At 56.2% G+C, this 50,983-nt stretch carries 45 protein-coding genes and 2 pseudogenes; 23 read left to right on the forward strand and 24 right to left on the reverse strand.

Annotation, left to right across the window (positions count from 1 at the left end; genetic code table 11):
* A partial coding sequence (locus tag ACIOTL_RS16955; protein ID WP_400343894.1) for a hypothetical protein occupies positions 1-508 on the forward strand: 508 nt, incomplete at its 5' end.
* A 274-nt stretch (positions 509-782) separates the two neighbouring features.
* Here ACIOTL_RS16955 and ACIOTL_RS16960 read toward each other — a convergent pair.
* From ACIOTL_RS16960 to ACIOTL_RS16990, 7 genes are all read right to left on the reverse strand, one after another.
* On the reverse strand, positions 783-1,862 hold the full coding sequence (locus ACIOTL_RS16960; RefSeq protein ID WP_400343896.1) for a zeta toxin family protein: 1,080 nt from the start codon (positions 1,860-1,862) through the stop codon (positions 783-785).
* A gap of 26 nt (positions 1,863-1,888) precedes the next feature.
* The gene (locus ACIOTL_RS16965) at positions 1,889-2,347 is read right to left on the reverse strand and encodes a hypothetical protein (protein WP_400343899.1); all 459 of its coding nucleotides are present in this window, start codon (positions 2,345-2,347) and stop codon (positions 1,889-1,891) included.
* 67 nt (positions 2,348-2,414) lie between these two features.
* Complete coding sequence (locus ACIOTL_RS16970) at positions 2,415-2,984, reverse strand: recombinase family protein (protein ID WP_400343901.1); 570 nt, start codon at positions 2,982-2,984, stop codon at positions 2,415-2,417.
* A gap of 312 nt (positions 2,985-3,296) precedes the next feature.
* A complete protein-coding gene (locus ACIOTL_RS16975; protein ID WP_400343904.1) occupies positions 3,297-3,734 on the reverse strand; it encodes a hypothetical protein in 438 nt (145 codons plus the stop codon).
* The gene (locus tag ACIOTL_RS16980; protein ID WP_400343907.1) at positions 3,715-4,233 is read right to left on the reverse strand and encodes a hypothetical protein; all 519 of its coding nucleotides are present in this window, start codon (positions 4,231-4,233) and stop codon (positions 3,715-3,717) included. Before ACIOTL_RS16980 ends, ACIOTL_RS16975 begins: the two co-directional genes overlap by 20 nt.
* A 764-nt stretch (positions 4,234-4,997) precedes the next feature.
* Complete coding sequence (locus tag ACIOTL_RS16985; protein ID WP_400343909.1) at positions 4,998-6,092, reverse strand: HigA family addiction module antitoxin; 1,095 nt, start codon at positions 6,090-6,092, stop codon at positions 4,998-5,000.
* Between the two features lie 7 nt (positions 6,093-6,099).
* A complete protein-coding gene (locus ACIOTL_RS16990; RefSeq protein ID WP_400343912.1) occupies positions 6,100-6,399 on the reverse strand; it encodes a type II toxin-antitoxin system RelE/ParE family toxin in 300 nt (99 codons plus the stop codon).
* Between the two features lie 153 nt (positions 6,400-6,552).
* Here ACIOTL_RS16990 and ACIOTL_RS16995 point away from each other — a divergent pair, with 153 nt between their 5' ends.
* From ACIOTL_RS16995 to ACIOTL_RS17015, 5 genes are all read left to right on the forward strand, one after another.
* A complete protein-coding gene (locus ACIOTL_RS16995; RefSeq protein WP_400343915.1) occupies positions 6,553-7,461 on the forward strand; it encodes a hypothetical protein in 909 nt (302 codons plus the stop codon).
* A gap of 130 nt (positions 7,462-7,591) precedes the next feature.
* Entirely contained in the window at positions 7,592-7,864 is a 273-nt protein-coding gene (locus tag ACIOTL_RS17000) for a hypothetical protein (RefSeq protein ID WP_400343917.1), read from the forward strand.
* A 264-nt stretch (positions 7,865-8,128) separates the two neighbouring features.
* The gene (locus ACIOTL_RS17005) at positions 8,129-8,710 is read left to right on the forward strand and encodes a recombinase family protein (RefSeq protein WP_400343920.1); all 582 of its coding nucleotides are present in this window, start codon (positions 8,129-8,131) and stop codon (positions 8,708-8,710) included.
* 95 nt (positions 8,711-8,805) lie between these two features.
* Positions 8,806-9,354: an HNH endonuclease gene (locus tag ACIOTL_RS17010; protein WP_400343923.1), complete on the forward strand. Its 549-nt coding sequence runs from the start codon at positions 8,806-8,808 to the stop codon at positions 9,352-9,354.
* Positions 9,355-9,401: 47 nt separating this feature from the next.
* Positions 9,402-10,427 (forward strand): restriction endonuclease, encoded by a 1,026-nt coding sequence (locus ACIOTL_RS17015; RefSeq protein ID WP_400343926.1) that lies wholly within the window; start codon positions 9,402-9,404, stop codon positions 10,425-10,427.
* Between the two features lie 419 nt (positions 10,428-10,846).
* On the opposite strand, the gene ACIOTL_RS17020 is transcribed toward ACIOTL_RS17015, so the two are convergent.
* The 4 genes from ACIOTL_RS17020 to ACIOTL_RS17035 form a co-directional block, all read right to left on the reverse strand.
* Positions 10,847-12,010, reverse strand: coding sequence for a hypothetical protein (locus ACIOTL_RS17020; RefSeq protein WP_400343929.1), 1,164 nt, complete (start codon positions 12,008-12,010; stop codon positions 10,847-10,849).
* A gap of 74 nt (positions 12,011-12,084) precedes the next feature.
* Positions 12,085-12,381, reverse strand: a complete 297-nt coding sequence (locus tag ACIOTL_RS17025) for a restriction endonuclease (RefSeq protein ID WP_400343932.1) — start codon at positions 12,379-12,381, stop codon at positions 12,085-12,087.
* Positions 12,382-12,390: 9 nt separating this feature from the next.
* Positions 12,391-12,522, reverse strand: coding sequence for a hypothetical protein (locus ACIOTL_RS17030; protein WP_400343935.1), 132 nt, complete (start codon positions 12,520-12,522; stop codon positions 12,391-12,393).
* A 79-nt stretch (positions 12,523-12,601) separates the two neighbouring features.
* Complete coding sequence (locus tag ACIOTL_RS17035; protein ID WP_400343938.1) at positions 12,602-13,786, reverse strand: protein kinase family protein; 1,185 nt, start codon at positions 13,784-13,786, stop codon at positions 12,602-12,604.
* Positions 13,787-14,015: 229 nt separating this feature from the next.
* On the opposite strand from ACIOTL_RS17035, the pseudogene ACIOTL_RS17040 reads away from it, so the two are divergent.
* Both ACIOTL_RS17040 and ACIOTL_RS17045 read left to right on the forward strand, forming a co-directional pair.
* Positions 14,016-14,386 (forward strand): annotated as a pseudogene (locus tag ACIOTL_RS17040) (LexA family protein).
* Positions 14,368-15,680 (forward strand): annotated as a pseudogene (locus tag ACIOTL_RS17045) (Y-family DNA polymerase). Before ACIOTL_RS17040 ends, ACIOTL_RS17045 begins: the two co-directional pseudogenes overlap by 19 nt.
* Here ACIOTL_RS17045 and ACIOTL_RS17050 read toward each other — a convergent pair.
* The 5 genes from ACIOTL_RS17050 to ACIOTL_RS17070 form a co-directional block, all read right to left on the reverse strand.
* Positions 15,677-16,072, reverse strand: coding sequence for a hypothetical protein (locus tag ACIOTL_RS17050; RefSeq protein ID WP_400343940.1), 396 nt, complete (start codon positions 16,070-16,072; stop codon positions 15,677-15,679). The pseudogene ACIOTL_RS17045 and the gene ACIOTL_RS17050 sit on opposite strands and share 4 nt — an antisense overlap.
* Before the next feature lie 45 nt (positions 16,073-16,117).
* Positions 16,118-16,477 (reverse strand): hypothetical protein, encoded by a 360-nt coding sequence (locus tag ACIOTL_RS17055; protein WP_400343943.1) that lies wholly within the window; start codon positions 16,475-16,477, stop codon positions 16,118-16,120.
* A 719-nt stretch (positions 16,478-17,196) separates the two neighbouring features.
* Positions 17,197-17,841, reverse strand: coding sequence for a ParA family partition ATPase (gene parA, locus ACIOTL_RS17060; RefSeq protein WP_047117786.1), 645 nt, complete (start codon positions 17,839-17,841; stop codon positions 17,197-17,199).
* 1,305 nt (positions 17,842-19,146) lie between these two features.
* Positions 19,147-20,577: a hypothetical protein gene (locus tag ACIOTL_RS17065; RefSeq protein ID WP_400343945.1), complete on the reverse strand. Its 1,431-nt coding sequence runs from the start codon at positions 20,575-20,577 to the stop codon at positions 19,147-19,149.
* A gap of 151 nt (positions 20,578-20,728) precedes the next feature.
* Positions 20,729-20,965 carry a hypothetical protein gene (locus ACIOTL_RS17070; protein ID WP_400343947.1) on the reverse strand — a complete coding sequence of 79 codons (237 nt, stop codon included), beginning with the start codon at positions 20,963-20,965 and terminating at the stop codon, positions 20,729-20,731.
* A gap of 190 nt (positions 20,966-21,155) precedes the next feature.
* Between ACIOTL_RS17070 and ACIOTL_RS17075 the strand changes: the two genes are divergently transcribed.
* A complete protein-coding gene (locus ACIOTL_RS17075) occupies positions 21,156-21,782 on the forward strand; it encodes a Helicase associated domain protein (protein ID WP_400343949.1) in 627 nt (208 codons plus the stop codon).
* A 284-nt stretch (positions 21,783-22,066) separates the two neighbouring features.
* Here ACIOTL_RS17075 and ACIOTL_RS17080 read toward each other — a convergent pair whose 3' ends face one another.
* Positions 22,067-22,732 carry a TetR/AcrR family transcriptional regulator gene (locus tag ACIOTL_RS17080; protein ID WP_400343951.1) on the reverse strand — a complete coding sequence of 222 codons (666 nt, stop codon included), beginning with the start codon at positions 22,730-22,732 and terminating at the stop codon, positions 22,067-22,069.
* 187 nt (positions 22,733-22,919) lie between these two features.
* On the opposite strand from ACIOTL_RS17080, the gene ACIOTL_RS17085 reads away from it, so the two are divergent.
* The 8 genes from ACIOTL_RS17085 to ACIOTL_RS17120 all read left to right on the forward strand — a co-directional run bounded on the left by ACIOTL_RS17085 (position 22,920) and on the right by ACIOTL_RS17120 (position 34,265).
* Positions 22,920-24,551, forward strand: coding sequence for an ABC transporter substrate-binding protein (locus tag ACIOTL_RS17085; RefSeq protein WP_400343953.1), 1,632 nt, complete (start codon positions 22,920-22,922; stop codon positions 24,549-24,551).
* A gap of 982 nt (positions 24,552-25,533) precedes the next feature.
* A complete protein-coding gene (locus ACIOTL_RS17090) occupies positions 25,534-27,237 on the forward strand; it encodes an amidohydrolase (RefSeq protein WP_400343955.1) in 1,704 nt (567 codons plus the stop codon).
* The gene (locus tag ACIOTL_RS17095) at positions 27,234-28,874 is read left to right on the forward strand and encodes an ABC transporter substrate-binding protein (protein WP_400343957.1); all 1,641 of its coding nucleotides are present in this window, start codon (positions 27,234-27,236) and stop codon (positions 28,872-28,874) included. Before ACIOTL_RS17090 ends, ACIOTL_RS17095 begins: the two co-directional genes overlap by 4 nt.
* A gap of 7 nt (positions 28,875-28,881) precedes the next feature.
* Entirely contained in the window at positions 28,882-29,886 is a 1,005-nt protein-coding gene (locus tag ACIOTL_RS17100; RefSeq protein WP_400343959.1) for an ABC transporter permease, read from the forward strand.
* Positions 29,883-30,740 (forward strand): ABC transporter permease, encoded by an 858-nt coding sequence (locus tag ACIOTL_RS17105; protein WP_400343962.1) that lies wholly within the window; start codon positions 29,883-29,885, stop codon positions 30,738-30,740. The genes ACIOTL_RS17100 and ACIOTL_RS17105 overlap by 4 nt, the downstream gene beginning before the upstream one ends.
* On the forward strand, positions 30,737-32,413 hold the full coding sequence (locus tag ACIOTL_RS17110) for a dipeptide ABC transporter ATP-binding protein (protein WP_400343964.1): 1,677 nt from the start codon (positions 30,737-30,739) through the stop codon (positions 32,411-32,413). The genes ACIOTL_RS17105 and ACIOTL_RS17110 overlap by 4 nt, the downstream gene beginning before the upstream one ends.
* 14 nt (positions 32,414-32,427) lie before the next feature.
* Complete coding sequence (locus tag ACIOTL_RS17115; protein WP_400343967.1) at positions 32,428-33,873, forward strand: NAD(P)/FAD-dependent oxidoreductase; 1,446 nt, start codon at positions 32,428-32,430, stop codon at positions 33,871-33,873.
* On the forward strand, positions 33,870-34,265 hold the full coding sequence (locus ACIOTL_RS17120) for a cupin domain-containing protein (RefSeq protein ID WP_400343968.1): 396 nt from the start codon (positions 33,870-33,872) through the stop codon (positions 34,263-34,265). The genes ACIOTL_RS17115 and ACIOTL_RS17120 overlap by 4 nt, the downstream gene beginning before the upstream one ends.
* A gap of 584 nt (positions 34,266-34,849) precedes the next feature.
* On the opposite strand, the gene ACIOTL_RS17125 is transcribed toward ACIOTL_RS17120, so the two are convergent.
* Both ACIOTL_RS17125 and ACIOTL_RS17130 read right to left on the reverse strand, forming a co-directional pair.
* The gene (locus ACIOTL_RS17125) at positions 34,850-36,424 is read right to left on the reverse strand and encodes a PucR family transcriptional regulator ligand-binding domain-containing protein (protein ID WP_400343971.1); all 1,575 of its coding nucleotides are present in this window, start codon (positions 36,422-36,424) and stop codon (positions 34,850-34,852) included.
* Between the two features lie 260 nt (positions 36,425-36,684).
* Positions 36,685-36,855 carry a hypothetical protein gene (locus ACIOTL_RS17130; RefSeq protein ID WP_400343974.1) on the reverse strand — a complete coding sequence of 57 codons (171 nt, stop codon included), beginning with the start codon at positions 36,853-36,855 and terminating at the stop codon, positions 36,685-36,687.
* A gap of 55 nt (positions 36,856-36,910) precedes the next feature.
* On the opposite strand from ACIOTL_RS17130, the gene ACIOTL_RS17135 reads away from it, so the two are divergent.
* From ACIOTL_RS17135 to speB, 4 genes are read left to right on the forward strand one after another with little or no spacing between them, the layout of a single operon-like run.
* Positions 36,911-38,344: a purine-cytosine permease family protein gene (locus ACIOTL_RS17135; RefSeq protein WP_400343976.1), complete on the forward strand. Its 1,434-nt coding sequence runs from the start codon at positions 36,911-36,913 to the stop codon at positions 38,342-38,344.
* 13 nt (positions 38,345-38,357) lie between these two features.
* Positions 38,358-39,371 (forward strand): alcohol dehydrogenase catalytic domain-containing protein, encoded by a 1,014-nt coding sequence (locus ACIOTL_RS17140; RefSeq protein WP_400343978.1) that lies wholly within the window; start codon positions 38,358-38,360, stop codon positions 39,369-39,371.
* A gap of 34 nt (positions 39,372-39,405) precedes the next feature.
* Complete coding sequence (locus tag ACIOTL_RS17145) at positions 39,406-40,950, forward strand: aldehyde dehydrogenase family protein (protein ID WP_400343980.1); 1,545 nt, start codon at positions 39,406-39,408, stop codon at positions 40,948-40,950.
* A 30-nt stretch (positions 40,951-40,980) separates the two neighbouring features.
* Entirely contained in the window at positions 40,981-41,931 is a 951-nt protein-coding gene (gene speB, locus ACIOTL_RS17150; protein WP_400343983.1) for an agmatinase, read from the forward strand.
* Positions 41,932-42,002: 71 nt separating this feature from the next.
* Here speB and ACIOTL_RS17155 read toward each other — a convergent pair whose 3' ends face one another.
* The 3 genes from ACIOTL_RS17155 to ACIOTL_RS17165 form a co-directional block, all read right to left on the reverse strand.
* Positions 42,003-43,502, reverse strand: coding sequence for a PLP-dependent aminotransferase family protein (locus ACIOTL_RS17155; protein WP_400343985.1), 1,500 nt, complete (start codon positions 43,500-43,502; stop codon positions 42,003-42,005).
* Between the two features lie 107 nt (positions 43,503-43,609).
* Entirely contained in the window at positions 43,610-44,887 is a 1,278-nt protein-coding gene (locus ACIOTL_RS17160; protein ID WP_400343987.1) for an MFS transporter, read from the reverse strand.
* Positions 44,887-45,954, reverse strand: a complete 1,068-nt coding sequence (locus tag ACIOTL_RS17165; RefSeq protein WP_400343989.1) for a sugar phosphate isomerase/epimerase family protein — start codon at positions 45,952-45,954, stop codon at positions 44,887-44,889. Before ACIOTL_RS17165 ends, ACIOTL_RS17160 begins: the two co-directional genes overlap by 1 nt.
* Before the next feature lie 989 nt (positions 45,955-46,943).
* Here ACIOTL_RS17165 and ACIOTL_RS17170 point away from each other — a divergent pair.
* Together ACIOTL_RS17170 and ACIOTL_RS17175 are read left to right on the forward strand one after the other, a co-directional pair.
* Positions 46,944-47,636, forward strand: a complete 693-nt coding sequence (locus tag ACIOTL_RS17170; protein WP_400343992.1) for a hypothetical protein — start codon at positions 46,944-46,946, stop codon at positions 47,634-47,636.
* 6 nt (positions 47,637-47,642) lie between these two features.
* Positions 47,643-48,395, forward strand: coding sequence for a hypothetical protein (locus ACIOTL_RS17175; RefSeq protein ID WP_400343995.1), 753 nt, complete (start codon positions 47,643-47,645; stop codon positions 48,393-48,395).
* On the opposite strand, the gene ACIOTL_RS17180 is transcribed toward ACIOTL_RS17175, so the two are convergent.
* Both ACIOTL_RS17180 and ACIOTL_RS17185 read right to left on the reverse strand, forming a co-directional pair.
* Entirely contained in the window at positions 48,372-48,935 is a 564-nt protein-coding gene (locus ACIOTL_RS17180; RefSeq protein WP_400343997.1) for a hypothetical protein, read from the reverse strand. The genes ACIOTL_RS17175 and ACIOTL_RS17180 overlap by 24 nt on opposite strands.
* 136 nt (positions 48,936-49,071) lie before the next feature.
* A protein-coding gene (locus ACIOTL_RS17185; protein ID WP_400343999.1) for an IS3 family transposase occupies positions 49,072-50,348 on the reverse strand; the annotation gives its coding sequence in 2 pieces (ribosomal slippage) (positions 49,072-50,009 and positions 50,009-50,348; 1,278 coding nt in all).
* Between the last annotated feature and the right edge of the window lie 635 nt (positions 50,349-50,983).

Genomic DNA, 50,983 nt, shown 5'->3' on the forward strand with positions numbered 1-50,983 from the left:
CCTGGTCGGTGGCGCACTGTCTCTCATTCGGGTGCAACAAGCGTTGCTCCGCCTGGTCGGTGGCGCACTGTCTCTCATTCGGGTGCAACAAGCGTTGCTCCGCCTGGTCGGTGGCGCACTGTCTCTCATTCGGGTGCAACAAGCGTTGGATTCGTCGCCTGACCGAGTTACGCTGGAAGCATCAGACAATCGCCGGATTGGCTTTGCTAAGTCGGCGCAACCCTATCGGAAGGTGCAAGCCATGAGCGACGCAGCAGACCGCATTCTCGAACAGCTCCAAGCGCAAAACGATCTGCGCATGGAAGCAGCAAACAATATCGCCCAGGCGGTCGCCGCCCGCGTGGAAGCTGAACAGCAGCTAGAGCAGGCCAAAGCCGCCGAAAAGCAAGCCTTTAACGCCGCGCTAAAGAAGGGCTGGAATCAAACCGAGCTGAATAGAATTGGTTCCCCTTCGCGTCGTCGCACGCGCAAGAAGGCCGAAGAAGCGGGCGCTGAGAACGAAGGTTAAGCCAGCGCACAGCAAAGAGCCGGTGCTCACCGTGAGGTGAGCACCGGCCCTTGTTGATCCCGTGGCTGAGTGTTTAGCCTCCTGCCCACATGGGCACGAAAAAAGCCCTCCCGCTCCGCTGCTTTTTTCGCACACATGATGGACAGCAGGAACCAACCGACCGACCGCACACAGCCCAAAAGTTGCGGTACCTGAGTTCCCTCACCTGATGCGATCTTGGGTTGTGCACGGATCCCTGAACCAGCGAAACATGTTAACTACTAATGCTGGTCAACTAGCGTTCAAGTCCGTGATCCTTCGTCGGTGCATGATTCCCAAAACCGTAAGATTTTTGTTGTGGTTGCCTCTGCCGTTTTTGTCCCGCTGGCTGCGGAAAATCGGCGTTGATTCCTCTCACGGGTTTGCTTGATGCGACCGTCTTTGAATCCGCAGAATTTTTGCCTTGGATAGAGTGCCCGTTATCGCGATCAACCAGCTTTCCATCGACTTTTACGCGGTCAATCTCCGGTCTGCTTGCCCCTCGCCGGAATTGGGTGAAGCTCACAACACCTTTGCCATTTTCGGCCAACCACTTTGCCGATTCCTCAGTGGCAGACTTGCCTTCAGGCGTGACAAGATTATTCGCAAAATCAGATGGCACTGGACGGCCGCCAAGCTGGCTCTCTCCGCGTTCAAAAGCTTCGCGTCCTGCCTGCCACCGGCCATAGATTCCTGCCTTGGATTCCTCGAACGTAGCTTGCACGCTCACCACATCGTAGGTGTAGCCACGCTTGTCCAAAGTAGCAGCGACTTCCTGCGCCGATCCCTGCGATTTCAGCACCGTATCAATGACATAGTTCGTGCCATCCTTGCGCAAGTCTCTCTGTAGCTTGGCGCTGAGCATGGACGATTCTTCATGCACTAACGCAGCAAACTCCATTGGCGCGAACTTGTGCCCCTGGGCTTCAAGTTCTTTCACCAATGGAGTTTTCAGACGATCCAGATTCCCGCTCTCTAATTCATGCTGGATGATCTTCTCTTTGAACATGTCCGGTTCACACTGCACATAACCAGGAACGTCATTCAAGCGTTCGCGTTGCACGGTTCCCTTGCCAGCTCCGGGCGGTCCAGCCATCACAATGGCTTTTCCCTCGTGCCTGATTTCGCCGCGCTTAGCCGAGTCAGCAACAACCTCTTGCATCCACTTCTTATGCAAAAGTTCTCGCTCCGACATGGCACGTGGCCGCGATCCGCTTTGAATAAAATACTGCTCTTGTTTGATCGTCGAGTATGCCCCGCGCGGGTTCATATCAGGATCAGCCAGCACCTGGCGCAGCGCCGCGTAATGTCGTTCTATTGATTCGTCGTTAGCCAACGATTCACCCTTCGGTTGCTCGCCGCCTAATCGGCCGTCTTCATCAAAACTTCATCGTAAGTAGCAGCGTCAATCAGCTCATGCCGCAGCGCGTCGCCTACTTCTTCCCATGTTCCGTCCAGGCTCTCTTCGTACTCGCCGTACTCGTTCGCCCAGGGGGTCGGCTTGTAGGGCCACTCGACCAGCTGGCGCACCAGTTCCTCACGGCCGATATACCCGGCCGCATACCGCTGGCATACCTCATAAGGGCTTGCAGCGTTGAACTCGCCAACCACAGCCGGTACAGCCTGGGCACGCTGCAACGCCTTCGCCACGGCCGGCTGAGACATACCCAGCAACGCCGCCATCTCACGCTGAGTCATGCCACCAGCAGCAGCCTTCAAAGTGCGCTTGTAGTCCAGCGCATCAACCTCTACACGCTGCCGAGCTTTCAGCAGCTGCGCACGCATTTCATCATGCTGCGGCCGTTCCATTAGCTGGCTCATGACAACCTCCTAAACATCGAAACAAACATTTCCTCACTTCAAATATAACATTAGTTATCATTGTGGATCAAGGGTTTTCACTCGATAGTGACGGGTAAATACTCGCTGCGCTGACACCAAGAATCTTGCCGATCTGCGCGTAGCTTTTCCCTTCCTCGCGCAGCTGTCGCGCCGTCGCGGTGCGGTCTGCATCCATGACGCGCGGCCGCCCTCCGATTCTGCCCTGGGCGCGCGCGTGCGCTAATCCTCTGTTGGTGTTCTCCCGGATCATTGAGACGCGCAGCTGCGCCATAACTGCCAGCAAGCCAACGATGGCTTCGCCCATCGGCGTTGATATGTCCACGTCTAAGAATGGCTCGGTAAGACTTTTGATCCTCACGCCGCGCTCCCCCAGCTCTCGGATAATCTCAATGGCCATCCGTTCTTCGCCTGCCACGCGATCCAGGGCGCGGGTGACCAACGTATCCCCCGATTGCAATTGCGCCTTGCACGCGATCCACTGCGGCCGCGCAGCTTCCCGGCTCGATTCGCCACGGTCGGTAAATATCTGTTCAGCTCCGGCCGCACGCAGTTCGGCCGCCTGCGCCTGCGGGTTCTGCTCGCGCGTGCTCACTCGCGCGTATCCAATGACTGCCATATCAAAAACGGTACATGTCCTGGTTATGCATCGTTTCGGTTTTGAAAGACGTTTCTGAAACAAAAAACCCCGGCGTGTCGCCGGGGTTCTGTCAGTTTCCGAAGTCCTCAGCACTTCTGTCCATAGTCCACAGCACTGCCGCCCGCAAGAGGAACGTTCTAGGAAACAAATTCGGTCTAGCGCCATTTCCATGACCCACAAGTCTGCTACTGCACCTAGAACGTCGACATTCGTATGACAATCTTGTGGACCTTGGCTCCTGGCAATCAGGAATTCGCGTTCAGTTATTCCGCGCTAACCTTTTCCTGGTCGTTAAAACACCTGTATGGCGCGGTCTCCCCTTTTGACAAACGAACCATTGGGATCAAGTTCATTGACCACAAAGGATTCGTCACTACGAAGGGTCTGATAGCGCTCGGAGTCAGGGGTTCCAGCGTCTCCGAAGATACTTGCACTTAGGGAAGAATAGGGCGACGCTATCCCCCCGCGCTTAGGCCTTCCCGGGATCACTATTTTCTTGAACGTTCTACAAACAGCTAGGTTGTCTTGGACGGAAATTACCTCAACCTCAACCTTGGAGATGTCGACTGTCCCTAGCAACTCATTGGTATCCGGATCGCGAACTTCTGATGGGTCCGAGCTGAGTATTTTGAACCGCATTCCGACCTCAACACCAGCCGAGCTTCCTCGGTTGATGGCAACGTCACGCTCCGATATAACCTGAGCGACCTTACCCTCGATCGGTTGCATTTACGTTCTCCTCTTCAAGTGATTCATTTTGTCCGCGTTGTTGGCTAGCGTTCTGGTTTAGTTCGTTGACTTTCCGCTCGGCGGCGCTGTTAAACGAGGTCCAATCCTCGACGCTGGCAAGAGTATCCTCGGCGATATAATTGAGCCTCGCACTCAGGTCCAGCAACGCGCTCCGCATTGTTGCCGTGTCCATGCTCTTCGCGTCCTGGGCACTCATACTCAGGGCCTGTGTGCGATAGGTCAAGTTAACTAGTCGCCTCACAGAGGCCTCTGAATGCGTGTCGTCCGGCCTGCCGCTGCGTGAAAAAAGTGCAATGCTTCCAAGCTGAAAAGCGGCAGCTAACAGTACGAGGAGAACACTCAGTTCGCTTGAGGGTGGATCCTCTCTAGATGCAGTGGCCGCAGTGAAGACTGTGGTTCCAATGGCAAGCAGGAAGAGAAGAGCGCCACCGGCGCGTTGAGCCCACCGTCTCCATAACCTTTGAGCTTTTTTAGTCATCCCAGCAATCTACCGTCTTTTAATCCGCATATTCGAAAGCAGGTCCGGGATTGACCACAAGTGTTGCGGACCCCAGCAGTAGTGGCACGGCTTTTGCAGTCTATTGCGGCCAGCTGCCTAGTCCCGTAAGACGGTCGCCATACGGGACACTCGACCCGTTGACTTAGTAAATTCTTGAAACTCCGAGTTTTCAAAGATTTCAGATTGCCGTATACCCCGCCCGAGAAAATGCCCGGTGGAGGACCTTATGCGGCACACCAAAAACGGTCGTTTATGACACATCGATTGCATGGGGCCGCCGAAAATCTCCGACCGTCTAAAACTCAACAGAATTTCAAGGTAGCTTCGTCGCAGAACCCAACACCATAAACTATGTAGCGAAAACATCTCTGCTTCACGAGTATTGATACAACACAGCTTTAGGCGCACTCGAATCTTTCCCAGTTCCCCACAAGCTCCTCATTCAGATCAGTACAGGTGAACACCCTCGTGGTCTGGCAGTTCGTTCACCAGCCACCTGGCGGCTCGGACCGCGAGGATGGTGTATATCGAGACTCGGTGCAACCGGAAGCGTCCGCATACGAGTAACGGCAGGTTGAGTCCTCAGGCGGTTCCGAATTTGTATAAGGAGCGGATTTCTCGGGTGTTTGCGGCTTGAGGGTATTTAGGAAAACTAAAGATTTTGTCTCAGAAATTTGAGCAGCTCATAGGCCACCACTCAGAATTACTGGTTTCACCAAAAATGATTCGGGCGAGCTATGGCCTTATGCTGAGTCACTTTCCCATTCTTGGAGATAGCTAACCACAGTAGGTGCACCTTTAACCAAGGCACTTCTCCATTTCACTCTGCCAGCTTTCTGCAACTGTCCTGTGACAACTATGGGATGGATACCATTTTTGTCGGCAACGCGAGTGACCCAATCATGGCTGATTCGAGCGGGAAGGCTATCCATTTTGTGCTTCTGAATCCAGGAAGACGCCAATAAGTCAGCTTCTTCCTCTCTAGAATCCGATTGCTCACCGTCAGCATCATCTACAACTAACCCATTCTCAATATGGCCGAGTACCACATGTGCAGCTTCATGAAGAAGGGTAAATAGTACTTTATCTAGTCTTTGACCTCGACCTGACAAAGCAATAACGGGTGTGTCGTTCAGAAGGAACGATGCACCATCAATTTTACTCCCAGGAAAAGCTTCGACATAAATGAGCCGAACTCCAACATCAGAAAAATCAGCGGGCAAATCAAGGAATCCCTCAGGGCGCTTGACTATTTGACTCACTCTCGAAGCAAGATCGGTGAGGAATGACTTATTGAATTTACCAACCGTTTTCTGCTCAGCCTGACGATAGGCGCATGCAAGCCAAGTGTGTTGAATGGAAGAAACTTCTTCGGCATGGTTGCTCCTACGCGCAGCCATGGGAAGACTAGGTTCATCGAACACGCTTTCCATCCCAAATAGTTCGCTTAGCTGCTCAGCTTCACCATATGCATCTCTCGCGCTAATAACTCCGCGTTTTCTCAATAAAGCAACAGGTGCGAGTTCGTTGGAACGGGCTCGTAGCTTTACTTCATCCAGCTGTCGCAAAAGGCTAGGGTTTCGGTTCTGCTTCCAAAGATAGTAAGCATCCTGAAGATTTAGCCACATCTCAGGGCTCGTTCCTAATGCTGCGCCTATCTGAGCCGCAGACTCTCGGGTTATTTCCTTTTTGCCGGAAATTATCTCCGAAACGAATTGAGATGGGCGACCTAGAATTTCGGCAAACTCTGCTTGGGTCCATCCCCGCGCATCAAGTTCATCAGCCAGGTAGCCCCCTGCAGGGAATGCTTCGGCAAGTATGGCATTCATATCCGGCATCTCCCCTTCATCGATAGTGATTATTTAGTTCTAGCACCACGGCCACTCGATCCCCTCTGGTGACAAAGGAGAGAATGAGCCGAAACTTAATGTTCAATCTGATTGAGCACTGACCATTTCGATCCCCGGAGAGTTGCTCTAGATGCAACGAACGAATTGCTCGAAGGTCCCTTTCATCTACTGCTGCTCCAATAAGCTGGATCTTTTTCCTGTAAGCAGTGACTACGTCTGGTCCCCACTTTTTTTGCACAAAAGTGGGGTCTTCAGCCAGGCGCCGAAGCTCTTCATCTTCATATTCTATACGCAAAACGCCCCCTCGTCATCACCTTAGGGGTGATTGCGCACATACATCATCAGAACGCACTCCTTAAATCCTAATACGAAACCAGAAGGAATTTGAATGCTAGACGTCTTCACCCCATGGGTGATACGATGAATGTAATAAGATCGGAGATTTCCCATGCCCCACCCTCTGCCCATTACAAAGCACTTCAATATCAGCACTTCCGTTCCTTTTGTTGACGTCAATGCTCACACGGACACAAGACTCTTCGTCGACCCCCGTGCTATACGAATCGAAAAGAACCCGTCCCCCTATAACGCGGACGCCAATCATTGCACTCGAACCTTTTTCGATACGGTCACGAATTACATAAAGTCGAATTCATCAGCAGATAACTACCGCGCCCTCGAACTGCTTCAGCATTTTACGGAACCAAAACAGACTCGGTTAGGCCTGGCCAAGAGTGGCATTAATGGCCATGGCGGCTCAGAGGAAGTCGGTCAGTGGATTTGGGACACGCTGTCTACAAATGCCAACGCATTGTTGCGCATAGGGACGTTGAAATGGATCGAAGATATCCCGCTCTTCGTTGACGGCGTAGGCAACGACATCACGTCAGACCTCACAACGAGGATTATCTTCAAACCACTGGCTGAGTTCACTTCGGCGATGGTCGCGAAATATCCAGAATTTAGGGCAGCTCCACACAAGATGATCAAGTCCGAGCACCAGATATGGGATCCTCAATCCTGCGCATGGGACGAATACATGTTCGAACTACCCTCCGTCAATGGAGTTCCCCTACTGCTGGTGCCAAAAAATTGGGTGCGGCCTAACCTACTGATGACAGCAACCAGGTACTACGAAACTCAAATGCTGACTTATGTTCAACGAAAAGATGCTTCCTTGGATGCCAAAGGAAAGTTGCTATTGACACCGAAGGATCGAATCATTGAAAGCGGAAAATACCCGCGAGGACGTAAAACCATAACCGACGTCACGACAGATGCAGTAATAAACCATGGGGCCGATCCCCTAGCCGATTTCCGGTATTTCGTAGACAGTCGCTACGAACCCCGTGGATAGCAAACCGCTCCAGCACAAACATCACCTGACACTTCTTCTACCAATCGCGCGATGCTAACAACGCTAGTACCAACGACCTCTGGCATCTCGCGGTCGGTCTAAGAAATACAAAATAGCCAAGGAGGCTGACATGTCAGTTCAGTGGGTCAATTACGATCTCAACAAGACCGGACAGAATTACGAAGCTCTCATCGACTACCTGAAATCCCATAACGGGTGGGCAAAACCGCTCAAAAGCAGTTTCTTCGTTAAAACTTCTCTAAGCGCAGCCGAATTGCGCACTGAAATCAAGAATTACATAGACACTAATGATGACGTAGTCGTTGTCACTGTCGACGGTCAAAGCTGGGCAACCTACGGGCTGTCCGAAAAGCTCAACGCCTGGCTCAAGAACAATATTTAATAGGGCGCTCCCTTATAGCTCAGATGTTCTGCTCGCTGCTGGTGCTCCAACCCCAAGAAATTCACATACAAAAATATAGTATTGAAGCTACCCTCCATATGCGTCTTGTAACCCATAGGTTGCAAGACGTCTCACCGAGCTCCACTCCCCCCGACGAAAAATCCTCGGAAACTCAACGGTTCAAGATTCTCGCAACTATGTGTCGCAACCAATGCCGTAGAATTGTGTCTGCACCATTAGTTGCGAGACACTTTCGAAGGACCGATGACCAAACTGATCGGCTATGCCCGCGTATCAACTAAAGCCCAAGACGCCGACAGGCAAATCCAAGACCTCCTCGCCGCTGGTGTCCGCCGCGATGACCTCTACACCGACCACGGCCAATCCGGAGCACTGGCCAAACGGCCCGGACTGGATAAAGCGCTCGAATCACTGCACCCTAACGACACTCTCGTGATCACCACCTTGGACCGGCTCGGGCGCTCCACCCAGAAAATGCTCGAACTCGCCGAAGAGTTACGCGAACGCAATATCGGGTTACGGGTGCTGAACCTCGGCGGAGGCGACGTAGATACCAAAACGCCCATGGGCGCCATGGTCTTCACCGTCATGGCAGCCCTCGCCCAAATGGAACTCGAGATCAAACGCGAACGCATCAACGACTCCGTCACCAAACGCCGCACCACCGGCGGCGACCTCGGAGGCCGCCGACCCACCTTCACCGAATCGCAGATACGCGCCGCAGCGAAACTCATCCAGGCCGGCGAACCCGCAACCCAAGTCGCCAAAGACATGGGAATGTCCAGAGCGACGCTCTACCGCCGAATCAGAGAGCAACAAGCCTAAATGGCTCTTGCCTTCACCATGCTTAGCAAACCAAACTTGTCGGCTAGGAAACATATACTGCTACAAAGAGCCTTAAAGCATGATGGGGGTCATCCATGGTTCATAAGGTACCTACTGCCCGGATTCGTTTCGATAAGGGATTCTGGGGAACATCAGGCAAGCTAGTCCTCACGTTGGGAAAGAAGGACTATCTTCTGCGAAAAGTCGCCCGAGCAGAATACGACCACCTTCTTTCACGCCAGTTAGAACAGCCAAAAGTCCTCGCACGGGTCAAAGGCAAAAACTACTGGCTCTTCAAAAACAATATTTATTCCGATCTCGACGATCTCAAAGCCAGCCAAATCTACGCAGTCCTCGAAGCATCCCGTTTACGGCGGCAACGGAAAGTAGAGAACGCGGTGGCACTCCAAGATTTGAAACACCAGCCAGCGGTGCGCCGAGGCATACCTGATGAGGTCAAATTACTCGTCATGCAAAGAGACGGAGGCCAGTGCAGCCATTGCGGCGCCTCGTCCGAACTTCAATACGACCACATCATCCCTGTCTCGCGCGGTGGAAGCAGCAACGCAGAAAATCTCCAGATCCTCTGCGGGCCGTGCAACCGGGCAAAAGGCGCCAACCTCACCGTACGACGCCTCGGCTAAAGCTACGCTGGCACGTAGCAACTAAGCTCGCGAAAGTAGAACACCGCATGCAGGTATGGGGCCTCCACAACGACACGCTCACCACCGAGCTGACCGAGGAAAACTTCGTCAGCCTCAGCTGGGATACCATCAATGATCTATCGCAGATCCCCGGCGGCCGCGAAGGACTCAAAGCCGAGCTCACTCGCATCACCCCGGAAGAACGCCACAAAGCTATCCCGACCTGGGCCGGGATGCTTCTCCGCTTCTGCGACGAAATGCAGATCGGCGACATCATCGTCGCCCCGTACAAGCCGGACAGCACCATCAATATCGGCGTCGTTGACAGCGACTACTACTTCGACACGACAGCGTCGACCCACCGTCATCGCCGACGAGTGCAATGGAAGAAAATCGGTCTCGCCCGCACCGTTTTCACCCAACCGGCACTCTACGAAATCGGCTCAGCACTGACACTATTCAAGGTCAGCAAGCACACGCACGAATTCCTCGCCGCCCTCAAAACCCGCACCGATGACATGGAAAAAGTCACCGCATTCGTCGAACAAGCTGCGGCCCGCAACACCCCCGATGACGACGCTTCCGATGAGCCCCGGGCGTCCAGGATCGAACGCCATACCCGAGACTTCGTCCTCGAAGCACTTCAAGAACGCATCAGCCACCGCCAGTTCGAAGAATTCTCCGCCGACCTCCTGCGGGCCCTGGGATACCAAGCCCGAGTCACCGCCTACTCCCAAGACGGCGGCGTCGACGTCATCGCCCACAAAGATCCCTTGGGCGTCGAACCACCGCTCATCAAAGTCCAGTGCAAACACAAGACCGCCACAATCGGTGCTCCCGAAGTGCAGCAACTCATCGGTGTCCAAGGCGCCGGCGAACTAGTCGTGTTCATGACCCTCGGAGCCTACAGCCGCGATGCCCTCGCGCTCGAACGCCAACGGCCAGGGCTGCGCCTGATCACCGGCGAAGACATCGTCTCCCTCGTCCTAGAGCACTACGCAGCCTTGCCTGAACGGTGGCGAACCCTCATGCCATTAACGCCCCTGCTTGTCGTCGCCGACACCGCATCCTAACCACGGAGAAAACCATGACTTCCCAGAGCCTGCACGCGGAACTGATCTAACACTTCGGCAGCGACGTCGACAAACTCACCGACGAACTGCTCACCGCCTTGTGACTTCCCAAAAACCGTCCGCTGGTGTCTACGGGAAGCGATGTTTCGGTCCCCAGTATCGGGACATGTAGAAAGTAGAGGACCGCAGGTGAAGAGTCCTTCTTCATCTGCGGTCTTCACATTCCCATAAACGACCGTTTTAGGCGTGCGTATAAAGCACCTTCACCGGACGGTTTTGCGGGCGGGTATAACAGAACACTCGGCATACCCGTAAATTTAGAAATCGCTTACATACCAAGTCAGCAGAGTCGGTGTCCGATGGACGGCTAGCTTACGGGCCTATGAGATATTCGGTCGCAAAACTCTGCAAGAATGAAGTTAATAATCCATGTTGTCGGCCATGTCCTGGCGGTGCGCGAAGTAGCTCAAGAGTTCTTCGAATTTGTCACTCGCCAGAGCTTCTTCTACCTGTGCTCTAAAATCAGGATCGAATCGAACATCGAGACCCGAACTGATCCACTGAATAGCTTCAGGAAGTCTAGATTGCATCCATGCATCTAGTTCGTCGAACAGGTTAAAAACTTCTTGGATCGTGGATTCCGTCGCCGGCAGGAAAGAAAATAGGGGGCTTTCCCGGACTTTCGTGAGACCGACTGGAACAGCTCCGATGTCCGGTGCATGGAGATATATCGTGGCGGCATGCCCCTTTTCGAAGCCACCGTGTGAGTAGGGGTTGCGCCATCGTTCCACGACCGCAGTGAGCTGGCTGCGGTATTGATGGGAGCCGCTGACCGTGTTCAGTACCCGGTTGAACTTTTCCCCCCAACGTGACCCTATAAACGAGGTTAGATTGTCCGAGCCAGGATCGAAGTTGGAGAAGGCAAACGCCAGCACTAGATCGTGTTCCAGTCTGCTGAGATATGCAGTGATGGCTGCGATCATGTCGTGGAAGGCGTTTAACTGCATCAAAACTATTCCGCTTTGGAAAGTAGATGCGCTTGCGACTCCTTTAGGGAGTTCGTCCGCGCCGTAGACCTTGTACTCGTCTTCTATCAAAATAGGGTCGAGAGCACGGGAGCGGAAGTATGCGTATGCCCTTTCAAGAGAGGAATGTTGGTTCACAACAGTATCGTGGCCCTGCGCGAGCATTTCAGGTGCCTTAGCAAGTAGAACTTTTTCAACAGCCCGCACCGCTGAACGAAGCTGTGTCTGAATCTCATCAAGAAGCTCTATGCTTGCGTCTTCCGTTAGCTCAGCCGGGAGATAAAGACGCAGGCCGAACTTCTCGTGCGCTAGCGATGCACCAACACCCTTGTACGTGAATGAGGCCCACCACTCAACCTTTTCACCCGGTCCACCAGTGTTAAAGCCAGAGATCCGCAGAGAGTATGCCAAGAGGCGTGGTACGGGGAAATCATGAAAACTCAAAGTATGCCGCTTGGATGCGTAGGAGTCGTCAGGCTTCCGTGGACCAAAGTCTCGTAGCGGTCCGCGTTTGAGGTGCTCGCCGGTTTCTGCATCATCAGGGAGTGAAAAAGCCATAGTACTAGCATGACAGCTATGGAACGCGGCCAACGGACCCTAGCCTCCAGACTGCAGGTTTTAACCGGCCTGACTCATTCTTCGAAGTCCTTCAACCGGATCCGCTGGATCGGCTTGGACTGGTTCAGCAGTGCAGCTTCGGCGTGCTTGGACCAGTTATCCGTCGTGGAGACAATCATGCCGCTGGTGAACGGGGCCTTGCCCAGCTCGGTGAAGAAAGAATCGATCGACTGCTTAGGCAGCGGGCGGGCCGGGTCGTAGAACTTCGCCTGAATCGCCACCAACTCACCGGTATACCGGTCTTCGGCCACCAGATCGATGCCAGTATCAACGAGCCCATTGCGGTCCAGCCATTCCTGCCACAACCACACCTTAGAGAACTAGTCGGCGTACTTCGGCTCCACCTGCAGGTACCGTTTGAGCAGACGCTCGAACTTGCTGCCTTTGTCCCTCTGGCTCGTTGCTGAAAAGTAGAGGTCGTCGAAGACATCGGCAAAGGTCTGAGCAGTCATAACTCCAATTATCGCCAGCCGGAAAGCGAAAGATGGAATTAGCGGTCACTCCTATCCGCGTGGCTAATAGCTGGCTTAGTTAGGCTTCATCTCCAGAACCAGAAATTGAATGGGCTGGAACATCAAGATTCTCTACATCCGCAATCAGTTCGGATACCGATGGATAGCGTTCTGACAGATTGTGCGACACGCATTTTTGGACAATACGGTCCACATCGTTATTACCAGTAGCTATCGATTGACGACCAGTGAAGATGAAGGAGAGAACATGGCCAATTGCGTAGATCTCGTTCAGAACACTGTAGTCTCGAAAGTTATCCAACGTCGGATCAAGGATGGTCCCACGCATTTCCGTATGAGCACGGGTAAAGGTGGATTCATGCTCTTTGACCAGGCCGAAGTCAGAGAGCTTGACCAAGACGGCACCGCTTTCGTACACCTTCATCAGAACATTCTGCAGGCTGATATCACGATGCAATAGTTTTTGACTATGGATATAGCTCATACCGTAAAGGAACTGCAGGGCTATCCGTTTCCGGGTTGAAAAGTGCAAGTTGTTGTTACGTTGGGAGATGTACTGTCGCAGCGTTGCGTCACAATGTTCCATTCGAAATTCGTTGCGTGATCCGTCGTACTTGTAGACCTCAAGAATGTAGGGGAAGCTGAGATTCTTCATCACGTCGAATTCCTTGCGGAAACGGAGTAGGTCTCTTTCTTCCGCATCTCGGTTGGCCCGTCTAATGGCAAATTTGATGCCGTAATCAGGATCAACGTAGGAGTAGACATGGGCGTAGGAACCTTTGCCGATCATCTTAGGCTCGATGGGCTCTTGCTGTTTTTTAAGTTCGACCAAAGCATTCTCCGTAAAAACAGGTTCATACTTGATGATTTCGATCGGTTCGAAACCTTCCGGGACAGCACTGCCACCACTGTAGGAGAGCCAAGGCCTGCAACGCTCAATGGCGTTCTGGTATGCAGCATGCAAAGTGATATCTACTCCTGCACGCTTTAGGGTATAGAGGTCATTCTTTAGATCCTTCAATAAATCGAGCATGGCTCTGCTGTTATCAGCCCAGTAATGACCGGTTGTTTCTGCGCGCCCGTTGATCGCATCAAAATGCTGATTCAGCTCCTCATGAAGCACGGCGAACATGTGCTCCCACCGGGAGCCTTTATAGAGACGTACGAACTCTGGAGAATCGGCTCGTTCCTCATACTTCGTGTCAATATCCTGCAGCATGAACTTGATAGATTCCGTGGTCACCAGTGCCCCATTTCTTGTCGATGTTCTCCAAGTTTGCCAGAGAGAGCCGACAATCCAGCTGGTACACAGTGATCCGATGAGCGGCATGCATCAAGGCAGTGCCATTTCCTGCCGGCAGTCTCCTCTACACTCAAATATTAGAATATATGTTCTAAGGATAGGTGTTACCATGAAGGTTGATCGTATACAGGTTTGCGAGCTGGCGACCCCGCCGCAACGGGTGGTCGCTATGGCTCTGGATAGGGTCCCGGCGGGCTACCCTTCGCCAGCCCAGGACTATTCCGATACGAAGATTGATCTATCCGAGATGCTGATCCGCGACCAGGTCTCCACCTTCATCGTCCGTGTATCCGGCGAATCCATGCAGGGGGCGGGATCAGCGACGGGGATGAACTCATCGTTGACCGCTCCGTGCAACCTAAGGACGGACACGTAGTGATCGCGGTGATTGACGGGGAGATGACCGTCAAACGTCTCTCTACTGGCCCTGCCGGGGTGGTCTTGAAAGCAGAGAACCCGGACTATCCTGATCTGCGCGTGGCGGAATTGTCGGATTTTCGGATTTGGGGTGTGGCCACCACATGCCTCCATCACCTCTAGACTCCCCCAACCCACAGCTGCGGGGCGAATACATCGCTCACGTGGATGTGAACAGCTTCTATGTCTCCTGCGAACGGGTCTTTGACCCGAAGCTCGATGCCCGCCCGGTGATTGTGCTGTCCAATAATGATGGCTGCGCGGTCGCGCGCAGCAGCGAAGCCAAAGCCCTGGGCGTTGAGATGGGTGCGCCGTGGTTCAAACTCGCGGTCGACGCTGAGCGTCTCGGGCTGGTTGCGAAGTCCTCTAATTACGAGCTGTACGGGGAAATGTCGACCCGCGTCATGAAGCTTTTAGGCCGTTTCTCGGCGTGGGTGGAGGTCTATTCCATTGACGAGGCGTTCCTGGGTGTGTCCGGCACCCTGGATGAGCTGCAAGCCCTCGGTGAGCGGATCAAAGCTGAGGTGTTCCGGCTGACCGGGCTGCCGGTGTGCGTGGGGATCGCCAAGTCCAAGACGCTGGCGAAAATGGCGAACAAGACCGCCAAACACATCAAAGAACTGGGCGGGGTATGCGTGTGGGCTCGCTCGCCAGCGCAGACCACCGAGAATCTTCTGGCGCGTCTACCGGTGGTGGAGGTGTGGGGTATCGGCCCCCGGCTGACCAAGCGGCTGCGCGGGTTAGGGATCTGGACGGCTAAAGACCTGCGCGATGCGAATGAGGTGCGGATCAGGGATAAGTTCTCCATTGTGCAGATGCGCACCGTGCTAGAGCTGCGCGGGATTCCCTGCATCCCGATGGAAGAAGAACGGGTGATCAAGGATCAGCTGATCTTCTCCCGCAGCTTCTCCGATCCGATCACTGATCGGGTGGGCATGGAGCAGGTGATGGGGATTTATGCCCAGCAAGCCTCCGCACGGCTGCATAAGCACCAGAAACAGGCCAAGATCCTCTCTGCGTGGGCGATGACCAGCTACTACAACCAGCACCAGGATCACCAGCCAGCGATCACGGTGAAGCTGCCTGGGCCTACGGCTGATCCGGTGGTGCTCACCCGCGCAGCGAAGCAGCTGCTCCCCCAGATTTTGGTCGGGGTGAAGTATGCGCGGGCGGGGTGGTGGTTATGGATCTTCAACCGTTAGCCATGCAGGAAACTTTTGATCCGTTCGTGTCAGCGCATGAGGCGAAACAGATTGGCCCGCTGATCCAGCAGATCCGTTCTGAACACGGTGTGAAGTCTATCGGTTTAGGTCGGGCCGGATTACAGCAGGGGCCGGCGTGGGAGATGCGGCGGGAGATGATGAGTCCGCGGTACACGACCCACTGGCGTGAGCTGTTGACCGTGCAAGCCGCCTAAGGGTAGCGATGCTTATAGACGGCTATGGCCGCGCGCTTTGCACTGATACTTGCGCCGAGTCCCATGAAGCCCAGTACCCCTAGCACAACAACCAGCCCTGACCACAGCACCAAAACCCAAATACTGGGAGCCACGCCAGCGAGGCTTCCGCCCGCGAACAAAATTGCTACCCCGGCCAGAATCAAGGTGAAGGCTTTGCTTATTTGGTCATAAACTCCGGAGTCGAATTCGGTTTTGGCAATGAGGTGTTCGAAGGGATCGTTCATCGGTGGTTCGCTGAGCGCTTGGAGTTCTTGGTTAGTACGGCGCGCGTGCTTTTCGCTGACTCTGCCTGCTTTACTTTGCCTCATCTTCTGCGTACCTCCCATTTTTCTTGTCGCTTCCGTGCTCATCGCTAGATGCCGTGCATGAGCCATGATCCCCTGTCGTAGGCGAACTCAGGTACCGCAGCTTGTGGCTTGTGTGCGGGTGGTCGTTTGGTTCCTGCTGTCCACGTGGGTGCAGGAAATGCAGCGCAGCGATTGGGCTTTTGCTGTGCACAGGTGGACAGGAGGCTTAACCGCGCTGCCTGGTTTCGTGCCGGTTGGTTCGGTTTCGGGCAGGGTTTCCATCCAGCAGGTCGCGTTAATGGCGACCTGTAGCGCTGCCAGGGCTTGGGCGACGGCTTGTTTCGTGTCGGGGTAGTCCTTGTTCCATGAGTCGGTGCTCATGGTGATGCGGCCGGTCTTCGCGAGGTCTTCCAGCTCGTTGGCCAGCGCTTTGAGGTCATCGTAAATTTCTGAGGCGTTGCGAGTCACGGTGAATCCCTCCTTAGCGTGCGTGAATATGCCAATACTGTCGTGCATATGAATAAATGAGTAAAGACGCATTCATGCAAATGAGCAAGTGAACATTTGAGCAACGAATGTGCGTAAGTCACGGAGAATACTAACGAATAGTGGTGCGCGCGGACGGGGTGACTACTCCCCTATCCGAATCCTCGATGCCTAGCAGGTTGAATCCACCTATGGAAAATTTTCTCATATACACATTTGCAGCTCTGAGTAATTGAGTCCAATTGCTTATCGGCCTAGCTAGTACACCATGACGGTCCAGCTGCCGGCTGACTTCGGAGATACAAAGCACGATATACGCATTTGAACAATTCGTAGGTGCGTGTGCACCGTGGAACGCTGCAACGATAAGCTCTTTGGGCAGTCTGAATGCTTGGAAAAAATGAGTGCATGAGTAGATGATGATCTACTCATGCACTCAAAAGATGATTTACATCTTGATGTGTTTACTCTTCAGGGAGTGACTCAATATATTCAGTCAAGAACTCGCGAATGCTTTTGTGTTCACTGCGAGCCACATGGATTTTCAGCTTCGTATGCAGGCTTTTAGGTAGTTCGAAGTTCACTCGTGTCAGCGGTTCTGCGGGAGCGGTGTCCCGTAAACTAGCCATCAGCCGGCTCTTCTCGCTTTCGGCTCGCTGGCTTGGACGCCCTGCGCTGAGCCCGGTTCTACTGTTGCTCATTTAGACAACCTCCTGCTCAAGGATGATCGACTCAATTTCAGCACTCAGTGCAAGCATTTCTCGGGTGCCCTCGGATCGAGGGAAGTCTTCAATCACTGTAGACCCACGCGCAGCTGTCCCTGGGTAGTCGACACGCTGGAAAATCTTGGATTCAAGGACCGGCAAGCCATAATCCTCGAGGATCGCAGAGACATCCTTGCTGATGTTTGAACCGGTGATCGCGCGGGATACGACGAAGGCCGCCTTGAGTTTCCCGTCGGTGACCTCGATGCGCTGCTTGACTAGGTCAACCAGATCCTCGGTGGCCCAGATGTCATACGGCGAGGGCTGCACGGGAATAAGGACAAAATCAGCAGCCTTGATCGCAGAGACAGCAAGGTCACTAGCCTGCGGTGCCCCATCGATGACGACGAAATCGACCTTGGCCAGGCTTTTGACGTCGCGTTCAATGGTGGGGCGATCGATGCCCACGACGGACACGGGGTGCTCTTCCCTGACTGCAGCCCAGTCCCGGGCGCTTCCCTGAGGGTCTGAATCCACCAAAAGCACAGAGCGGCCAGTGTGCTGCAGTGCGGTGGCTAGGTGGGTGGAGATCGTGGTTTTCCCAGCTCCGCCTTTTTGGTTCAATACGGCAATCGTTTTCATAGATTCCTTCCGCTGCACAGAGGTGAGTAAATACGGATTTACATATAAGTGTATCAGCACAAATGAGTAAAAGTGCATTTATGCACACATGTGAAGGGCGATGGCGTGAGGCGCTTCTCCCCCATCGAATGCATGAGAAATTGTCTAGATGATCATTTGATGATTTACTCAAAACCGTACGGATCCGATATTCCGGCTGGCCGTGGTCTGAGGGTTCAAGCAGTGGTTGAGTCGGCCTTTAGATGGATTGGCGAGCACAAGGACCGATAGAGTGGTGTCTTGCTGCAGGTCGTCAATACACCGTCCATCAAATGAGTAAATGAGGTTTCGCGTATGTATTGCGCTGAGGGTGACAGGTTGAATTCACTCCAAGGCACTCAATCATTTTCAAGGGTCGGGATTGCGCTTTAGAGGACCATGAGCCCTGAGGAAGTATTGCTTAAATGTTCATTTGATACTTTACTCAAAAACGTACAGATTCGGTGCCCTGGGCCACTGGCGGCTGAGGGGCAAATATTAGTTGAATCAATCTTGTGGCGGATTATGCGCGCACGGAGCAATGTGGGGGTGCTTTGCTTCATTACTTCAAATGAGTAAATGAGAACCCTCGCATAAAAAGCTTGGGGAGGGTAGATCAGATTCCCGCCAGGCCATTCAATTTTTTTCGCTGAGCGTGGTTGCGCTGCAGGAAGTGCTCAAATGATAAAATGAGTAAAAGTGTAGATTTGGTTGAAATTTCGGTGGGGGAGTGGTGCTTGGGGCTGCGTTCGCTCACTGGTGCAAAAAATCTTCATGAGTGAGCGGGTAAGGAATCAAATACTCTTTTGAGTATTTTCTCTCTATGCCTATGGCTTCAACGCCGAGTTTAGCGTTCGGATGCTTCAGGGAGCGGTGTCAAGCATTGGTGGAAGTCGCCCTGGATTACATCAAGATTTCACGCAAATGATCATTTGAGTAAATGAGCGGATACTTCATTATTGGCGGGCATGGCATTTGGCAGGGGAGTCCACTTGGCCGGCAGAGCCGTCATGAGCGCTGGGAATGGAAATGTGAAAGTTCGAGCCGATTCCTGGGAGCGTGTGATTCGATCTTTTCGGCAGTGAGCAAATGATGATCTGAGTATTTGCGCAAAAACGCGCCAACATCTCAATGCTCGGCGTTACCGGCTTATCCCGCGATAACTGTTCGATATGCGCCATGGCTGCAGCAAACCTACGATCCACCAAGGAAGAGATAGCGCCAGGAGGCTAATAAATCAACATTTGAGTAAATGTTCGTATGAGCTAATGATGTTAGGGATCACCTTCAGGTCGATAGCGCGCGTGCCGCTGACAGCGCTGCGCGTACTCTGGCTGCCCCGGTTGCTGCAGCACTTTGGTGTGCCGGGCGTCGAGCTTGGTGTTTTGCCCGCCGGTCGGCGGCGGCCCGTGCGGCAGCGCGGGCTCGGTTGCTTTCCGCAGCGGCTCGCTGGGAGCGGCTGGTCATGACTTCACCGTTCGGAGTCATCCACTGGCGGAGGCGGTAGAGGATTGCTGCGCGCAGAATGCGGCAATAGTCGATGTAGGACTGAGTGTCACGATCATGCTGGGGGAGTGCACCCCATGCTTCCTTCCCGTGCAAACCCGGGCTGGTACGCCAATCCAAAGCATGGTGAACATCTGAAATCGTCCATCCCGCATCGAAAAATGGTTTGACCATGTTCAGAACGTTTTTCTTGGAAAAACGGGCCAGATCTGGCATCAAACGTAAGATTTCAGCGGCAGCCGATAACCCCTGACTTCTCGAGCTGATGCGTCGGTTGGCTGGCCACAGGGTGACTTGTCGCTGATCGCGGTGGTGAGTTCGCACGGCGTAGCCGTGCCCATGATGTTCAGTGCCGCGCAGCGGCTCAATCTGGGTGTTTTTCTCGAGCGTGCGCGTGTAGGAACTTACTTCGTAAGTGGTTAACCCCCCTACGGGGAGGGGTTCTAAGTTATTTCCACAGGTACCAGCGGCGCCTTGTGTGTGGGCACGCGGCGCGGGGGTCGTGTCTGGTGTGTCTTGGGGGCGTAGGCCGAGGCCGATGGGGCGGCAGATGACGTAGACGGGGGCTTCGTTGGTGGCTGGTTGGCCGGCTTTGGCGGCGTAGGTGGCGCTGCGGCCTGAGGCGACGATGCCGATGATGCCCCAGGAGCGTAGGTCGTAGAGGACGTTGCCGACGGTGGCGCGGGAGACGCGTGCTTTCTCAGCGATGGCGTTCCAGGTGATGCGTGCGGTCATGGTGTCGTGGTCGGTGTAGCGCAGGAGGACCCAGAGGACAGCCAACGTGTTGCGGATGCGGTCGGAGCGTTTAGTGAGCAGTTCGTCGATTGAGCGTGTGGCGCGCCAGGCTTGGGCGGTGTGGTCGATCTTTTTGCTGCCGGCCGGGATGGCCCAGTTGATGGCTCGGTCAGAGGTTTCTTGGGCGCGGGAGACGCGGCGTATGCGGACCGGGGGCAGGGTTTGGGTGTGTTTGGTCGCGAACGCTTCTTTAGAGGCGTTGAACTGGGTTTTACCCTTGGCAGTGAAGTGCTCGGGGGTGTCTGCGCGGTGGAAGGGTTTGTGGCTTTTGGTGACGTGTTTTTGGATCGCTGCGATGCGTCCGTTGCACGGTCGGGTGTCCCAGTGGGGGGTTTTTGTGGTCTGAATCGCACTGTTTGGGTGTGTTTCAGTGGGTTGGGTTGTTGCGTGGGCGCGTTCAGGCGCTACTATAGACATACAACGTCTTTCCTGTTTCAGGGTAAAGAAGAGGGAGCGTCCGGTGTGGTAGCCGGAAGCTAACTTGGTAAATCACGATCTCTAGTAACTTTGGCGAGAGACATAGATCGGATTCAGAGCTTAGGCCCGCGCAATGCGCGGGCTTTTCTGTTTAAAGCTTGTCGATAGGCAGATGGCCTTCCTTGCTATCGTTTTGTGGAACCCACGTGGGAAGTCCTCGGTCGTCATATTCCAAGGTCTCCACCATAAGGTCGAAGAATGCTGCGGCAGACATGCCGGCTTTCTTCGCGAGATCCGCGAAATGCTCTTTATTTTCGCGCTCGACCTTCCACCCCATCGGCGTAGGGTGTTTCATGGTGCCGTAAGCGCGGCCATGCGGATTCTTCATATCATCATCCTATGGTTGCGCAATCAAGTTAATCGACCTGCGACACGCAAAAGTTTTTGATTCTTCGAAATTCATTGGGCACTATTCCCTACGACCGTTGAGTGGAAACTAGAGCGGTAGATATTTTATGCTCCCATTCCGACTTCTAGACCTCTTCGCGGTTGTGCTTTGCTGGAGTAGCTTTGTTTGTATGGCTGGTTGGGAAGTTTCAAGGCATCCCGAATGGGACATGATGTACGCAGTTGGCCTGACCGTGCGTGAAATCGCCGACCGCTGCCATCAAAACGTTGCTACCATCCATGCGCACTTCCAATCCCGGGAAAGATACGAACCCGGCACCCGTGCCACACACGAAGCAGCACTGGCAGCTAGGGGAGTGGACCGTCCAACGATTAGTTGGCGAAAGCTGCTGGCTGAAGTCCTGGAGTTCCAGAAAACCCACGGCCGACTTCCATCCCATGACAGCGACAACACAGAGCGGCGGTTACACCGATGGGTACTCAAGCAGCGCAGAGCCCACCGCAACAAATCAATGTCTACCCCAAAGATCGTCCTGCTGGAAGACCTCACCGGATGGAACATCGATGCGCACCAGCAAGAACTCGATGAGACATGGCGGGCACGGCTTACCTCGCTGATCGACTTCACTGCCGCCAATCATCAAATCCCGCGGTATAAGAACCACTCCACAGAGGCTGAGCGTGTCCTTGGTGTTTGGCTGCATATACAGCATCAAAAAAGAGCCGAGGGAACCATGCTGGATTGGCGTCTAAAAATGATGAATAACGCATTCCTTCATTGGCAAAGCCGCATGTGACGGGCAAATCAGTGACGAAGGTTGATTTAATGAGGGACTTCTTCCGCCGCACGGGCAACGGGGCGGTCGCTTAACCCGCCGAGCCCCAGAAGTCACAGAAGCCCGGCCTCGGCTTAACTAGGTGCTGGTGGGCAGGTGACTGGACAAACGCCGTGACGATTCTTGATAAGAAGATAATGGGTAGGTTCATCTGTACGACTCGGCCAGCGCTGGGACGCCGATCTGTCGGAAGGTGAGCGTTCTTAGACTTTCCTGGCTTTCCTGAGACGTCGGACACTACGGCTTCAGGCTTGCGACTTCACCTTGGCGCTGCGGATGATTTGGTGGACGCCGGCCAGAAATATTTTACGGTGGTCGAGGGCCAGGATTTCCTCGCGCAGCGAGGAAACCAGTGGGTGACGTGTCGGGTCTGCTAGAAGTTGGCCCCCGAACCATTCATATGATTCGGGATCTGCGGACTCAGCTTGGTCGCGCGCCAGCCCGGCGGCCCCGGAGAGTACGTAAGCGCCGAAAATCGCATACTGCTCGGCCAGTGCCTGACCTTCCAGTCCAGCTTCGGAAAAGCAGGCGAGCATTAGTTCGATACTGTCCAGCTCTCCTTGTCCGCTAGTGGTCAGGGAGGTAGCGGTGACGGCAATGGCAGGATATTGCACGAATGTGTCTAGTGTGACCTCAGCGAATTCGATCAGACATTCCTCCCATGAAGAGGTAGGAGCCTTGAGCCTGGCGCGGGCCATCTTGAAGACACGATCCAGCAATTCCTCCATGAGGCTTTCCTTCTTTAAGAAGTGCCGGTAGATCGCAGTGGGATCCACGCCCAACTCGTTGCCCAATTCCCTGTACGTCAACGTGAGTGTGTGCGGCCGGGAAGCCAGGCGTAGAGCAGCTTCAACGAAGACCTCACGGTCCAAAGATATCTTGACGGCCTTACCGGTCGGCTTGGGTGCCATGTCTTGCTCCTTTTCGTCCCGAACCCGGCGGGTTCCTGTGTGCTAATGCCATCCTACATTCGTTCCTGACAACATATATGTCAACACCATTGACATCGATATTTACTCTCCTTAGTGTCGTAGCTAACACTGCAAGGCGTCGGAACACTCGGCACCCGAACAGTTCTATCCGAAGAAGGAGTCCGAAATGAACGCCAAGACCCTGAAAATTGTGCTTACAGCAGGTGCTGTATTGGCAACGGTCTCGTGCTCGGCTTCATCGGGCGTCACGGGAGATAATGCGTCTGCCACTGACTATGAGATCACTGTCGACACTGCGGCTCCGGTCGGGGAGCTGGACAAGCTGACTTTCTCCACCTATGCGGAGCCCTTTTCGCTGGACTATGCCTACGCCTTTGACTACGCGGACAACCAGGTATTAGCCAACGTCTGCGAGTCGTTGGTGCGGTTGAACGACGACATGTCGATTTCCGAAGGGTTGGCCGAGAAGTATGAGAATCGCACGCCTAACACCTGGGTCTACACGATTCGCCAGGGCGTGAAGTTTCACGATGGAACCACCCTCAACGCCGATGACGTGGTTGCCTCCATGAACCGCCACCTGGACCCCGCCGTGGGCTCCTTCTGGTACTCGGTGTACCAAAACGTTGAAAGCATCAAGAAGACCGGACCCTTCGAGGTCACCGTGACCTCGAAGGTTCCTGATGCCCTGTTCAACGAGTCAATGTCAGGCGCCGCGGGAGTCATTGATTCGGCATCCATGCTCAAGCAGACCGGCCTGGACTATGGGAATGCCAAGGGTGGAGTCAACTGCACCGGCCCGTTTGAATTCAAGAAATGGCAAAGCGGTGAGAAACTGACCTTTGCCCGTTTCGAGGACTATTGGGACTCGGATCTCAAAGCCAAGGCTAAAGAGCTTGAATTCGTGGTTATGACCGATCCGGTTGCCCGCCTCAACGCCCTAAAATCCGGGGAAATCGACGGGGGCTGGATGTTGCCAGCCACTGCCGTGGACGACCTGAACGCTTCCGGCGCCGGCAAAGTCTATTTCGGGCTCAATACCGCGGTGCAGTCACTGGTGGTTTCCAACCCCGATGGCCCGCTGGGCAATCCCATGGTTCGCAAAGCCCTGCTCATGGCATTAGACCGCGACGGACTGGTGAAGGCCGCCGAGGGCGGCTACGGCAAGCGCAGCAATTCGTTGACCAATGAAGCGGTGTGGACGCATGCCGAGGCTGGCACCAAGGAAGCCGCTTTCAAAAACCTGGTCGATTATCCCTACGATGTGGGGGAGGCGGCCAAAATCATCAAGGACGAGGGCGTTGAGGGCCAGGAAATCAGCATTACTACTGCGCCGATCGGCAACAACTTTGCGGTGATCGCCCAGGCGACAGCCGCCGCAGCCGAATCGATTGGGCTCAAGGCTACTATCAACACCGTGACCCCGAACGCCTACACTTCGCTGTTCTCCGACCCGGAAGCGCGCAAGGGAACCGACTTGTACTACACAAGTTGGTATCTCTCGGTCGGTGACCCCCAGGAGATGTTTTCGATCCTGCGCACCGGAGACTTCTCGAACTACGGTAACTGGTCGGATCCGGTCTTCGACAAGTCCGTGAACGCTGCACTGCAGACCATGGACCAGCAAGAACGCTTTACCAAATCCTTGGAGGCCCAGAAAATCCTCAACGAGCAGATTCCCTGGCTGCCGCTTTACGAGAGCCCGAATATCCTGTGGATGAGCAACAAAATCACCGGCGCTTCCCCGTCGATCAACTTTCTCTACTACCCGTGGGCCGCGGAAATTGGAGCCAAATAGACCACCCAAGGACACATTCCGCGACCCGAGCGCAATAACATTCTGTCCGAGTGAAAATGAGCAGCAGGAAACTCGAGGCTGTCCGACCGTCGGTCGCAGAAACTTCATCTCTTTTGATGGGAATCCCTTCTTGAGGAAGGATGGAATGCCTGTTGTCACGCTTCCCTAAGAAAGTGCGTCGCATTTCCGTGACTAAGCTGTGGCACAGGATTTCCCCGCGGCAATGATCAATCGTGCGTCGACCAGGAAATTTTCGCACTGGGTCGACAGCCAGTAGTTCTTCGCGATTCTCAGCTACCAGCTTGTGCCATTACGGGCCCATCTTCAGCGGGCCCGAAACTATGCATAGGATCCAGATTTCATCTTCGCGCGCTTACACGCGGTCGTAGAGCAAGCCATGGAACCCTCAATCTGGCAGGAGCTATAGAAGGCATATTGCTCGGGCAGGGCCGCGTCTTCTCGCATGGGTAAAGCAAGAGAGTCTGCACTCCATCACCGCTAGATTACTGAGCCCCTGCGGGGGATCAGCGAAGTGGCCACGATGGCCACGGCAGGGTATTGAAGGAATGCAAAGATTTCCTCGGCGAATTCGACGAGTCTTTCCTGCCAGAGTCCCGCCGTACCCGTGAGTCTTGATTATGTGGAAGAATCCGCGGTTCAGTAACTCATGTAATAGGAATTCCGTGCGCTAAAAATGCCAATGAATCATTGACAATTCGACGCAATTCCCTCGCCCAGCTAGTGCATAGCCGAGAGCGATTTTATTCTGCCGCAGGAAAGTCGAATCCCGACTTCAACAAAAACTTGTGATCATGGAACGCTTCTACATGATTCCTCCATTTGGCGATGCTGAGTGACTGTCCGTTGGGGCCCGCCGACCGGATCCCGTCTCCACAGATAAGCTTTGAATGTCAACGTACCTGTCAACGGCATTGACAGAGATTCCGACCTGAAATAGTGTCTTACCTAACAGACTATGGAGATGAGGATCACAATGAAGGAATTCGCCGAAGTCGCCTTCCACTCAGGCAGTGTTTTCACCGGTACGGGTCAGCCCATTAAAGGTTTAGCCGTGCTGGTAAACGACGGGCGCATCTCCGCCCTCGTTCCTGAGGAGCTTTTGGGTGCCTACACCGGATCGAATACCCAATTGGTCGACCTCCATGGCGCCCTGCTCTCCCCGGGGTTCCAGGACTCGCATATCCACCCCGCCGGGGGCGGCACCGAGCTGCTGCAATGTAATCTCTCCAGAACTGAAAATGCCGAAGAAGCAGTGGCAACCATTGCAGCCTACGCCGCAGCCAACCCAGGGGTTGCTTGGATTCAGGGTGCCGGCTGGTCTATGGACCACTTTGCCGGCGGAGCCCCGCTAGCCTCGCTGATAGATGCAGTGGTCCCTGACCGTCCGGTTTCATTGGCCAGCCGCGACCACCATTCCATGTGGGTCAACTCCACTGCCTTGCAAGCCGCAGGCATCGATGCCAACACCCCCGATCCCGCAGATGGGCGCATTGAACGCCTCGAGGACTATTCCCCAGCAGGTACCCTGCATGAAGGTGCCATGGGCCTGATTGAGGAACATGCGCCTGCAACCACCGCCGAACTGATCATTGCAGGTCTGGCCCGTGCCCAAGAGGAACTGATTTCCCAAGGCATCACCGGCTGGCAGGATGCCATGGTTGGTGCCGGGATAGGCATCCCCGATGCCAAAGATGCCTATTTCGCCATGATCAATGACGGAAAACTCAAGGTCCGCGTCCGCGGAAGTTTGTGGTGGCAGCGCGACCAAGGCCTGGAGCAACTCGACGGGCTCATTGCCTCGCGTACCGAGGCCGATGCTCTTGGCTTGCCCGAACGTTTCAACCTTGGCACCGTGAAGATCATGGTCGACGGCATCGCCGAGAACTTCACCGCTTCGATGATCGAACCCTACCGCGACAAATGCGGGCACCAGACCAATAACAACGGCCTGTCCTTCATCTCCGCCGAGAACCTAGCTGCCTATGTCATCGCGCTTGACGCCGCAGGCTTCCAGGTTCACTTCCATGCCTTGGGTGATGCCGCGGTGCGCGACGCACTTGATGCAGTTGCAGCTGCACGTGCAGCTAACGGCCCGTCCTCCAACCGGCACCATCTGGCCCACCTGCAGGTGGTTTCCGAGGCCGACACCGGTCGCTTCACCGAACTGGATGCGGTGGCCAACCTTCAGCCGCTGTGGGCCTGCCACGAGGACCAACTCGATGAACTGACGTTGCCATTCATGCCTGAATCCGCGCAGGACCGTCAGTACCCCTTCGGGGACTTGGTGGCGTGCGGTGCCCGTCTTGCCGCGGGCAGCGACTGGCCGGTTTCCAGTGCTGATCCCATCGCCGGAGCCCACATTGCCGTGAACCGCATTGCCCCGGAGATTCAAAGTGTTCCGCTAGGCGGGGAAAAGCAGTGTCTTGACCTTTCCGCTATTTGGGCCGCCTACACATCGGGTACCGCGTATGTGAACCACCGAGAGGACATCACCGGATCCATTGCGCCGGGCTACTTTGCAGACTTCGTTGTCGTTACCCCAAACCCGTTCGACGGACCGGTTGAGAAGATTCATGAAAGCCGCGTGGTGTCTACCTGGATCGATGGGGAATGCGTCTACCAAGCATCAAACGTGACAGCGCAGCAGGGGTTCAAGAAACCATGAAGAATAAAATCCTCAAGACCAAGTCGCTCCAGGTCGCGGTAGCTACCGCCGCGGTGCTCACCCTGGCCGCCTGCAGCGGCGCATCCTCAGATGCCGGAGCCGTGGCACCGACCTACGAACTGACCGAGAAGACCGCCGACCCCACAGGTGAGCTGGACAAGCTCACGTGGTCGCTCTACGCCGAGCCGTATTCGCTGGACTACGCCTATGCGTTCGATTTCCCTGACAACCAGGTGCTGGCCAACACCTGCGAGTCCTTGCTGCGACTGAACCCAGACATGTCAGTTTCCCCGGGCCTAGCCACCAAGTTCGAGAATCCCACACCCACTACTTGGGTCTACACTATCCGTGAAAACGTGAAGTTCCACGACGGCAGTACCATGAACGCCGACGACGTGGTTGCCTCGCTCTCGCGTCACCTGGACCCGGCCGTGGGTTCCTTCTGGTACTCGGCCTTCTCAAACGTCAAAAGCATCAAGAAGACCTCCTCCAACCAGGTCACAGTGATCACCACCAAGCCCGATGCGATCTTCAACGAGTCACTTTCCGGGGCACCAGGCGTCATCGAATCCGCTGCCACCTTGAAGAAGGCCGGTAGTGACTACGGTAACGCCAGTGGCGGGGTCAACTGCACTGGCCCATTCGAGCTGATGGACTGGGCCAGCGGCGAGAAAATCTCCTTCAAACGCTTTGAAGCCTACTGGGACACAGAAAATGCTGCTAAGGCCAAGGAACTCGAATTCGTGGTCATGACCGATCCGGTCGCCCGCGTCAACGCTTTCAAGTCCGGCGAAATCGACGGCGGATGGATGCCTCCGGCTAACGCCATTGGTGAGCTGAACGCATCAGGCGCAGGGAAGATCTACTTCGGCACGAACTCCGCGGTGCAATCGCTAATCGTGACCAACCCTGAGGGTCCGTTGGGCAATCCCGAGGTCCGCAAGGCCCTCCTAATGTCCATCGACCGCACCGGTCTGGTCTCCGCCGCCGAAGCTGGTTATGCCAAACGTACCAACGCGCTGACTGCCGAATCGGTATGGGAGGCCGCCGATGAGGCAACTCGGACTGCGGCCTTCGAGGAACTCACCGACTACCCATATGATATCGAAGCAGCCACCAAGATCATCGAGGAACAGGGAGTCGCGGGCGCGGAAATCACGATTACTACCGCACCCATGGGCAACAACTTCGCCGTAATCGCCCAGGCCACCGCCGCTGCGGCCGAGTCGATCGGCCTGAATGCCACCATTAACACCGTGACACCGAACGCCTACACGGCGCTCTTCTCTGATCCGGAAGCCCGCAAGGGCACCGATCTGGTCTACACCAATTGGTACCTGTCTATCGGCGACCCGCAGGAAATGTTCTCCATCCTGCGCACCGATGACTTCTCTAACTACGGCAGCTTCTCCGATACCTCCTACGACAAGGTAGTTAACGAGGCTTTGGAAACGCTGGATGCCGATGAGCGCTTCACCAAGTCGCTCGAGGCCCAGAAGATTCTCAACGAGCAGCTGCCCTGGCTACCGCTCTACGAGGTTCCCACGATCCTGTGGATGAACGACAAGATCACCGGCGTTTCCCCCTCGGTAAACCACCTCTACTTCCCTTGGGCGGCCCAAATTGGCGCAAAATAACGTAGCTGTGGCACCATCGCAGGCTCCGGGACCCGAGACCCCCGGTGCAACGGTGGCCGGGGGGCTGAAACTCGCGGTAAACAAGATCGTCACCTTCATCTTCACCGTATTCATTTCCTCGGTGATCGTGTTTTTCTCCCGGTGGCTGGTCCCCGGGGACCCGATCAGCTTCTTGTTGCGCGGGCGTAGCCCTAATCCCGAAGCTATTGCTGAAGTCACCGCGATCTACGGGTTGGACAAATCTCCGCTGGAGCAGTATTGGCAATGGATTACTGGAGTGCTGCAGGGCGACTTTGGCCGTTCGCTGCAGTACCGTCAGGACGTCTCGGATGTGATCCTTGATCGTCTGCCGGTAACCTTGGGCCTAGTTGTGATGTCCGGGGCCATGATCGCAGTGCTCGGGTTGACTGCAGGAATCTGTGCTTCGCTCCTGCGTGGCACCTGGGCAGATAGGGCCATTATCGCCTCAATGTCGGGTCTGGCCGCGATCCCGTCCTTTGTCGGCTCAATCCTGCTGATCGCAATTTTCGCGGTGCAGCTGGGCATGTTTCCCTCTTTCGGGTCAGGCACCGGGTTCTGGGACATGACCTATCACCTTATCCTGCCCTCGCTGGCCCTGGCACTGGCCTTTATCGCAGTGGTGGGACGCGTGACGCGCTCGGCCATGATGGAACAGTTTGCCCGCGAACACGTTGAGGTCGCCCGCTCACGCGGCATCACCCCGGTCGCGGTGGTCATCCGCCACGTGCTGCGCAATGCGTTGGGCCCGATTCTCACGGTATCCGGCCTTCTGGTCGCCGGGCTGCTGGTCTCCTCGGCCATCGTGGAGCAGGCCTTTGGACTAGCAGGGCTGGGTTCATTGCTGGTCTCCTCCGTGGACCGGTTGGACTTCCCTGTGGTGCAAGCGATTGTACTGATCGTCGTCACGGCCTTCGTAGCCATCAATACACTCGTTGACCTTCTGGGCCCCGTCATTGATCCGCGCCTGAAGGGCGGGGAAGGAGCACGATGAGAATTCACACAGCACCGCGTTTGCCGTTCAAACGCCTGTCTCTGCACAAGACTCGTTATGGACTGGTGTTCGCCATTTCCTTTCTGGTGATCGTCCTCATCGCGGCTATCTTCGCGCCGCTGGTGGCTCCATATTCGCCCTCGGTCGTTGACTTATTGCGGGTGAATTCGGGCCCGAGCGCTACCCACCTGTTGGGCACCGACACGTTGGGACGCGACATTCTCTCTCGGATGGTCTATGGATCTCGCACCGCTCTGACCGGGCCCATCGTCGTGGTGCTGGTCTCTACCGTCCTGGGTCTGCTCTCAGGTTTGTGGGCGGGGTGGGCCGGCGGCACAGTGGACGCGATCATATCCCGTGTCTTCGATATAGTGCTCGCCTTCCCGGCGCTACTGCTCGCTATCCTGGCCGTGGCGTTGTTTGGCAAGGGTCTGGTGGCCCCGGTCATTGCCATGTCGATTGCCTACACCCCCTACATCGGCCGGCTCACTCGGCAGCTGGTAGCCACTGAAAAGAATCGCCAGTATGTGGCTGCCTACCAGGTGCAGGGGTTCTCCGCACCGTGGATCGCTACCCGCGCAGTGCTGCCCAATGTGTTGGGCGTCGTAGGATCGCAGACCACGCAGAACTTCGGGTACGTGCTGGTCGAACTCGCTGCCCTGTCCTTCCTGGGCTTGGGCATTCAGGCACCCACACCAGATTGGGGCAACATGATCAACGAGGGCCAGGCAGCCCTGGTCTCGGGCAGCTTCTTGCCCGCGTTGATCCCCTCCATTGCGGTAGTGCTCGTAGTCATCGCGGTGAGCTCCGTAGGTGGTTGGCTTTCGGACAAGTTGGGAGACCCGTTCGCATGAAACTTCTAGATATCAACGAATTGAGTATTCACATCAAGTCTCACGGGACACCAACCCTCCAGCTGCTGGAGAAGGTGTCCCTGCACATTGACCGCGGCGAGACGATTGCGTTGGTTGGCGAGTCGGGTTCCGGCAAATCGTTGACCGCCCGCGCAGTCCTGGGCCTGCTGCCCTCTTCAGCCACGGTGGGCGGAAAGGTCAACCTGGAAGGAGTGACCGTCCTCGAGGCCAGCGGATCGGAACTTCGCGCTCTGCGCCGCACCCGCGCCGCCATGGTTTTCCAAGACCCACGTTCCTCCATCAACCCAGTGCGCACCCTAGGCGCACACCTGATCGAACCGATGCTGCAAGAACCGGGCGCCGACAAAGCCGCCCTGGAAAAGCGCGCCATCGAGCTGCTTGCGTCCATGGGGCTGACCAACCCCGAGGCACGGATGAAACAGTATCCGCACGAGCTTTCCGGTGGCATGCTACAGCGCGTGATGATCGCCGGCGCACTGATGAACGACCCAGAACTACTGATCTGTGACGAGTCGACCACTGCATTGGATGTCACCACCCAAGCTGCGGTCATCGAACTGCTCGCGACGGCGGTGCGCAAGCGCTCCATGGGCATGCTTTTCATCACCCACGATCTCGCCTTGGCCGCATCGATTGCCGATCGCACCTATGTACTGCAAAACGGGGTAGTGCAGGAGCATGGGGTCACCCGGCAGGTCTTCGAGGCCCCTGTCTCCGAATACACCAAGGCCCTGGTCGCAGCCACCCCGTCCATGGCCGGAGCGTCAAAAACGGAGACACACCAGGATGATTCGACCAGGCACCCGGTGCTGCGCGTCGAGGAGGTCTGCAAAACCTACCAGCTGTCCGGCCAACCCCCTGTCCAAGCGCTGAGGAACGTCTCGCTGATGATTCCCGCCGGGGGAGGTCTGGCGATCGTGGGCGAGTCTGGTTCGGGCAAGTCAACACTCGGGCGCATCGTGGCCGGGTTGGAAAGTGCAGATACCGGGGTGATGACAATGGCAGACGGGGAAGCCGCAGGATCTAATGCCAAAGAACGCCGGCTGAGAAAAGCTTCCCGCGTGCAAATGGTATTCCAGGACCCCTACCAATCCCTAGACTCCCGCCTCACCCCGGCCAAGGCCTTGGAAACAGTACTGAAGCTGCATTACAAGCTCGATGCTAAGTCCATTAAGGCCCGTGTCGTTGAGCTGCTCGAATCCGTGGGCCTGGAGGAAAAATATGCGCACCTCTACCCGCGCAAGCTCTCCGGCGGGCAGCGCCAGCGCGTGGCCATAGCCAAGGCAATGGCCCTGGAACCGCGCCTGCTGGTGCTGGACGAGGCGACCAGCGCGTTGGACGTCTCGGTCCAGGCACAGGTGCTGGAACTGGTCAACAAGCTGCGCCGCCAACAAGGCATCTCGGTGCTGTTCATCAGCCACGACCTGGCCATCGTGGGGGAGATCTGCGACGAGCTGCTGGTGGTGCAAAACGGTGCCATCGTCGAGTCCGGTCCCACCGCTCGGGTGCTGAACCACCCGCAGCACCCGTACACCCGGACGCTGCTGGCCTCGGTGCCGCGCCCGCGCTGGGAAACCCACCACAGGGGCACAGTCAGCGGCGAAGGCTACTCCGATACCGACCTTGCTTCGGCAAACCACAACACCCTTTAGAGATTGAAAGAGACATGACTGCACCAAAACCGACGTTCTTTGAGAATGCCGAAAAAACCATCGACACGGCGCTCTGTGCTGCGTCCCTGCGCGAGACCAAACGTGCTGTGTATTGGCTCGATTCCCCGTTACGCCCCGGGGTACGAGAGCCGCTGCGTGCGTCGTTCGAGACCGACCTGTTGGTCGTTGGCGGCGGCTACACGGGACTGTGGACTGCACTGCAAGCCAAGGAACGTAAACCAGAATCCTCAGTAGTGCTGCTGGAGGCCGGATGGATCGGTTCTGAGGCTTCCGGGCGCAACGGCGGGTTCTGCGAGGCATCTCTGGTGCACGGAGAATCCAACGGCGAGGCGCATCTACCCAAGGAAAATGCGCGGTTGACCGAGCTGGGCAATGAGAACCTCGCCGAGCTGATCGAGACCATCGAACGTTACGGCATCGACTGCGACCTGATCCGCGAGGGCGCCCTAGCTGTGGCGACCGAGCCACACCAGGACGCCTGGTTGCGCGAGGAATCCAACGGAGAGGATGTCGTCTACCTGAATCGTGGCCAGACCGCGGAGCTGATCAAATCTGAAGCCTTCCTCTCTGGGTCCTGGTCCAAGGAAGACACCGTGCTGGTGAACCCGGCTAAGCTGGCTTGGGGTCTGCTCGCGGCCTGCGAAAAGCTCGGGGTAAAGATCTTCGAACAGTCCGAGGTCACCGGACTCAAAGAAGTTGGCGGCAGGATCACGGCGAGCACCGCGGGCGGTGCAGTGAATGCGGCACGCGTGGCTTTGGCCACCAACGTCTTTCCGTCGCTGCTCAAGCGAAATGCACTGATGACCGTTCCGGTCTACGACTACGTGTTAGTCACCGAGCCGTTGACCGAAACACAGCGGGCGGCCATCGGTTGGGACACATTGCACGGCCTGGTGGATTTGAACAACCGCTTCCACTACTCGCGTCCGATCATCGACGACAACGGAGGCTTTCGCATCCTATACGGCGGCTGGGATGCCATCTACCGTTTCGGCGGCAAGGTCAACCACGAGTACTACGACAGTGAGAAGACCTACGCCAAGCTTGCCGCGCACTTCTTTGCCACCTTCCCCGAGCTGCAGGAACTAAAGTTCTCACACGCTTGGGGTGGTGCCATCGATTCCTGCAGCCGTTTTTTCTCCTTCTTCGATCTGGCCTACAAGGGCAAGGTCGCATCTTGTGCCGGGTTTACCGGGTTAGGCGTAGGTGCCAGCCGCTTCGGTGCCAGGGTCATGCTGGATCTTTTGGAGGGCAAGGAAACTGAGCTCACCGGGTTTGAAATGGTTAGAAAGAAGCCTTTGCCCTTTCCTCCAGAGCCTGCGGCCTGGCTTGGAGTCAAAATGATGACTGCTGCCATGGCCCGCGCGGACCAGCGCGAGGGCAAGCGCGGACTGTTCCTCAAAGCCATGGATACCTTGGGTATGGGGTTCGACTCGTGAGCGGAGACATCGTCCCGGAGTCCGCGGCTCTGAAGAAACGTCAGCGCCGCACCGTCAATACCGCGCGCGTCATTCTTGAACATGAAGAGGTCCCTGTGAGCCAGGTGCTCGGTGGCCAACCGAGTACCGCAGAGAAGCGCCTGGGCGAGATTTTTGGCGTGGAATTCGGGCTGTGGGAAATGAGTGAAGGCACCATGAGTGATGTGGAAAATGAGGAGCTCTTCGTGGTGCTCAGCGGATCCGCGACCGTGCAGGTGCATGCAAAGAACGGCTTCACGGCCGTCGAACTTCGCCTGGTGCCGGGCACAGTTTGCCATCTTTCCGAGGGTATGCACACCAGCTGGACGCTGCATGAGCCGTTGCGCAAGATGTACATGGGTGTCGCCGAGTAGCGGATTCCTACTTCCAGGATCAAGAACGGGAAATGCTGCCAAGTTCGGAGCAGTTATCTGACTGTCATCGATACCAACTCTACGAAGTTTGGAGGTCGTATCGACGGCTTTGTAATCGCATATTCTCGTCAAAGAATTTTCTAAACCTCTAATGGAGTTCGGAATTTTTGCGTCATTTTACGGTTACGATTCAGCCAGAAGCTAGCGGCAAAGTGCAAGATAAATTGTTGAGCCCCAGAAAATGCTTGGATTCTCGCTCAGTTATCGAGGAGACCGTGAGTTCGCAAGTTCTGACAATACAACAGCCTTTACTTGACATAATCTATGTTATCGGCTTTGAACTCACGGGAGTAGCAGTAGCACATGGGAATACGCCATGTGGGGATAATTCACGGGCCAATAAACATCAGTAATGATATCTGACCTGCAATTGTTACAACGCGAATAAGAAACCGCACACCGTTGAGTACGCGCCTCAGTGAAGCCTTAGCGTACGATTTTTCTATTTTCTGCGGCGACCCCTAGCGGACCCCGGACGGCGATCGTGCCAAGTGCAGCGTCTCACAGCACGCCCTCAGAATTAGTTACACCACTAGCAAACGAGACAATGCAAGAGCCAAATGCAGGGAAGTTCGGGTGTCGGCGCTATCCATATCAAGCCCAAATTCCTCCTGAACTCGGCGCAGACGTGCGTAGATACTAGGGCGACTTAGATGCAACGACCGGGACAAACGAGCAATATTACCGGTTGCGTTGAGGTACGCCTCCAGAAATTCCAGCAGCTCGGGTTCATTTTTCAGCGGTTCCAGCTGGTCCCTGACAAAAGCTTCACCTTCGGCTGAGCGGGCTAGCGGCTGAATGATCCAACGGAATCCCAGATCATGCGCCCGGTAGTACCTCGACTTGCGTTCGTCCATACTCAGAGCACCGCGTGCCAAACGGTACGCGTCCAGTAAACCTTCGCGTGCAGCTTTTTTCAGTGACTGCTGCGTCTCAGACACACCCATACTCCAGGCTAGTTCACCGCATTCGGTCTCGGCCCGTTTGTAGGCTTCGTTCAGGATAATCTCGGACCTTTCGGCCGATGGCAGACAAAATAATAACCCAATGGCATCGGATTCGAGTCCGTCTCCCTGCCGGATGATCACTGGGACCGAAAGTCTGCCAAATGACAGGCGTAGCCGGCGAACCAATCCATTGCGGTCTAAGTCCCTATCCGAAGGAGTGGGGATGCACAGCACCGCCGGAATCAGCTCCTCTGTCTCCCTCATCCCGAAAAGGTGCAGGCGCAACAAAGCAACCTTCTCGGTCATTGCCACTCCACTGCGCAGTTCTGCAACGACATCAGCCATTAGATCCTGACGGAGCAGCTGCAGCTCCTCGTGCTTTCCGATCAGCTTGTGCCCCAGTACGTGTGAGAGCCGGTCCAACACCGAGGCGAAACGTGCACTCTCTCTCCAGAGCGGACATACAATCCGGCCCACACGCCGACCTGCAACGATGACCGGGTTCTGAACCCACTGCTCCCCTGCCAAGTCGAAACTTCCAGAGTCCTGCCCCTGTACCGTCCGACGCGCCTCTCCATACTGGTACATTTGCTCGATTCCGAGCCCACGCTGGAAGATCATCACGGAAAACTCATCTTCTAAAACCAGTGGGGTGTTGAAAAGTTCTGCGGCGGTGCGTAACAGATCCAACACCGAAAGTTGTTCGGCAACCGGCGAATTCAGGAATTCTTCCACGGCTTCGGGGCCGGTGATGGCCGCCGTAGAACGCGACAGCTCGTTGAAAGTTTCGATGATCTCGATGAAGCGCGCACGGTCATCGAGCAGAATCACGGGAAAACTCATAGAGGCCGCTGCGGCGCGAATTGCAGATTTCACGCCTGCGGCGTCGGTGAGGAAGGAAAACATCACCGCGCACGCCCCGGAACGTTCAATATCATTCATGAACGTTGTCGCGCGCTCAACGGATTCATTCAGCGCTAAGCCTGAGCACAGGATCAACTCTCCACCTTCAATGAGCCCTGCGAGATCAGCTGATTCAGCGATGTGGATTCCACAGACGTTATCATCCAGCCGATCCCCCATGCTGAGTATGTGGGGACGTGATCTGTTGAGCGTGGGGTTCTGAAGTAAGCGACGAATCGTCAACGGCATTTACAGAGTGTAACACCGGCCCAAGTCAACTGATTACAGTTCATCTGTTGCCCGCGTCACACCATCGTCGCAAGATAGATATATGCCCGAAATCGCCCGAATGCAGCAAGTCAAATATGCATTTACCCAATATCTACGGTCCTGATGTCGATTCTGAACCACCACGCAATGACACGTCATCCCCACCACCTAGCGGCGCATATCGATTTAATAATGATTCGAAGATTCAGACGGAAGTGATCACAATGAACACTGCAAGCTCACAGAACCTCTCGGTCGATGAGCAGGCCTTCTTGACCGAACGAAATCACGTTTGTGACGACTTTGCACAGCACGAGCTCCAGCACCAGCGCGGACAGCTCTCCCGAAGCGAATATCTCATCGTCAGCCTTCTTCTCGTCGTCACCTACGTCTTGGTCCTCGTCCTCCAATAGTCTCTCGCCCGGAATTTATGAGAATTTCGGACCCTCCTGAAAGCGAATTCATATGGACTACGCCATCGAAGCAGAACGCGGCAGGGCTCCGCTCCCACCCAGCAAACGTCTTTGGGGCTTCTGGGAATACACCTGGGCCAACGCTGCTCTCGCCATCGCCACTTGGGGATTTCTCATCGGAGGTTCCCTATCCCTAGTGGTCGGGGTAAAGCAAGGCCTGCTGGCAATCATTCTGGGCAACCTCTTGGGCGTGTTGCTAGTTGGACTCGCGGTCTCTATCAGCGCCGGTAAATACGGTACCGAGCAGTACACTTTCATGCGCAGCGTCTTTGGGCACAACGGTAGCCGGCTGATCTACATCGTTGCGATGATTTTCTTGACCGTTGGCTGGCTGGTCGTTCTGGGCATCATGTTCGGACGCTCCATCGACTCTGCCATCTCCGTAGTCGCGCAGCGCGAACCGGAACCATCGGGCTGGCACATCTACGTGATCACCCTGCTCGCCATCGCCATCACTGCCTTCGTGGTGGCAAAGGGGCCGACCTCGATCAAGATCTTCAACACTATCGTCGCCCCGGCGCTGTTCGTTGTTATGGGTTTGATGATCTATATCTTTCTAAAGGATTCCAGTGTCTCAGAGATCCTTAACCTGCCGGCGCTGAGCCACCCGTTCGACTCGAACGCCATTAACTTCATGATCGCCGTGGAAATCAACATCGCCGCAGGCTTTTCTTGGTGGCCGTACCTGGGAAACCTGTCGCGCATCACCAAAAACGAGCGTGTGGCCTTCTGGCCGAACCTGATCGGCATTGGCGCAGCGGCCTCGCTGGGCGAGGCAGTAGGCCTCATCGGCGCCATCAAGTTCGGCAGCGCGGACCCTACCCAATGGATGACCCAGACCGGCGGATTCTGGCTCAGCGTGACCGTGTTGCTATTCGTCGCGTTCGCCAACGTCACCAGCATGGCCAACATTCTATACACCGCGGTGGTGGGCTTGCGGCAGATGTTCGACCGGATCCTGAAGAGATTCAGCTGGGAAAAACTCGTGGTGGGATTCTGCATGGTTCCGGCCATTATCCTGTTCGTCCTACCCGGGCTCTACGACGGCTTTATGGTCTTCTTAGTCTGGACCGCGGCGTTGTACAGCGCGCTGACCGGCATCATGATAGTGGACTACTTCATCCTGCGCCGTTCGCACGTAGCGTTGTACGACCTGTTCGTCGAAGGCCGAGCTTCGCGCTACTACTTTACTGGCGGGTTCAACATCGCAGCAATGGCGGCTTTCGTGGTTGGCGCGGTCGTATTCACGCTGACATTCAACCCGTATACCTTCGAACACAGTGTCTGGTTCCGCTACACTACTGCCTCGCTGTTGGCAGCCGTCGTTGCCGGTCTCATGTATTGGATTGCCTCAAAACTCTTCATCCTGCCCCGCCAACTGGGTGGCTACTCGTCAATTCCCACAACTTCGACACCCGCTAAATAGGAGCTGAATCATCATGACCAAAACCATGCTTGCCGCCTACTACACCGAAGACAGTTCTCCGCTGGAGCTGCGCCGGGCCCCGATCCCGACGCCGGGCAAGGGCGAGGTATTACTGAAGATGGAGAGCTGCGGCGTCTGCCATACCGACGTGCACTTCTGGAAAGGCGAGGATGAGCTGCCTCGCGAGAAGCCTGCGATTCTGGGTCACGAAGGCGTTGGCACGGTGGCGGCCCATGGTGAAGGCGTAGAGATGGCGCTGGGCACCCGGGTGGGTGTCGGTTTCGTCTACGAAGCCTGCGGCACCTGCCGCGAATGTCGCCGCGGTCTGGAAACCTACTGCCGCAATTCTAAGGCTACAGGTGTCCACGTGGACGGTTGCTTCTCTGAGTACGTCATCGCCCCGGCGGACTGGGTTTCCATGATCCCCGAGGAACTGTCGTCCGCTGAAGCTGCTCCGTTGCTATGCGCCGGCGTCACCGCCTACAGCGCGGTCCGTAAGGCCCAGCTGGAGCCGGGCTCCGTCGTGGTGATCTTCGGACTGGGGGGTCTAGGACAGTATGCCATCCAGTGCGCTGCACTGTACGGTGCTAAGGTCATCGGCATCGATCTGGAGCCAGCAAAGTTAGAAACCGCCAAGATGCTGGGCGCCTATGCCGCCTACACTCCGGGTGACGAGGCGGTGCAAGCCATTCAGACCTTGGGCGGCGCTGACGCCTGCCTGAGCTTCGCCCCATCTCCACAGGTCTTTCGCAGCATGTTCGATCTGGCAGCCCCAACCGCACGCTTTATACAGGTGGCCCTGCCGAACAAGCCGTTCAGCTTCGCCGCGGCGGAAATTATCGATCTGGGCATTACCATCATCGGCAGCGCCGACGGAACACGGCTGGAACGCGACCAGGTCCTGGCGTTGGCCAAGGAAGGCAAGATCAAGTCCACTATCAAGACCCTCCCTTTCTCTGAAATCAACGAGGCCTTCCAGGCCTTGGACAAGGGCCAGGCCGAAGGCCGCCTTGTCGTCAACTACTAGAACGTACTAAAGCACGAACCCTTTGGAGCACATCATGACTTCCTTATTCAACACCGAAACAACCGTGAAGACCTTCCAGAACCCGCAGGCTTACCTGGACTCTTACAATGTCTCCGCCGGCGTGCAAAAATTCTTGGCCCGCCAGCATGAGCTGTTCATCGGCAACGTCTGGAAACCAGCGTCCGACGGCGGCACCGTTCCAGTCATCGAGCCGGCCACCGGTCAACAGGTTTCCACCTTGGCTAACGCTACCGTTGGGGACCTGGAAGAGGCGGTGTCTGCGGCCCGCAGCGCTTTTGAATCCGGCGAATGGGCCACCCAGACCCCATTGGCCCGCGAACGCATGATTCACCGTCTGGCCGATCTGATTGAAGAGAACTTTCACGAGCTGGCAACTCTGGAATCCATCGACGTGGGCAAACCGCTGTCCGAAGCAGAGATGGACATCCAGGGCACCATCGATACATACCGATACTTCGCCGGCTGGGCAACCAAGATCACTGGCCGCAGCGGCGAACCGGCAGGCCTCGAGGGAAACTACGTGGCCTATACCCGCAAGGAGCCAGTGGGTGTCATCGGCGTCATCGTCCCGTGGAACTTCCCCCTGCAGACCTTGGCCTGGAAGTTGGGCGCGGCACTGGCTGTCGGTTGCACCACCGTGGTGAAGCCCCCAGAGGTCACCTCGCTGACAACCCTGCGCTTCGCCGAGTTGGCGCTGGAAGCAGGCATCCCGGCGGGCGTGATCAACATCCTCACAGGCAAGGGCTCTACTGTGGGTGCGGCGCTGGCCTCCCACAAGGGCATTGACAAGGTCACCTTCACCGGTTCCACAAAGACCGGCATGTCGGTAGGCCACGCGGCTTTGGAGAACATGACCCGAATGACCCTGGAACTGGGCGGCAAATCCGCCGTACTTGTTTTCGATGACTGCGACCTGGACAAAGCTGTTGAAGAGGTCGCTTTCGGCATCTTCTTCAATGCCGGTCAAATCTGCGACGCTGGTTCCCGTCTCTACGTGCAGGATTCGATCTACGACGAGTTCATGGACAAACTGGTGGCCAATGCCAGATCTTGGAAGCTGGGAGTGGGCCTGGATCCGGAAACCATGATCGGGCCATTAGTTTCTGACGCCCAGTACCGTTCGGTGACAGCCATGATCAAGACGGGGGTGGAGGAGGGCGCCACGCTACTGTGTGGCGGCCCGATCGACGATGGCATCACCAATTACGTGGCCCCGTCAATCTTCGGCGACTGCACCAACAAAATGACCGTGGTACGTGAGGAGATCTTCGGTCCAGTGCTGGTCGCCCAGCGATTCTCCACCCAGGAAGAAGCACTGGCTCTGGCCAATGACAGCGAGTACGGCCTGGCTGCCACCATCTACTCACAGTCGCTGAACCGCGTCCACCAGCTGTCCAAGAGCCTGAAGGCCGGATCCGTATATGTCAACGCACAGAGCTCCATCGACCCGGCCATGCCGTTCGGCGGCTATAAAAAGTCCGGATTCGGTCGCGACCTGGGAGCCGAACAACTCGATTATGTCACCGAAACCAAAACCGTATGGATCACCCTTCCATAGACTGCACGAGAATTTTCAAGGAGAACCCTCATGGTTGATTTCGCTCCCGTCGGTCCCGTGGCCGCCACAGAAGTACCGCGCTACGCAGGCTTAGGCACCTTCGCCCGTCTACCACAACTAGGATCCGTGCCGGACTACGACGTCGCCATCGTCGGCGTCCCGTTCGACGGTGGAACCTCGTTCCGTCCTGGCGCCCGTTTCGGCCCGTCCAACGTCCGCGAGGCTTCGCGGCTACTGCGTCCGGGCTTCCATCCAGAACTGCAGACCACCGCCGTGGAAACCGCCCAATTTGTGGATGCGGGCGATCTGTCATGCACACCGTACGACAATGTGCTGGCTGTCAAGCAAATCCAGGAGCAGGCAACCCACCTGGTCGCAAAAGATAAGACCGTGATCGCCATCGGCGGAGACCACACCATTGCTCTGCCGATGATTCGCGCAACCGCGGCCGTGCACGGCCCGGTGGCTCTGCTTCACTTCGATGCGCACCTTGACACCTGGGATACCTACTTCGGCGAGGAAATCACTCACGGCACCATGTTTCGCCGGGCCTTCGAGGAGGGTCTGCTGGTCGAGGACCGCTCCATGCACGTGGGGATCCGCGGCCCGGTGTACGACAAGGACGATTTTATCCGCGACCACGAGTTCGGATTTCAGATCATCCGTTGCTCGGACATTGACACCATGGGCATCCCGGCTGTCGTGCAACGAATCAAGGAACGCATCGGCGAGACTCCTGTATATCTTTCGATCGACATCGATGTGCTAGATCCGGCTTATGCGCCGGGAACTGGCACCCCGGAGATGGGCGGCATGCACTCGCGCGAGATTCTTCAGACTCTGCGCGGACTGAGCGGACTGAACATCGTGGGTGCCGACGTGGTGGAAGTGGCTCCGGCCTACGATCATGCGGACATCACGTCGCTAGCCGCGGCCACTCTGGTGTTTGAAATAATGTCTTTGCTGACTACCAACAAGTAACAGCAACAGCAAGCCGGGGTCGTCACCTAGCCGAATTGTCGGTGAGGTGACGGCCCTTTTGCAGTGCGCGTCTACCAGCGATGGCCGATATGATGCAGTGCGCGGACCATGTAGCCCACGGCGTCGGACATGCGCCGAGCCTCGGTGGCCGCGAAGCCGATGAGTAGAGCTGGCGGAGCTGGCTGCTGCAACACGTAGTCCCCCAACGCATAGGTATAGACCCCGCGGTAGGCCAGCTCGTCCGCAAGGTGCTGGTCGTCGATTCCAGGCGGTAATCTGGCAATCACGTGCATCCCGGCCTCGACCGTATCGACCTGGATGAACGGGTACAGCTGCCGGTGCAATTCTTGCAACAGCGCGGCCTGCCGGGCCTCATAAATTTTCCGGGTACGGCGGATATGAGAGTTCAGGTGACCCCCGCGCAGGAAGTCGGCAGTGGTCGCCTGAATCAGCGTGGACGGGGTCCGACCGGTCAGCGAAATTGCGGCCCCGAAGGGCTGGACTAGGTCATCAGGCAGCACCGCGTAGCCGACCCTGATAGAAGGGAACATGACCTTGCTAAACGAGCCTACGTGCACTACGTGCGCACCGCGATCCAGCCCGAACAGCGGCGGCAAGTGCACCCCGCGATAGCGCAGTTCGCTATCGCTGTCATCCTCAATGATCCAACTGTTGCGCTCATTGGCCCACGCGATCCACTCCATGCGCCGGGCTAGGGACATGCGCACACCTAAGGGGTGCTGTCTGGCGGGCGTCAGGAACATGAGGCGCCCTGCCGGAAAATCTTCCATTGCGGACAGGTCGGCACCCTGTTCGTCGATAGGAACACCGTGCACTGTGCAGCCGTTAGCCAGCATCACTTTGGCCGCGGCGATGTGGCCTGGGTCTTCCATCCAGACCTGATCACCCGGATCGGTCATCAGCAGCATAAGCGCGTTGAACGCCTGCTGCGCTCCGGTGGTGATGACGATCTGCTCAGCCGTGGAGTTCAGGCCTCGGGAATCACGCAGGTATTCGGCCACCGCTTCGCGTAGAGGTAGGTATCCCAGTGGCTCACCGTAGCCGAGCATGTCGATCGAAGGACGTTCGCTGTGTCTGGCGATCAGAGTTTTCCAGGTCTGTGAGGGAAACAGGTCGATGCCCACCTGGCTGGCCACGAAGGTTTCGGAGTCCTCAGGATTCCAGGAGGTCAGTGCCTGTTTGCGCAGCTCGCTGCCGCGCGCCGAGGTGCCCAGGCCGGCGCGTACCGATAGTTCGGGGCGTCGATTCACCGGCGCGAAGCTGAAGTCTTTGCGCCACTCATCGCCCACGTAGGTTCCGTCCCCGGTCCTAGAACGCAGGAATCCTTCTCCGGTCAGGGCTTGGAATGCGTTGACAAGGGTGATGCGAGAGACCGCAAGTTCGGCGCATAAGGTCCGTGTGGATGGAAGCCTGGTGCCTCCGGGTAACTGGCCATTGAGGATCATGGTGCGGATCTGGGTGTAGATCTGACGGTGCAGGGGGCTGCCTCCGGAGCGATCCAGATGCAACTCTGCCAGCAGCTTTCCTCCGCTTCCCTTCAAGATGCTCACCCTCCGTACCTCGCGTGGACCGCCCGAGGCGGCAGTTGATCGGCCGACCCTCAGTTTACCTTCGTAAACCGTGGGCCGGCCGATCGGAAAATGTAAGAGTGTGATCGCTAGGCACTCGTGGCGACTTGCTGAGTCTTCTTCGCGGCCTTGGCGAGCAGCATGGAAATCACACTACCGATCACTGCCAGCACGCACATAATTGCGAAGACCAAATGGAATCCGGCGGCCCCCGGATTCGCGTCTAAGATTGCGCCGTAGATCAAGAATCCGAACATACCCGGTGCGTAACCGATCAGGCATGCCACACCGAAGGCGGTGCCGCTGATCTGCTCCGGAATTCCAACCTCGTCCATCGGCGCCCAGAAGACTCCGCGCATCGAGAAGACGATCAAGGAGAAGACCAGACAGGCGACCATGGCCAGCACGGTGAAGTTCTCGTTCTGCGGTAAGAAGATGATGACCGCCATGACCGGTAGCAGTGCCAGGAACGAGTAGCTCAGGTACTTGCTGGAGCTCTTAACCTTCTTGTCAGCCAGGTAACCGCCAAGTGGGCCGCCGACGATCTTCAGTCCGTACTGGTTGATGATGCCGAAGACTCCCACCAGGGCCACCGGTAGCCCATACACTGTGGACAGGTACGGGATGAAGTAGGTCAGGCCCACATAGACTATGTAGACCATGAACACGGTAAAGCTGACTAGCCACAGCTGCGGCATGCGCGTAATCAGTTTCAGAGTCTCCCTCACCTTCGGCTTGTGCGTTTTGGCCTCAGTGAATGCGTTTTCCTGGACAGCCTGGGCGGAGTTGCCGCGCAACAGGAAGAAGAGGAGCACACCGATCAAGATATTGATCGAAGAGTAGGCGATGATCGCGGCACGGAATCCAGCGAGGCCAGAGCCCATCGCGATGAAGATGCCCAACGCCGAGAAAGCCACTATGGTATCAATGACACCGCGACCACCCTCGAGGAAACCGAACATTCGTCCCTGCTCGTCGCCGTCGCCCAGCTGTCTAACGCTCTTGAGCAGCGCCGGCCAGAACAGACAATCCGAGCACACCGCAAGCAGCGCGAACACAACCATCATCATATTGAAGTCCGGGAAGGAGGCCATGTAGAAGCCGATGGCACCGGCTCCGATCAGGCCCGCACTGATCACGGTGCGGGTCTGGAAACGGTCGGCCAGGTATCCGCCGACGACAAACAGGGCGGTGGCCACGATCGAGTTGATGCTTAGCAGCAGTCCGATTTCGGTGTTGCTCAGCCCGAGGTGCTCCTGCATGGGGACATAGAAAACGTCCTTGAGGTTGGCCAGCTTGTAAATGGTGCCGCCGCCCATGATCAGCAGGACGAATTTGCCCCACTTGGCCTTGTTGATCGTTTTCATTAGTAGGTCTCCTGAAGAGTTTCGTTGCGGGCCTTGTCCTCGGATGCCGATTCCAGTCGGCACATGGCAAGTTCACGCAGTTGGGCAAGGACTGTTCGAACATAGGTCAGTTGGTTGACCGCCCACTGCGGCTCTTCAACCAGCATTTCGTCCCAGGTCAGTGAGGCTGGACGGTCGGTAGTGCTCAGATCGCGGTAGGCGATGAACGGATCTTCCGGATCATCGGCGCGGCGGAAAGCCGGAGCACGGTAATGGTTTTCCTGCTCTAGGGCGAAAGCGATCACCTGCGGTTCATCCTCTCCCAAGAGCAAGAGGTCTATCAGCATGCGCGGGCTTGGCATGTCGTCATCATCGCTGCCTTGCAATACCCCACGGTGGCCGAAGCCTCCGTCTTCCGGCATGATCTTGATGCCCTTGAGGTGAACTTGGCCGACGTGCGGTGCCAGGTGATTCAGCGCGTCCAAGGGGCGCTCGTAGGCGTTGATCATGTTCCCGAAGTCGAACAGCGCATGCAGCCGGGGATGGTTTGCACGTTCCAGGGCTGCTGCGATTTCGAAGCTCTTGAATTCCTCGTGCTGTTCGAAGTAGAATTGAAGGTCGTATTTCTCGGCCAGCACGATCAGGTATTGCAAGTCGCTGTCGACCATGGTGAGAACCTCGGACAGCAGGCCTTCGTAGCGTGAATACACTCGGATGTGCTCGACATTCAAGATCCGCGCAATGCGCACCACGTCGTCGAGATCCGTCTTGCGGGTGCTGCTGATTTCCAGATGTACTTTGAGCCCCAGCTGGTGCGCAGTGGATCCGAACTCCCGAAGCTCCGCGTCGCTGGCCTGTCCCAGGCTGCGCTCTTCGCCATCAAGCAGGTGGATGCAGACACCGTCCAGTTCATGCTCAAAAGCGTAGGTCAGCAGGTCGCTGGGGCGGTAGGTACCGTAAGTGAAATTTCCCAGCAGCGAGTAGGCATGCGCGAACAGAGGAATCGTATCGATCCGGTGAACTAACTTCTGGGCCAATTGCGGCGTTAACTCTGGAATCTGCTGCTGTTCGGCGGCATCTAGATTCATTGATAGGATCTTGGCAAATCGAGACTGTACGTTCAAGATTTCCTCCTCGACTTCGAAGTGCTGCGCATCACTTGGTGTGCTGACCCTCATTTTTAGCAATCTATTAGTCTTAGAGGTATGTCCATTATCACTACAGGTATTAATACCATTTTTGGTGTCAGATAGCCGTAATCGGGCCTTCTGCCAATTCATTTCAGAGTAAGTGAGCTTGCCTCACTACCGGACCTACGTCTCGGATGAAGAGCAGCCTCAGTCGCTCGCCGCACTCGGATTGTCCCAACCACCTCGGTGGTTTCGCATCGGTTCTTTCCTTCGACGCGCAGTTTGAGGAACTCTGCGCGTTTTTGCCCGCGTTTCGGGGCGGCACTCAGGCCAGCCTTCTTCACCCATTGAACGCAGGTTTCTCGGGGAACCCAATTTCTTGTGCTGCCGCGTTGACGTTCTGCAGCCGAGCGAAAGCTTTGAAGAACGTGTCCTTCTCATCTTGGGTGTATTTGGTCTTGTTCTTGCCTCGTGTTTCGGACTTCGAAGTCTTCGACGGTTCCCAGCCACAGGTTCTAGCACGCTGATAGGCAGCCAGCAGTGAGACGCCTATGGCATCTGCGGCATCTTTGACTTTGTTGGTCTGGTCCAGAACTTCAGCGAAGCGTTAGCGCTCTCCTTCAGTGATGCGGCGGCGGGACACTGTAAGGCATTGGGTGTTGGCTCTTAGGATAAATGCGGCACGATCGTTGCAGCTACTGAAATATCAGGGTGTTGCAAGGACAGTTAGAACTCGCCGTTTCGCGTGTCACATCGATCGACGCCTGCCCCGCCAACCACGTAGGGTCCGTGTCGCCGGAACCTACGTGGCCAAATCGTGTCTTAGCCCTTTGCTAGATTTGGGCGAAACGTAAGCCCGTTCACGATAAGTTAGGACAAATGGGGAATGTTAATCTAGGTTTTTCGCGCTTGCCTCCCGCAGCCGTAGTGATTCTAATGAGTAGCGTGTGAAAATTGGACGGTCTGAAGTTCAATCGTGGCTGGATGCTGTAGCACCAGGCACTGGTTTGGTGCGCCTCGCGCAGTTATCGGACCTTCCACGCTTACGCGTCACCCAGCAGGTCAGCCGTGGCAGCGTGGCGCCTTCAACCATTACGGCCATCGCACGCGGCCTGGACCTGGATCCGTTGGACGAGTTAACCCGTTTTCGGGAATTCGCAAGCATCACCACCTCCGCGCCCGCTCCAAGCGAAATGGCAGCGTTCATTCCCACGGCAGGCCTTTTGCAGGGAACAGTTCATCGTTTGGACTCAGAGACAGTCGATGAGGCTGAACTAGGCGGGGAATCTTACGATCATTTGGCGTTGAATTGGTTTGATTGCGCCGACGATGGGAATCTTCGAGCCCATATCCAACAGCAACTGGGCGTAGCGCAGCCGACCTTGTGGAAGATGCTGCGCAGCCGGTTACGAGAAGATGTTGCTCTCGAAATCGCCCAGTATGCCAGTTTCCCCTTAGTGTCCGCTTTGGTGGTGTCAGGTGTACTAACTGGTGCTGAGGCAGGATGGGACCCAGAGTGCCGTTCCCGCTGGCTGAACACAGTACCTTTGGGGCAGTTACTCGCCGAATCGGAGAAACGCCTACGCGAGGTGGGGAAACAGGTGCGTAGCTTGGAGACATTTGAAAACCACCTAGGATAAAATCCTATGGGTTTTTCTAGCTGGGCAGCAGTAACTTTGGCAAGCATCTTCACGTTAGTGCTTGGGTTGAGGGCCCCCCGCCTGATTCAAGGCACAGGCAACCTCTGGTTATGGCTTACCCATCTAGGAATGAGTATCGGCCTCTGGCTTGCAGTGGAACCGATCTACCTCACTATTGATCGCCTTCTCGGCTCAGTGAATCTGGCGAATCTTCTCTCGCATTTTTGCATCAATTTCGTGTTCCTGGCTGCCGGGGTCCAGATTGCTCTCAGCATCGGCCGGTGCGATGTGGCTTCAAGAATTCGACGGTTCTCGGCTGTCGGCCTTCCTCTAGCTATGGCCCTGATGACGGTGTTGTTTTTCGCGGCAGATCTCTCGTATTCGAACATGGGGCTGGACGACTTCAGGGACACCGAAACGTCCGTCGTGCTCTATAAGCTGTCCCTCTACCTCTATCCGGCGGTGGTATCCGCCCTGCTGGTGAAACCACTGGTGCAGGCGACAACGCCTTCGGTGTACCGGGTGCCGTATTACTCGAAGAAGCTGATGTCGGTTGGCTTTGCCTTCGGCGTCGTTGCACCGATGGGCCATCTGGTGGAGCTGGCGAACCGGCAGCTGGACTGGCTGACCGATTTGATTGTCTATCCAGCGATGCTCTGTGTTCTCTCAGGTCTTGTTCTGGCGTGGATCTCCGCTTTACTGACGCATCGCCGCGAACTCCAGCCACCCCCGCATTTACACCACCAGAAAGTCTCCTAGACTCACCAGAGCGCCGGTGAGAGTTCCGGCGAGGACTTGGGTGGGCGTGTGGTGCCCGGCGCGGATTCTTGCCCATCCCACCAGTGCGATGACGGCTACCGCGATCTGCGCTCCTGCCGGCAGACCCAGCAGGCAATGCAAGGCTGCGAAAGTAGTCAGGGCTGCATGGATGGACAACTTCCAGACCAGGTTAACGAGGCCGACGATCAGCAGTCCGGCAAGCATGAACAGTACTTCCACAAGGATCTGGGTTGGTGCGGAGATGGCCAGCAGTACGGCGATGCCGCCAAGGATGGAAACCAGGGTGATCAGCAGGATCGGCCAGCGTTGGCGGCGTTCGGTGACGTGCACGTCGGTGACCTGTCCGCGCAGTCGCATCCAGATCAGCGCCGCCCAAGGCACCAGGCCTGCAAAGAAGGTGGCCAGCAAGGTCGGCGGCCACGCGAGGCCCGGGTACCGCAGTGGCGTACTGAGCAGGACGAGGGTGACGACCGCTGGGGGTGAGGCAATATGGCTGATGAACTTGGCGTATTTTTCCACCGTTCGAGCCTAGCAACACGAGCCAGGGATTCTTCAACCTGGGATGCGCACCCCTTGTTCTTTGAGGAATTCCACCGGGTTGGTGTCTGCTTTGCCGGGGGTGGCCCCCGGGAAGTGGACACCGAGAACAAAAACGCTAAGCAGCGAAATCCATCACAACGTGAAAGCCACCCTCAAAATCAACAGGCGACTTATAGCCTAACGCCGAATGCTTCCGCAGGTTGTTATACCGAACAATCCACCGGAACACCTCGGCCCGGCAGGACTGCTCACAGTCCCACCGCCTGGCCCCCTGCAACGTCTCACGCTTCAACGTGGCATTGAACGACTCCGCCATCGCATTATCAGCGCTTGACCCGATGCGGCCCATCGACTGCACCACGCCCAGCCGCCGGCAAACGCTCTGGAACTGGGATGAAGTGTATTGCACGCCATGATCGGTGTGCATCCGAGCGCCAGCCACCGAGCCCCTGGCCACCGCCGCCGACTCCAGCGCTTCCACGACCAAATCGGTACGCATATGATCAGCAATCGACCAGCCCACCAAACGCCGAGAACACACGTCCAGCACCGTCGCTAAATACAAGAATCTCCCTTCCTTCCCATACGGAAGGTAGGTGATATCACCAACGTAGAGCGAACCGACCTCCTCGGAGGTGAAATCACGATTCACCAAGTCCTTGAAGACCTGCGCGCCAGGATCCCTGACCGTCGTGGACTTGGGCCTGCGCAGGTGCACTCCAACCAAGTTATTCTCCCGCATCAACCGGGCCACACGCTTGTGATTCACCGGCCCGTCAACCAAAGGATCATCCTGCACCCGTGGGTCGCAAGCCAGCTCAACGTTCATCCGCCGATACCCCAACGTCCGGTTCCATTCCTTGTAATGACGCAGAATATGAACCAGTAACACTTGGTCTTCCAAGCCGCGTGCGGCCCGGGCCGGGCGTGCTGCACGCCATTTGTAGTAACTGGAGCGGTTCAGCCCCAGCACCACGCAGATCCGCTTCACCGCATGGGTGTCTCGGTAATCTTCAACGAACTGAAAGCGGATCACCAGTTCGTCTCGGCCGCGAAATACTTCGTGGCCTTGCGCAGGATATCTCGCTCCTCGGCCAGCACGCTGTTGGCGGACTCCAGAGTCTTGTTCCGCTCCCGCAATGCCTGGTTCTCAGCTTGCGCCTGAAGCAGGCGCTGTTCGGCACTCAGCTCGGGGTCAGGCATCTGGGCGCTGCCGGTGGACTGCTGTGTCGGGGCTCCTCGCTTGATCCGGTCCTGCCGTACCCAGGTTTTCAGCGTGCCTCGGGCAATGCCAAGGTCCTCGGCTGCTTTGGTGTATCCGAGGTCGGGGTGGGACTCGTACAGGTGCACGGCGTCAGCCTTGAACTGCGCGGTGTAGGTATTCTTCGGCATAGTTTAACTCCTGATTTCTCTGACCATTATGGGTCAGTTACAGGGTGTCCACTACCCGGGGGCTACCTCCCTCGCAGCTTCGCCCCCGCATGCCAGCTAGTTGACTAGCGCTACTGCGGACTCTGGCCAGGACCGTGATTACCTCGCATGATTCGGCAGTGTTGGCGTCTTCGCAAGTTACGAGCTGTCCGCCCCTTAAACCATCCGATTAGACGGTCTTTCAGAGCAATATGGTCGTTGCAACTTCCGAAATATCGGTAGTTGCAACGACCATTAGATACTGTACCGCTGGCATAGCTTTTGTCAGGTTCTAGACAAAGCTGGAACAATGTTGCTAATGCTGACGGCGGCGCTTCGCACTCACACTGACAAGGTACCCAATAGCTAGGAGAACGAGTCCGCCTGCTAATACGATTCCCGTGCCAGCGGCACCGGTATCGGCAAGCATATCGTTATTCTCCGGCTTCTGCGATGGCTGAGAATCCTGGCTTGGAACATCAGTCGAGTCCGTAGGTTCCACAGTCGGTTCCGTAGGCTCAACTGTCGGATCAGTCGGTTCCGTAGGCTCAACTGTCGGATCAGTCGGATCAGTCGGTTCCGTAGGCTCAACTGTCGGATCAGTCGGTTCCGTAGGC

It is taken from the genome of Glutamicibacter sp. NPDC087673, from assembly GCF_044743255.1.
Classification (GTDB): domain Bacteria; phylum Actinomycetota; class Actinomycetes; order Actinomycetales; family Micrococcaceae; genus Glutamicibacter.

Excerpts from the sequence above, each read along its gene's own strand:
- ACIOTL_RS17070 (WP_400343947.1), bottom strand. The coding sequence starts at position 20,965 with ATGAAGAATCCGCATGGCCGCGCTTACGGCACCATGAAACACCCTACG.
- ACIOTL_RS17020 (WP_400343929.1), bottom strand. The coding sequence starts at position 12,010 with ATGGCTTTTTCACTCCCTGATGATGCAGAAACCGGCGAGCACCTCAAA.
- ACIOTL_RS17145 (WP_400343980.1), top strand. The coding sequence starts at position 39,406 with ATGACTTCCTTATTCAACACCGAAACAACCGTGAAGACCTTCCAGAAC.
- ACIOTL_RS17065 (WP_400343945.1), bottom strand. The coding sequence starts at position 20,577 with ATGTCTATAGTAGCGCCTGAACGCGCCCACGCAACAACCCAACCCACT.
- ACIOTL_RS17105 (WP_400343962.1), top strand. The coding sequence starts at position 29,883 with ATGAGAATTCACACAGCACCGCGTTTGCCGTTCAAACGCCTGTCTCTG.
- ACIOTL_RS17175 (WP_400343995.1), top strand. The coding sequence starts at position 47,643 with ATGGGTTTTTCTAGCTGGGCAGCAGTAACTTTGGCAAGCATCTTCACG.
- ACIOTL_RS17135 (WP_400343976.1), top strand. The coding sequence starts at position 36,911 with ATGGACTACGCCATCGAAGCAGAACGCGGCAGGGCTCCGCTCCCACCC.
- ACIOTL_RS17090 (WP_400343955.1), top strand. The coding sequence starts at position 25,534 with ATGAGGATCACAATGAAGGAATTCGCCGAAGTCGCCTTCCACTCAGGC.
- ACIOTL_RS17000 (WP_400343917.1), top strand. The coding sequence starts at position 7,592 with ATGTCAGTTCAGTGGGTCAATTACGATCTCAACAAGACCGGACAGAAT.
- ACIOTL_RS17095 (WP_400343957.1), top strand. The coding sequence starts at position 27,234 with ATGAAGAATAAAATCCTCAAGACCAAGTCGCTCCAGGTCGCGGTAGCT.
- ACIOTL_RS17015 (WP_400343926.1), top strand. The coding sequence starts at position 9,402 with ATGCAGGTATGGGGCCTCCACAACGACACGCTCACCACCGAGCTGACC.
- ACIOTL_RS17160 (WP_400343987.1), bottom strand. The coding sequence starts at position 44,887 with ATGAAAACGATCAACAAGGCCAAGTGGGGCAAATTCGTCCTGCTGATC.
- ACIOTL_RS16995 (WP_400343915.1), top strand. The coding sequence starts at position 6,553 with ATGCCCCACCCTCTGCCCATTACAAAGCACTTCAATATCAGCACTTCC.
- ACIOTL_RS17115 (WP_400343967.1), top strand. The coding sequence starts at position 32,428 with ATGACTGCACCAAAACCGACGTTCTTTGAGAATGCCGAAAAAACCATC.
- ACIOTL_RS17165 (WP_400343989.1), bottom strand. The coding sequence starts at position 45,954 with ATGAATCTAGATGCCGCCGAACAGCAGCAGATTCCAGAGTTAACGCCG.
- ACIOTL_RS17005 (WP_400343920.1), top strand. The coding sequence starts at position 8,129 with ATGACCAAACTGATCGGCTATGCCCGCGTATCAACTAAAGCCCAAGAC.
- ACIOTL_RS16985 (WP_400343909.1), bottom strand. The coding sequence starts at position 6,092 with ATGCCGGATATGAATGCCATACTTGCCGAAGCATTCCCTGCAGGGGGC.
- ACIOTL_RS17125 (WP_400343971.1), bottom strand. The coding sequence starts at position 36,424 with ATGCCGTTGACGATTCGTCGCTTACTTCAGAACCCCACGCTCAACAGA.
- ACIOTL_RS17050 (WP_400343940.1), bottom strand. The coding sequence starts at position 16,072 with ATGAGCACGGAAGCGACAAGAAAAATGGGAGGTACGCAGAAGATGAGG.
- parA (WP_047117786.1), bottom strand. The coding sequence starts at position 17,841 with ATGAAAACGATTGCCGTATTGAACCAAAAAGGCGGAGCTGGGAAAACC.
- ACIOTL_RS17140 (WP_400343978.1), top strand. The coding sequence starts at position 38,358 with ATGACCAAAACCATGCTTGCCGCCTACTACACCGAAGACAGTTCTCCG.
- ACIOTL_RS16980 (WP_400343907.1), bottom strand. The coding sequence starts at position 4,233 with ATGACTAAAAAAGCTCAAAGGTTATGGAGACGGTGGGCTCAACGCGCC.
- ACIOTL_RS17110 (WP_400343964.1), top strand. The coding sequence starts at position 30,737 with ATGAAACTTCTAGATATCAACGAATTGAGTATTCACATCAAGTCTCAC.
- ACIOTL_RS17010 (WP_400343923.1), top strand. The coding sequence starts at position 8,806 with ATGGTTCATAAGGTACCTACTGCCCGGATTCGTTTCGATAAGGGATTC.
- ACIOTL_RS16975 (WP_400343904.1), bottom strand. The coding sequence starts at position 3,734 with ATGCAACCGATCGAGGGTAAGGTCGCTCAGGTTATATCGGAGCGTGAC.
- ACIOTL_RS17030 (WP_400343935.1), bottom strand. The coding sequence starts at position 12,522 with ATGACTGCTCAGACCTTTGCCGATGTCTTCGACGACCTCTACTTTTCA.
- speB (WP_400343983.1), top strand. The coding sequence starts at position 40,981 with ATGGTTGATTTCGCTCCCGTCGGTCCCGTGGCCGCCACAGAAGTACCG.
- ACIOTL_RS16965 (WP_400343899.1), bottom strand. The coding sequence starts at position 2,347 with ATGAGCCAGCTAATGGAACGGCCGCAGCATGATGAAATGCGTGCGCAG.
- ACIOTL_RS16970 (WP_400343901.1), bottom strand. The coding sequence starts at position 2,984 with ATGGCAGTCATTGGATACGCGCGAGTGAGCACGCGCGAGCAGAACCCG.
- ACIOTL_RS17075 (WP_400343949.1), top strand. The coding sequence starts at position 21,156 with ATGGCTGGTTGGGAAGTTTCAAGGCATCCCGAATGGGACATGATGTAC.
- ACIOTL_RS17085 (WP_400343953.1), top strand. The coding sequence starts at position 22,920 with ATGAACGCCAAGACCCTGAAAATTGTGCTTACAGCAGGTGCTGTATTG.
- ACIOTL_RS17080 (WP_400343951.1), bottom strand. The coding sequence starts at position 22,732 with ATGGCACCCAAGCCGACCGGTAAGGCCGTCAAGATATCTTTGGACCGT.